56 protein-coding genes (1 of these 56 running past the window's edge) are annotated in these 54869 nt (G+C 63.5%); 29 read left to right on the top strand and 27 right to left on the bottom strand.

Annotated features, from left to right (window positions below; translation table 11 throughout):
• The 5 genes from ffh to NKI69_RS29645 form a co-directional block, all read right to left on the bottom strand.
• On the bottom strand, positions 1 to 382 hold the start of the coding sequence (gene ffh, locus NKI69_RS29665; protein WP_128304290.1) for a signal recognition particle protein. The gene continues 1241 nt to the left of window position 1, outside the view; 382 of the gene's 1623 nt are visible here — the first part of the coding sequence; its start codon is at positions 380 to 382; the stop codon falls past the left edge of the window.
• Positions 383 to 659: 277 nt separating this feature from the next.
• Positions 660 to 1610, bottom strand: a complete 951-nt coding sequence (locus NKI69_RS29660) for a CPBP family intramembrane glutamic endopeptidase (RefSeq protein WP_352723078.1) — start codon at positions 1608 to 1610, stop codon at positions 660 to 662.
• A gap of 171 nt (positions 1611 to 1781) precedes the next feature.
• Positions 1782 to 2381, bottom strand: a complete 600-nt coding sequence (locus NKI69_RS29655; protein ID WP_023811326.1) for a DUF1236 domain-containing protein — start codon at positions 2379 to 2381, stop codon at positions 1782 to 1784.
• Between the two features lie 63 nt (positions 2382 to 2444).
• Positions 2445 to 3542, bottom strand: coding sequence for a zinc-binding metallopeptidase family protein (locus NKI69_RS29650; RefSeq protein ID WP_352723077.1), 1098 nt, complete (start codon positions 3540 to 3542; stop codon positions 2445 to 2447).
• 176 nt (positions 3543 to 3718) lie between these two features.
• Positions 3719 to 4969: a flavin monoamine oxidase family protein gene (locus tag NKI69_RS29645; RefSeq protein ID WP_352723075.1), complete on the bottom strand. Its 1251-nt coding sequence runs from the start codon at positions 4967 to 4969 to the stop codon at positions 3719 to 3721.
• Between the two features lie 141 nt (positions 4970 to 5110).
• Here NKI69_RS29645 and NKI69_RS29640 point away from each other — a divergent pair, with 141 nt between their 5' ends.
• Positions 5111 to 5908 carry a lytic murein transglycosylase gene (locus NKI69_RS29640; protein ID WP_352723074.1) on the top strand — a complete coding sequence of 266 codons (798 nt, stop codon included), beginning with the start codon at positions 5111 to 5113 and terminating at the stop codon, positions 5906 to 5908.
• 71 nt (positions 5909 to 5979) lie between these two features.
• On the opposite strand, the gene NKI69_RS29635 is transcribed toward NKI69_RS29640, so the two are convergent.
• Both NKI69_RS29635 and NKI69_RS29630 read right to left on the bottom strand, forming a co-directional pair.
• The gene (locus NKI69_RS29635; RefSeq protein ID WP_352630977.1) at positions 5980 to 6501 is read right to left on the bottom strand and encodes a hypothetical protein; all 522 of its coding nucleotides are present in this window, start codon (positions 6499 to 6501) and stop codon (positions 5980 to 5982) included.
• 5 nt (positions 6502 to 6506) lie between these two features.
• Positions 6507 to 7730: an argininosuccinate synthase gene (locus NKI69_RS29630; protein ID WP_352723072.1), complete on the bottom strand. Its 1224-nt coding sequence runs from the start codon at positions 7728 to 7730 to the stop codon at positions 6507 to 6509.
• A gap of 287 nt (positions 7731 to 8017) precedes the next feature.
• Between NKI69_RS29630 and NKI69_RS29625 the strand changes: the two genes are divergently transcribed.
• Both NKI69_RS29625 and NKI69_RS29620 read left to right on the top strand, forming a co-directional pair.
• A complete protein-coding gene (locus NKI69_RS29625) occupies positions 8018 to 10093 on the top strand; it encodes a putative bifunctional diguanylate cyclase/phosphodiesterase (protein ID WP_352723071.1) in 2076 nt (691 codons plus the stop codon).
• Between the two features lie 126 nt (positions 10094 to 10219).
• A complete protein-coding gene (locus NKI69_RS29620; RefSeq protein WP_128304284.1) occupies positions 10220 to 10861 on the top strand; it encodes a LysE family translocator in 642 nt (213 codons plus the stop codon).
• A gap of 6 nt (positions 10862 to 10867) precedes the next feature.
• On the opposite strand, the gene NKI69_RS29615 is transcribed toward NKI69_RS29620, so the two are convergent.
• From NKI69_RS29615 to rlmN, 3 genes are read right to left on the bottom strand one after another with little or no spacing between them, the layout of a single operon-like run.
• The gene (locus NKI69_RS29615) at positions 10868 to 11347 is read right to left on the bottom strand and encodes a hypothetical protein (protein ID WP_352723070.1); all 480 of its coding nucleotides are present in this window, start codon (positions 11345 to 11347) and stop codon (positions 10868 to 10870) included.
• Positions 11347 to 11796, bottom strand: a complete 450-nt coding sequence (locus NKI69_RS29610) for a hypothetical protein (RefSeq protein ID WP_128304282.1) — start codon at positions 11794 to 11796, stop codon at positions 11347 to 11349. The genes NKI69_RS29615 and NKI69_RS29610 overlap by 1 nt, the downstream gene beginning before the upstream one ends.
• Positions 11793 to 13028 carry a dual-specificity RNA methyltransferase RlmN gene (gene rlmN / locus NKI69_RS29605; RefSeq protein ID WP_023811317.1) on the bottom strand — a complete coding sequence of 412 codons (1236 nt, stop codon included), beginning with the start codon at positions 13026 to 13028 and terminating at the stop codon, positions 11793 to 11795. The genes NKI69_RS29610 and rlmN overlap by 4 nt, the downstream gene beginning before the upstream one ends.
• 159 nt (positions 13029 to 13187) lie before the next feature.
• Between rlmN and NKI69_RS29600 the strand changes: the two genes are divergently transcribed.
• Complete coding sequence (locus NKI69_RS29600) at positions 13188 to 14543, top strand: chloride channel protein (RefSeq protein ID WP_352723069.1); 1356 nt, start codon at positions 13188 to 13190, stop codon at positions 14541 to 14543.
• Positions 14544 to 14611: 68 nt separating this feature from the next.
• Here NKI69_RS29600 and NKI69_RS29595 read toward each other — a convergent pair whose 3' ends face one another.
• The 3 genes from NKI69_RS29595 to NKI69_RS29585 form a co-directional block, all read right to left on the bottom strand.
• A complete protein-coding gene (locus NKI69_RS29595) occupies positions 14612 to 15115 on the bottom strand; it encodes an invasion associated locus B family protein (protein ID WP_127296348.1) in 504 nt (167 codons plus the stop codon).
• Positions 15116 to 15385: 270 nt separating this feature from the next.
• Positions 15386 to 15748 (bottom strand): YkvA family protein, encoded by a 363-nt coding sequence (locus tag NKI69_RS29590; protein WP_352723068.1) that lies wholly within the window; start codon positions 15746 to 15748, stop codon positions 15386 to 15388.
• A 123-nt stretch (positions 15749 to 15871) separates the two neighbouring features.
• Positions 15872 to 16168 carry a 4a-hydroxytetrahydrobiopterin dehydratase gene (locus NKI69_RS29585; protein WP_023811314.1) on the bottom strand — a complete coding sequence of 99 codons (297 nt, stop codon included), beginning with the start codon at positions 16166 to 16168 and terminating at the stop codon, positions 15872 to 15874.
• A 50-nt stretch (positions 16169 to 16218) separates the two neighbouring features.
• On the opposite strand from NKI69_RS29585, the gene NKI69_RS29580 reads away from it, so the two are divergent.
• Positions 16219 to 16737 (top strand): low molecular weight protein-tyrosine-phosphatase, encoded by a 519-nt coding sequence (locus NKI69_RS29580; protein ID WP_352723067.1) that lies wholly within the window; start codon positions 16219 to 16221, stop codon positions 16735 to 16737.
• Here NKI69_RS29580 and thpR read toward each other — a convergent pair.
• Entirely contained in the window at positions 16641 to 17237 is a 597-nt protein-coding gene (thpR, locus tag NKI69_RS29575) for an RNA 2',3'-cyclic phosphodiesterase (RefSeq protein ID WP_352723065.1), read from the bottom strand. The genes NKI69_RS29580 and thpR overlap by 97 nt on opposite strands.
• A 125-nt stretch (positions 17238 to 17362) precedes the next feature.
• A complete protein-coding gene (locus NKI69_RS29570; RefSeq protein ID WP_023811311.1) occupies positions 17363 to 18007 on the bottom strand; it encodes an arylesterase in 645 nt (214 codons plus the stop codon).
• An 83-nt stretch (positions 18008 to 18090) separates the two neighbouring features.
• Between NKI69_RS29570 and NKI69_RS29565 the strand changes: the two genes are divergently transcribed.
• The 4 genes from NKI69_RS29565 (at position 18091) to NKI69_RS29550 (ending at position 23025) form a co-directional block, all read left to right on the top strand.
• Positions 18091 to 18786, top strand: coding sequence for an ABC transporter ATP-binding protein (locus tag NKI69_RS29565; RefSeq protein WP_023811310.1), 696 nt, complete (start codon positions 18091 to 18093; stop codon positions 18784 to 18786).
• Complete coding sequence (locus tag NKI69_RS29560; protein WP_352723064.1) at positions 18786 to 21335, top strand: ABC transporter permease; 2550 nt, start codon at positions 18786 to 18788, stop codon at positions 21333 to 21335. The genes NKI69_RS29565 and NKI69_RS29560 overlap by 1 nt, the downstream gene beginning before the upstream one ends.
• Positions 21336 to 21562: 227 nt before the next feature.
• Positions 21563 to 22342, top strand: a complete 780-nt coding sequence (locus tag NKI69_RS29555) for a Bax inhibitor-1/YccA family protein (RefSeq protein ID WP_023811308.1) — start codon at positions 21563 to 21565, stop codon at positions 22340 to 22342.
• A gap of 110 nt (positions 22343 to 22452) precedes the next feature.
• Positions 22453 to 23025, top strand: coding sequence for a GNAT family N-acetyltransferase (locus NKI69_RS29550; protein ID WP_023811307.1), 573 nt, complete (start codon positions 22453 to 22455; stop codon positions 23023 to 23025).
• A 131-nt stretch (positions 23026 to 23156) separates the two neighbouring features.
• Here NKI69_RS29550 and NKI69_RS29545 read toward each other — a convergent pair whose 3' ends face one another.
• On the bottom strand, positions 23157 to 23543 hold the full coding sequence (locus NKI69_RS29545) for a DUF2794 domain-containing protein (RefSeq protein WP_023811306.1): 387 nt from the start codon (positions 23541 to 23543) through the stop codon (positions 23157 to 23159).
• 605 nt (positions 23544 to 24148) lie between these two features.
• On the bottom strand, positions 24149 to 24949 hold the full coding sequence (locus NKI69_RS29540) for a DUF1223 domain-containing protein (protein WP_023811305.1): 801 nt from the start codon (positions 24947 to 24949) through the stop codon (positions 24149 to 24151).
• A gap of 172 nt (positions 24950 to 25121) precedes the next feature.
• On the opposite strand from NKI69_RS29540, the gene NKI69_RS29535 reads away from it, so the two are divergent.
• Positions 25122 to 25793, top strand: coding sequence for a ceramidase domain-containing protein (locus NKI69_RS29535; RefSeq protein ID WP_023811304.1), 672 nt, complete (start codon positions 25122 to 25124; stop codon positions 25791 to 25793).
• Positions 25794 to 25890: 97 nt separating this feature from the next.
• On the opposite strand, the gene acnA is transcribed toward NKI69_RS29535, so the two are convergent.
• Positions 25891 to 28581: an aconitate hydratase AcnA gene (acnA, locus tag NKI69_RS29530; protein WP_023811303.1), complete on the bottom strand. Its 2691-nt coding sequence runs from the start codon at positions 28579 to 28581 to the stop codon at positions 25891 to 25893.
• 280 nt (positions 28582 to 28861) lie between these two features.
• Here acnA and ccmA point away from each other — a divergent pair, with 280 nt between their 5' ends.
• The 4 genes from ccmA (at position 28862) to NKI69_RS29510 (ending at position 31034) form a co-directional block, all read left to right on the top strand.
• Entirely contained in the window at positions 28862 to 29485 is a 624-nt protein-coding gene (gene ccmA / locus NKI69_RS29525) for a heme ABC exporter ATP-binding protein CcmA (protein ID WP_023811302.1), read from the top strand.
• A 25-nt stretch (positions 29486 to 29510) separates the two neighbouring features.
• Positions 29511 to 30176, top strand: a complete 666-nt coding sequence (gene ccmB / locus NKI69_RS29520; RefSeq protein WP_023811301.1) for a heme exporter protein CcmB — start codon at positions 29511 to 29513, stop codon at positions 30174 to 30176.
• Positions 30177 to 30288: 112 nt separating this feature from the next.
• The gene (gene ccmD, locus NKI69_RS29515) at positions 30289 to 30456 is read left to right on the top strand and encodes a heme exporter protein CcmD (protein WP_013528831.1); all 168 of its coding nucleotides are present in this window, start codon (positions 30289 to 30291) and stop codon (positions 30454 to 30456) included.
• Positions 30453 to 31034: a DsbE family thiol:disulfide interchange protein gene (locus NKI69_RS29510; protein ID WP_023811300.1), complete on the top strand. Its 582-nt coding sequence runs from the start codon at positions 30453 to 30455 to the stop codon at positions 31032 to 31034. The genes ccmD and NKI69_RS29510 overlap by 4 nt, the downstream gene beginning before the upstream one ends.
• Before the next feature lie 103 nt (positions 31035 to 31137).
• On the opposite strand, the gene NKI69_RS29505 is transcribed toward NKI69_RS29510, so the two are convergent.
• On the bottom strand, positions 31138 to 31305 hold the full coding sequence (locus NKI69_RS29505; RefSeq protein WP_013528833.1) for a hypothetical protein: 168 nt from the start codon (positions 31303 to 31305) through the stop codon (positions 31138 to 31140).
• Between the two features lie 364 nt (positions 31306 to 31669).
• Between NKI69_RS29505 and NKI69_RS29500 the strand changes: the two genes are divergently transcribed.
• On the top strand, positions 31670 to 32590 hold the full coding sequence (locus NKI69_RS29500) for an SMP-30/gluconolactonase/LRE family protein (RefSeq protein ID WP_023811298.1): 921 nt from the start codon (positions 31670 to 31672) through the stop codon (positions 32588 to 32590).
• Between the two features lie 73 nt (positions 32591 to 32663).
• A complete protein-coding gene (locus NKI69_RS29495) occupies positions 32664 to 32870 on the top strand; it encodes a tautomerase family protein (RefSeq protein ID WP_023811297.1) in 207 nt (68 codons plus the stop codon).
• A 276-nt stretch (positions 32871 to 33146) separates the two neighbouring features.
• Here NKI69_RS29495 and NKI69_RS29490 read toward each other — a convergent pair whose 3' ends face one another.
• The 8 genes from NKI69_RS29490 to NKI69_RS29455 form a co-directional block, all read right to left on the bottom strand.
• Positions 33147 to 33677: an NADPH-dependent FMN reductase gene (locus tag NKI69_RS29490; RefSeq protein WP_023811296.1), complete on the bottom strand. Its 531-nt coding sequence runs from the start codon at positions 33675 to 33677 to the stop codon at positions 33147 to 33149.
• Between the two features lie 39 nt (positions 33678 to 33716).
• On the bottom strand, positions 33717 to 34337 hold the full coding sequence (locus NKI69_RS29485) for a pyridoxamine 5'-phosphate oxidase family protein (RefSeq protein WP_023811295.1): 621 nt from the start codon (positions 34335 to 34337) through the stop codon (positions 33717 to 33719).
• Between the two features lie 51 nt (positions 34338 to 34388).
• A complete protein-coding gene (locus tag NKI69_RS29480) occupies positions 34389 to 35063 on the bottom strand; it encodes a septation protein A (protein ID WP_023811294.1) in 675 nt (224 codons plus the stop codon).
• Positions 35064 to 35124: 61 nt separating this feature from the next.
• Complete coding sequence (gene ftsY, locus NKI69_RS29475) at positions 35125 to 36936, bottom strand: signal recognition particle-docking protein FtsY (protein ID WP_352723060.1); 1812 nt, start codon at positions 36934 to 36936, stop codon at positions 35125 to 35127.
• 12 nt (positions 36937 to 36948) lie between these two features.
• The gene (gene mtaB, locus NKI69_RS29470) at positions 36949 to 38262 is read right to left on the bottom strand and encodes a tRNA (N(6)-L-threonylcarbamoyladenosine(37)-C(2))-methylthiotransferase MtaB (protein ID WP_031213274.1); all 1314 of its coding nucleotides are present in this window, start codon (positions 38260 to 38262) and stop codon (positions 36949 to 36951) included.
• Positions 38262 to 39146, bottom strand: coding sequence for a diaminopimelate epimerase (gene dapF, locus NKI69_RS29465; protein WP_023811291.1), 885 nt, complete (start codon positions 39144 to 39146; stop codon positions 38262 to 38264). Before dapF ends, mtaB begins: the two co-directional genes overlap by 1 nt.
• Positions 39147 to 39242: 96 nt before the next feature.
• The gene (locus NKI69_RS29460) at positions 39243 to 39404 is read right to left on the bottom strand and encodes a DUF1328 family protein (protein WP_023811290.1); all 162 of its coding nucleotides are present in this window, start codon (positions 39402 to 39404) and stop codon (positions 39243 to 39245) included.
• Positions 39405 to 39481: 77 nt separating this feature from the next.
• A complete protein-coding gene (locus NKI69_RS29455; protein WP_023811289.1) occupies positions 39482 to 40501 on the bottom strand; it encodes an MBL fold metallo-hydrolase in 1020 nt (339 codons plus the stop codon).
• 261 nt (positions 40502 to 40762) lie between these two features.
• On the opposite strand from NKI69_RS29455, the gene NKI69_RS29450 reads away from it, so the two are divergent.
• The 13 genes from NKI69_RS29450 (at position 40763) to lpdA (ending at position 54735) form a co-directional block, all read left to right on the top strand.
• Entirely contained in the window at positions 40763 to 41302 is a 540-nt protein-coding gene (locus NKI69_RS29450) for a protease inhibitor Inh/omp19 family protein (RefSeq protein WP_023811288.1), read from the top strand.
• 53 nt (positions 41303 to 41355) lie between these two features.
• Positions 41356 to 42558, top strand: a complete 1203-nt coding sequence (gene zapE / locus NKI69_RS29445) for a cell division protein ZapE (protein ID WP_023811287.1) — start codon at positions 41356 to 41358, stop codon at positions 42556 to 42558.
• 749 nt (positions 42559 to 43307) lie between these two features.
• Positions 43308 to 44276: a malate dehydrogenase gene (mdh, locus tag NKI69_RS29440; RefSeq protein ID WP_013528846.1), complete on the top strand. Its 969-nt coding sequence runs from the start codon at positions 43308 to 43310 to the stop codon at positions 44274 to 44276.
• A gap of 43 nt (positions 44277 to 44319) precedes the next feature.
• Positions 44320 to 45513, top strand: a complete 1194-nt coding sequence (gene sucC / locus NKI69_RS29435; RefSeq protein ID WP_023811286.1) for an ADP-forming succinate--CoA ligase subunit beta — start codon at positions 44320 to 44322, stop codon at positions 45511 to 45513.
• 4 nt (positions 45514 to 45517) lie between these two features.
• Positions 45518 to 45889, top strand: coding sequence for a cupin domain-containing protein (locus tag NKI69_RS29430; protein WP_023811285.1), 372 nt, complete (start codon positions 45518 to 45520; stop codon positions 45887 to 45889).
• 64 nt (positions 45890 to 45953) lie between these two features.
• Entirely contained in the window at positions 45954 to 46184 is a 231-nt protein-coding gene (locus NKI69_RS29425) for a hypothetical protein (protein ID WP_023811284.1), read from the top strand.
• Positions 46174 to 46593 (top strand): PIN domain-containing protein, encoded by a 420-nt coding sequence (locus tag NKI69_RS29420; RefSeq protein ID WP_023811283.1) that lies wholly within the window; start codon positions 46174 to 46176, stop codon positions 46591 to 46593. Before NKI69_RS29425 ends, NKI69_RS29420 begins: the two co-directional genes overlap by 11 nt.
• Before the next feature lie 14 nt (positions 46594 to 46607).
• Positions 46608 to 47510: a succinate--CoA ligase subunit alpha gene (gene sucD / locus NKI69_RS29415; protein WP_023811282.1), complete on the top strand. Its 903-nt coding sequence runs from the start codon at positions 46608 to 46610 to the stop codon at positions 47508 to 47510.
• A gap of 149 nt (positions 47511 to 47659) precedes the next feature.
• A complete protein-coding gene (locus NKI69_RS29410; RefSeq protein ID WP_023811281.1) occupies positions 47660 to 50647 on the top strand; it encodes a 2-oxoglutarate dehydrogenase E1 component in 2988 nt (995 codons plus the stop codon).
• A 47-nt stretch (positions 50648 to 50694) separates the two neighbouring features.
• Positions 50695 to 51975, top strand: a complete 1281-nt coding sequence (gene odhB, locus NKI69_RS29405) for a 2-oxoglutarate dehydrogenase complex dihydrolipoyllysine-residue succinyltransferase (protein ID WP_023811280.1) — start codon at positions 50695 to 50697, stop codon at positions 51973 to 51975.
• A gap of 59 nt (positions 51976 to 52034) precedes the next feature.
• Positions 52035 to 52553 carry a hypothetical protein gene (locus NKI69_RS29400; RefSeq protein WP_023811279.1) on the top strand — a complete coding sequence of 173 codons (519 nt, stop codon included), beginning with the start codon at positions 52035 to 52037 and terminating at the stop codon, positions 52551 to 52553.
• Entirely contained in the window at positions 52550 to 53305 is a 756-nt protein-coding gene (locus NKI69_RS29395; protein ID WP_023811278.1) for an SDR family oxidoreductase, read from the top strand. The genes NKI69_RS29400 and NKI69_RS29395 overlap by 4 nt, the downstream gene beginning before the upstream one ends.
• 23 nt (positions 53306 to 53328) lie before the next feature.
• Positions 53329 to 54735, top strand: a complete 1407-nt coding sequence (gene lpdA / locus NKI69_RS29390) for a dihydrolipoyl dehydrogenase (protein WP_352723059.1) — start codon at positions 53329 to 53331, stop codon at positions 54733 to 54735.
• The last annotated feature ends 134 nt before the right edge of the window (positions 54736 to 54869 follow it).

Below are 54869 nucleotides of genomic sequence, written 5' to 3'. Positions count from 1 at the left end.
GACGCTCGGAAAGACGCTTGGCGATCTTGGCCGAAGTGGTCGTCTTGCCGGAACCCTGCAGGCCGACCATCATGATGACGACCGGCGCCGGGGCATTGAGATCGATGGCGACGCCTTCGGCGCCGAGCATGTCGACCAGTTCGTCATGGACGATCTTGACGACCATCTGGCCGGGCTTGATAGACTTGACCACGGCAGCGCCGACGGCCTTCTCGCGCACCTTGTCGGTGAAGGAGCGCACCACTTCCAGCGCCACGTCTGCTTCGAGCAGCGCCCGGCGCACCTCGCGCAGCGCCGCCGAGACATCAGCCTCCGACAGGGCTCCGCGGCCGGTCAGGCCGTTCAGGATCGAACCAAGACGTTCCTGTAGCGATTCAAACATTCGTTTTCCTTTTCCCTGGCATCCGGATGATGCCCGAGAGGTAATGCGTTCGCGCCCAGTGTCCAACCAAAAGCCAAAACCAAAAAGCACCCGGGGGCGCTCAGCGCTGCCGGGTGTTGGCCTCCAGGATCGATTTACAGCACTTCACCTCAAAGAGGCTTCGGCGTCCTGGTCGGCTTGCTCGGAGGGATACTCGTCGCGGAATTCGGGGCGTGTAGACAGGAAATCGGCCGCGGAGTCAAGACAAAGACCGGATTGCGTCGTTCCCGGCCTGCAATCAGGCCGTGCTCGCCCGGTCCGGAAGCTCGGCGGCGACCTTGAGCGGCGAACGCGGATGTAGAAGCAGCACGATGGTCAGCAGGCTGCAGGCGATGCCGATGAAGGCGATGAGAACCGCATCCGAGGTCGCCCAGCCCGGTCCTTCGAGCGGCCTGGCATTGAACAGGGCGAAGGAATTGTAGCTTTCCTGATGCGAGATCAAGAGAAACCCGGTCAGGTTGTTGCCGAGATGAGCACCCAGGGCGGCGCCGAGATTGCCGGTTGCGTAGACGACAAGTGTCAGCAGCAGCGCGAAAGCGGCGATCGACGCCAGCACGCAAGCATTGATGGCTGGTGACGAACTCGCACTCCAATGCAGCGAGGTGAACAGCAGGGCCGGCAGCAGGGCCCAGACGAACGGGCTCGTGAACCGGCTGGCGAGACCGCGCAGCAGGTAGCCGCGAAACAGCAGCTCTTCCGAAGAGGTCTGCACCAAGGTAAGCGCGGCGATCGGGATCGCAAACAGCAGCCAGGACGACAGGCTGATCGGGCCACGCGTGATCTGCGGCTGCAGCAGATAGAGCAGGATTTCGGATATGAACGACGTGATCAGCACCGCGATCAGCCCTTTGAGGAAGCCGGGCCATGAAACTCGTCGGCTGTTGCCGAGCAGCGCCGACAGCTTCTCGCCATGCACCCAGCGCATCGCGACCCACAGGCCGATCCAGATGCCGGCAAACGAGACGAGCGCGGTGAGGATGCCGAGGGGCGAAGCGAGGAAGCCCTGAATGCCGGATGATGGGGTCGCCTGCCAGGCGATGAAGGCATAGGTGCCGCCGACCAGCACGGCCACGGTGGTTGCTGCCCAAAAAAGGACCACGATCCCCGTTCCGAGCAACAGGCGCGGCAAGGTCGTCCTGGCGTTCGGCGAATGCCTGTAACGCTCGAAGGCGGCCGGATCGATGGTCACGCGGGCTCCCTTCCCAAAGTCATCGCCTGTTGACTAACCGATGGCCGGGAAAATCGGAATGGTTTTCCGCAAAGACTAAGCCAGAGCAAAGTCGGCGCAGGAGAGCGCCGCGCGGCAGCGCCGCCTGCTGGCGGCCGCTGCTGTCGCTGCGGCCGCTTGTGCCGCTTGTCGTCAGCGAACGACGTACATGATGCGCCGGGTCTGCGGATCGATCAGCGCCCGCTGGCCGTTCACATAGACATAGCGGTAATTGTAGTCCGGAATCTCGCGCAGCTCGACGGTGTCGGGCAGGGTCGCGCCGGTCACCACTTCGCCTTCGAGATAGATGGGATCGAGGCGATGCGTGTCGACATAGGTGCGGACTTCAGCCGGGGGCGAAGGGAAGTCATCCACGACCGGATCGCTGGCGATGATCGCGCCGGTATAATCGGTCGAGTAGTTGCCGATGTCCTCCGGCGGCGAGACGACAGCAACGCTGGAGCGCCGTTCCGTCAGCACCACCCGGCTGCCGCCTATATCGGCCGTCACATAGTCGGAATAGACCCAGCCCTGGCCGCCGGCCTCGGCTATGGTGCACCATTTGCTGTTTTCGATGCAGCCATTGAGCGTTGCCGACTGACCGGCGGCGAGCACGCCGATCACAGGGTATTGCGGGCCGGGCCCGGCGCGCACGTTAAGATCGGTGACGGCTGAGACGGCGGTATCGGCAAACGCGGCGCCGGACATCACGGTCAGCATTCCGGCTACCGCAGGAAACAATAGGGATTTCATGGTTTCTCTCCGTTTTCATGGTCCCTCGCCAGCGAAAACGGGGCAGCAGCTCATGCGTTCCCGCTAAAGCGCCTGCGCCAACTCACGATTTGTTCCGTGTTCTTTCGGCAAATCGGTCAGAAGTTCGTGAACGAATTCCAATTTCCGCGCCGTGACGTCCGAAATGACGAAGGGGTAGAGGTCGGGCAGGCCCATGCAGCGGTTGATCGAATTGGAGGCCTCCGACAGCACCAGCCAGCGGGCAAGGATCTTTTCGAAAGGCTCCGGCGCGGTCGCCGGCTCCGAGGGTGCTGCCTGCAATTCGCCGCCGGTGTCGCCGCGCGGCAAGTCGTTGGCCTCCACCGTCTCCAGCCGGCCGAGCGGAAAGTTCAGTGCGTGCACCATTTCCAGCGTGTCGGTGATGTGCAGGTGATGAGCCCAGGTCTCGGCCCAGTCCTCCCAAGGATGCGAGGTCGCATAGGCCGAGATGTGGCCCTGCTGCCAGTCGGGCGGCGCACCATCGGCATAATAGGCCTTCAGCGCCTGTTCGTAATCGGCGCGGTCGTCGCCGAACAGTGCGCGGAAAGCTTCGAGCCTGCGCGGATCGTCGCGGATGAGGCGGTCCCAGTAATAGTGCCCGAGCTCATGGCGGAAATGGCCGAGCAAGGTGCGGTAGTTCTCGCCCATCTCGACGCGCCGCTTCTCGCGCTCGGCCGAATCCGCCTCGGCGACATTGAGCGTGATCAAACCATTGTCGTGGCCGGTGAGGATCCGCTCGCCACCAGGGCCGCCACCGATCGGATCGGCGAGGAAGTCGAAGGCCAGGCCGACCTCGTCGGCAGGGGTCTGCTTGGGGACTACCGGCAGCCCGAAGGCCAGCAGCGAGTAGATGGCGCGCTTCTTCGCCGCTTCGACACGGATCCAGCGGCGGCGGTTGCCGTCGACGGAGAGATCCGGGATCAGCTGGTTCAGCACGCAGGCGCGGCAAAAAGCGTGACCCGGTTCCGCCATCCAGTTGCAGGCGCATTCGTCGGCGTTGGTGCACTGGAAGACGCCGTCGACGCCCGCCAGCGCAAAGCGCGCGTGCTCGGGATCGTAGAGCACCGGGTTCCCGCAGTTCAGGCACTTGGCGTTCTCGAAATAGATGCGATGGCCGCAATGGGGGCAGTCGAAGAGTTTCATGTCGGTCTCAATTCACCGGAGGTGACATAGATGTCACGGCGGCCCGTGCCCAACGCGAACAGCCGCGCGGCGTTCCGCATTTTGTCGAACTTGTTGGAACATAATCTCTGCAGAACGAGGTTTCGCAAAGCGAAGACCAGGTTCCACCTGTCGTTGGTTCCGTCCTTCGGTTCGGATCATGTCCTCGCCGCAAGCTGGGTGACAACCTGTCTTGCCACCGCTTCGCCTGACAGCCGTGCGCCGCCACAGGTCTGCATCAGCGGACCGGCCAGATGCTCGCCGGCGAAGAAGATCTTGTCGGCCACCGGCTGCATGAGTGCGGCGCGCGCCAGTGAACGGCCGGGGCGAGCGGCGGCATAGGCACCGCGCACGAAGCGCTCGCCGCCCCAATTGGTCATCATGGCGCGTCCGACATGCTTGCGCGTATCGCCGCCGAAGATGCCGCACAGCCGGTCAACGACGAAGTCGATGCCGGCCGCTTCACCGGCCGCCGACAGCTCCCAGGCGAAATCGCCGCCAACGAAACCGACCATCAGGTCGAGGTCGAACGGAAAACACAGGAAATAGATGTCGTGCCTTGCCATCCGTTCGATCAGCAGGTCGTCGAAGGGCTGCAGTCCGAGCCTTGTGCCCGATATCTCGACAGGCAATTTGGTCAGCATGCCCATCGGCAGGTCGAAGAAGGCGCCGAAATGCGTGTCGGGCAAGGCCGGCGAGAACGCGATCTCCTCGAAGGCGAGCACCGCCGGCGAAGCGGTGACGATCACCGCTTTGGCGCGGACGGCGCCGCGATCGGTGACGCAGGCGACGCCGGGCACGTCCCACAGGATCTTGCGCACCGGCGTCGACAGTTCGACCGGCACGCCGGCGCCGAAACGTGCTACCAGCGCGCCAAGGCCCTCCTTGCTGAAGTAGTTCGGGTCGAGATCGGCAGCGGCCTGGAAGTCCAGGATCGAGATTTCGTCCTCGTCGGCACCGAAATCCATCGGCCCGGCGAAGGTGGCGGCGGCGCGCGGTGCATGGCCTTTTGCCAACAGCGCCGAAAGACGATCGTCATCTCCGTCCTTCACTTCATGCTTGGCCAGCAGTTCGAACAGCTTTGCGTCGGCGGCCTTCATGTCGGCTTCTTCCGCTTCGCTCGCCTTGCGCTCGCGGTAGTAGAGATGATCGACGTTCATGTCGTGATGATGCAACGTCCAGCCTGCCGCCTGGGCTTCGGGAAAATAGGGATTGCGGTCGGCCGCATGCAGCCAGGCGCAGCCGATGTCGAAAGGCACGCCGAAATGCTGGTCGCTGGTCCAGGCTCGCCCGCCGATTCGGTCTATCGCTTCGAGCAGCGTGAAGGAAAGCCCCGCCGCCTGCAAGCTCCTGGCGGCGGCAAGACCCGCCGAGCCGGCACCGATGATGACGACATCAACGTCTTGCATGCAGCCCCCCTGCCACAATAATCACTTGATCCTAGGCAAATTCCACGGCATTCGCCAGCATTGCAGCGGTGACAGTGACAAGTGCGCGTTTCGCTGGCAAGTTCGCAATTGGGACGTGATTCAGGCAACCAGGAGATCAACATGGCAATTCTTGCCAAGGGAAAGATGTTTGCAGCGGCCGTGGTGGCGGTGCTTGCGCTGGCGACGGGCGCACAGGCGGCAGCCAGCTGCGGCAAGACCGGCGCCGGCTTCGACGCCTGGAAGCAGGACTTTGCCGCGCAGGCCAGGTCGAAAGGTGTAGGCGCCAAGGGGCTGGCCGCTCTGGCCGGGGCAAACTACGCGACAAAGACGATCTCAGTCGACCGCGGCATTCACAAGGCCTTCAGCGGCTCGGTGGACGATTTCATGCGGCGTCGCGGTGGCGCAGCGATTATTTCCAAGGGCCGGTCGCTGAAAAAGTCGAATGCGGCGCTGTTCTCCAAGATCGAAGCGAATTACGGCGTGTCGCCGGGCGTGTTGCTCGCCATCTGGGGTATGGAAACCGGCTTCGGTTCGGCCATGGGCAACCAGAACACCGTCTCTGCCATTTTGACGCTTGCCTATGATTGCCGCCGGCCGGGGTTCTTCTACCCGCATGCCATCGCAGCCCTGAAGCTGGTTGATCGCGGGGCGTTGACAGCCTCGTCGGTCGGGGCCGCGCATGGCGAGATCGGACACACGCAGTTCCTGCCCGGAAACGTCCTGAAATATGGCGTCGGTGGCGGAAACCTGCGCGACAAGAGCACGGCGCTGGCTTCCACCGCCAACTTCCTCAAGGGGCATGGCTGGCGGGCGGGCGCGAGCGCGAGTGCGAATATGGGCGCGATTGCCGGCTGGAATTCCGCGAGCGTCTATCAGCAGGCCATCGCCCGCATTGCCACGGCGATCGACGGCGATTGACGGATCATGCTCCGGGCAGAAGGCCCCGGCTATTTTTGACTTGATCGGAAACCCGGCGCGAATGTCGGGTTTCATTTGATTTCGAGCGTGTAGGAGCAGCCCGCCAGCGTCTTGCCGGGGTGCGACTCGACGGTCGAGACGTTGAGCTTGATGCCCGTGGAGAAGGTCAATCCTTCCGACTCTTCGGTGCTTTGGACAACGACCTTCTCGCCAAGGAATTTTTCCGGCGTCGAAAAAACGGCAATGACATTGAGCTCCCTGGCAAGCTCTGGCGCCGCAATGCCATCGAGCACGGCCATCGGCCCGGCTGCGGTAAACACGATCGATCCCGTCTCGCGGTTGAACACGCGGATTTTGGCCGGCAGTTCGTATTGGCTGAGAAACGGATTGCCCGAGGCAACCTCCTTCCAGCCAAGCGTTTCAACGGCACCTGGTGCGCTGGACAGCCACAGGGCAAAGTCGTTGTAGGTCGGAACGTCCGCCCTGCACTCGATCAGGGCCGGAAGGTCGAGAGAGGCGGGGTCGAACTCCTGGCCGGCGGCCGGCGTCGCCAGAACAACCAGCGGCGCCAAGCAGCGACCGAAACCGCGCATCCGCGCTACTTGGTGCGGCTGCGCGCGGCCAGCGTCCTTAGCCTCAGCGCGTTGAGGCGGATGAAGCCGGCGGCGTCCTTCTGGTCGTAGGCGCCGCGATCGTCCTCGAAGGTGACCAGCGCATCCGAATAAAGCGTCTTCTTCGACTTGCGGCCGGTGACCATGACATTGCCCTTGTAGAGCTTGAGGCGCACCGTGCCTTCGACGTCTTCCTGGCTCTTGTCGATCATCGCCTGCAGCATCAGCCGTTCGGGCGCGAACCAGAAGCCGTTGTAGATCAGCTCGGCATAGCGCGGCATGAACTCGTCCTTGAGGTGGGCGGCACCTCGGTCGAGCGTGATCGATTCGATGGCGCGATGGGCTGATATCAGGATGGTGCCGCCTGGTGTTTCGTAGACGCCGCGCGATTTCATGCCGACGAAGCGGTTCTCGACCAGGTCGAGCCGGCCGATGCCATTGTCGCGGCCAAGATCGTTGAGTGCCGCCAGCATGGTCGCCGGCGACAGTTTCTTGCCGTTCAGCGCGATCGGATCGCCCTTCAGGAACTCGATCTCGATCTCGGTGACGGTATCAGGCGCGTCCATCGGCGAAACGGTGCGCTGGTGGACGAATTCGGGCGGCTCCACCCACGGGTCTTCCAGCACCTTGCCCTCGGAGGACGAATGCAAAAGGTTGGCGTCGACCGAAAACGGTGCGTCGCCCTTCTTGTCCTTCGGCACCGGGATCTGGTGCTGCTCGGCGAAATTCATCAGGTCGGTACGCGATTTGAACGACCAGTCGCGCCACGGCGCGATGACCTTGATGTCGGGGTTCAGTGCGTAAGCTGAAAGCTCGAAGCGAACCTGATCGTTGCCCTTGCCGGTGGCGCCATGCGCGATCGCGTCGGCGCCGGTTTCCCGGGCTATATCGACCAGATGCTTGGAGATCAGCGGCCGCGCGATCGAGGTGCCGAGCAGATAGGTGCCTTCATAGACGGTGTTGGCGCGAAACATCGGGAAGACGAAGTCGGACACGAATTCCTCGCGCACGTCGACGACGCGGATGTCCTTGATGCCCATCATCTCGGCCTTGCGACGGGCCGGCTCGAGTTCGCCGCCCTGGCCAAGATCGGCGGTGAAAGTCACGACTTCGGCGCCGAGTTCAGTCTGCAGCCATTTCAGGATGATGGATGTGTCGAGACCGCCGGAATAGGCGAGCACGACCTTCTTGACGTCTTTGGCCTTGGACATTTCTACTCCGTCGATGGCGGACGCCCCAGCCTGGGCGTCACGGATTGTCGCAGCGCCTTTTAGCAGGAACGGCAGAGCGAGCAAGCACACGTGCATGCATGGCTTCTGGTCCAGTCCATGGCGAGGGGTGGGCAGGGAAAACAACCTGCTGCAATCAAGGGCTGCATTTGCTGGAGGGATTTAATCAAGTTTTCACGCTCCGTCGCTAATATGACGACAAGCTGTGTAGGCGAAGTGCCGAGACGGCCTTGCCTCGTCGCGGGCACCCTCGGGCTGGGCCATTCCTGATGCGCGTTATATCATGCATCGCCATGGAGCATAATCTGTGGCTTGTCCTGCTGGCGGCGCTGATGTGCGTCACCGGCTGCTGGGTGACGATCGGCCTCTTCGACCGTTCGAGAAAAACCACCGGCGTGCAGATGAAGGGCTGGCTGTTCCTGACCGCGGTCGCCGCCGGCTCGTCGATCTGGTGCACCCATTTCATCGCCATGCTGGCCTACCAGCCCGGCGCGCCGATCACCTTCGATCCGGTCCTGACCATGGCATCCCTGGTCATCGCCATCGCCGGCACCGGGCTGGGTTTCACCCTCGCATCCGGCAAGAGCCGGCGCCTGGCCCCGGAATGGGGCGGCGTCGTCGTCGGCCTGGCGATCTCGGCCATGCACTACACCGGCATGATGGCCTATCACGTTGCCGGCATCGTCGAATGGGACGGCTCCTATGTCGTGGCCTCACTGGTCATCTCGGCGGTGTTCTCCGCCCTGGCCGTCGGCCATGCCGTGCGCCGGCCATACCGCTGGTCGAACTATCTCGCCATCGGGCTGCTGGTGCTGGCGATCGTCGGCCTGCATTTCACGGCTATGGCCGCGGTGGCGGTGACGCCGCTGTCCTTCATCAGCACAGGCACCAATCCCGATATTCTGGTGGCAATGGCGGTCGCCGTCGCCGTGGTGGGCCTGATCGTCGCGGCTACCGGCTTCGCCAGCTATCTGATCGATGAGCGTGGTCGTTTGGAGAGCTTCGAGCGGCTTCAGCATCTCGCCCTCAACGACGCCCTTACCGGCCTTCCCAACCGGGTCTCCTTCAACGACCGCCTTGACCATGAAATCGACCGGGCATGCGAGGGCGAGGACACAATGACGGCGGTCATCGTCATCGATCTCGACCGCTTCAAGGAGATCAACGACCTCAGGGGGCATGCGGCCGGCGACCAGGCGCTCAAGATCGTCGCCCGCAGGCTCTCGAAACTCATCGGCGAGGGCGAATTCGTCGCCCGGCTCGGCGGTGACGAGTTCGCCGCGATCAAGCGCTTCAAGGATCAGAAGGACCTTCTCGGGCTGGTCTCGCGGCTGGAGAAATCCCTGTTCGAGCCGTTGCGGCTCGACGATTTCGAAATCGCCGCCGGCGCCAGCATCGGCGTAGCGATCTATCCGCGCGACGGGGCCGACCGCGAGCGGCTGGTCAGCAATGCCGATCTTGCCATGTACCGGGCAAAGAACGACGTCACGCGAGCCGTCTGCTTCTACGAATCCGCCATGGACGAGACGGCGCGGGCGCGCCGCGCGCTGGCCACCGACCTTCGCCAGGCGATCGAGCGCGGCGAGCTTTCGCTCCACTATCAGGTACAGACCTCGGTCCCGACCGGCGCCACCTGCGGCTACGAGGCGCTGCTGCGCTGGACCCATCCGGTGCACGGCATGATCCCGCCCGCCGAATTCATCCCGATTGCCGAGGAGAACGGCTCGATCATGGCGATCGGCGAATGGGTGCTGCGGACCGCGTGCCGCCAGGCGGCCTCGTGGGGCAACGGCCACAAGATCGCGGTCAATCTGTCGCCGGTACAGTTCGCCCATGCCGATCTCGCCAAGCTCGTCCATCAGATCCTGATCGAGACCGGGCTGTCGCCGAAACGGCTGGAGCTGGAGCTCACCGAATCGACGATCGTCGCCGACAAGGTGCGCACGCTGCATGTTCTGCGCCAGATCAAGGCGCTGGGGGTGACGATCGCGATCGACGATTTCGGCACAGGCTATTCATCGCTCGATACGCTGCGCTCGTTTCCGTTCGACAAGATCAAACTCGACCGTTCATTCATGGCTGACGTCGAGCGAAGCCCGCAGGCCAAGGCCATCATCCGGGCGGTGCTGACGCTGGGCCGCAGCCTCGACATTCCGGTGCTTGCCGAAGGCGTCGAGACGCATGTCCAGCTCACCATCCTGCAAGTCGAAGGCTGCAACGAGGCGCAAGGCTATCTCCTCGGCCGGCCCAAGCCGATCGACCAGATCACCGGGGACGCCGATGTCCGCAACGATCAACTCGTCGCGGAGGAGCCGGCGAGGATGCGGCTGAGCAGGCAGGCATAGGACGCCGCGGCCGGCCGTCCAGCGAATGCCGTGCGGACGCCTGCTGGATCGAGATCGGGTCGCTGCTGTGTCTGGCATCGTCATGGCGCATCCTGTATAGGCCTCGCAATCCCTTGGGGGCCGCTCATGTCGTTCATTCCAGACACCGCCACGCTGATCCAGTTCGCCATCGCCACGGTCATCCTGGCGATCACGCCGGGGCCGGACATGACCCTGTTCGTCTCGCGCACGCTGAGCCAGGGCCGTGCCACCGGCTTTGCCTCGATGGCCGGCGCGCTGTGCGGCACGCTGATCCACACCACACTGGTGGTTGTCGGTGTCTCGGCGCTGATCGTCGCCTCGCCGATGGCTTTCTTCGTGCTGAAGATCTTCGGTGCCGGCTATCTCGTCTTCCTGGCCTGGCAGGCAATCACCAGGGGCTCGGCCTTTTCGCCGGAGAAGAAGACAGGCCCCGAGATTTCCCTGTTGCGCAGCTGGGCCGCGGGTCTTGGCGTCAATCTGCTCAACCCGAAGATCATCCTGTTCTTCATGACCTTCCTGCCGCAGTTCGTCTCCGCGCATGATCCGAACGCACCGGGAAAGCTGTTTTTCCTTGGGCTGATGTTCATTGTGCTGTCGGTCCCGGTGACGGTGCCGATGGTGCTGGCGGCGGAAAAGTTTTCGGCGGCGATGAAGGCCAGCCCGCGCGTCACACGGGCGGTCGACTATCTCTTTGCCGGCGTGTTCTCCGCCTTCGCCCTCAAGATCCTGACGGCGCAGGCGAAGTAGGCGCCGTCATCCTGTCTGGCCATCCTCTTTTGATCCTGGTTCGCCTTGCCACCAGCTTGCGGCCCAGCGCCCGGCGCTGAGCCAGTAAAAGATACCACCGACCATGCCGCTGCCGATCACGGCCATGATGGCGCTGGTGTCCCTGACGATGAAGGCGGTGTCATCGCTGCGGTCGGCAAGCCCGAGGAAAACACCGGCAACCACCGCGCCTGCCAGCGCATAGAACAGCCAGTCGCGCCGGCCCAGGATTTCGGCAAGCAGGATGACGACAGAGGCCGGCATCAGGGCGAAATAGGCGACGAACAGGGCGGCGAAGGGAATTGAGAAATACAGGGAAGCCGTCGCCGTCGGGTGCGCATGTTCCGGCGTGTAGCCGAGCGATGCCAGGAACAGGATGTTGAGGAAGGCACTCGCCGCCAGCGAGGCGACGGCATAGCCGAACAGGATGACAGTGAAACGGACGAGGTAGCCGACGAGACGCGCCATCAATCTCTGCCCAGAGTCTGTCGCGTGCCGGACCTGCGTCCAGCCAGAAGCCAGTAGACCGAACCGGCGGCGATGCCGGCGGTGGCGAGAAAACCCAGAAAGCCCGGATTGAAGACAAAGCTGCTGGCCGAGCGCGGCATGGATACGCCAAAGGCGATGGACGTGATCGCACCGGTGGCGGCGAAGTAGTACCATCCCCGAAGTGAAAACCGTTCGGCGACAAAGAGCGCCGGGCCGACGATCAACAGCGCGCCGATCGTTACGGTCAAGACGGCGAGCGGGAACGAGCCCAGCCAGTCGAAAGCGAAAATGATGGACCAGTTGCCGTCTTCGATGCCTTCCAGGAGAGCGATCAGCAGCACCGGCACCAGGATCGAGGTCAGCACCGCGGCGACATAGCCGACCGCCATGATGGCGAAGCGTTTTAGCCAGGCGAAGGGGCGGCTCACGCCTCGCCGTGCCCCGCTATCATCATCGCTTCCAGCGCCAGCCGGTCGACCTTGCGCATGCGCTCGGAGTCGGATTTGAGCTGGCCGCAGGCGGCGAGAATGTCGCGGCCGCGCGGCGTGCGGATCGGCGAGGCATAGCCGGCATTGTTGATGTAATCGGCGAATTTCTCGATCGTCTCCCAGTCCGAGCACTGGTAATTGGTGCCCGGCCACGGGTTGAACGGGATCAGGTTGATCTTGGCCGGAATGCCCTTGAGCAGCTTGATCAGGCCCTTGGCGTCCTCGATGGAATCGTTGACGTCCTTCAGCATCACATATTCGAAGGTGATGCGCTTGGCGTTCGACAAGCCGGGATAGGCGCGGCAGGCGGCGATCAGCTCGTTGAGCGGATACTTCTTGTTGATCGGCACAAGCAAGTCGCGCAGATCGTCATTGGTGGCGTGCAGCGAGATCGCCAGCATGACGCCGATCTCCTCGCCGGTGCGGAAGATTTCCGGCACGACGCCGGAGGTCGACAGCGTGATGCGCCGCTTCGACAGGGACAGGCCGTCACCGTCGGAAGCGATCAGCAGCGCCTTCTTCACCGCTTCGAAATTGTAAAGCGGTTCGCCCATGCCCATCATGACGACGTTGGACACTTTGCGGCCCTCGGCCGGCACGATGGCGCCGTCGGGCGTGTCGCGGTCGGGAAAATCGCCGAGCCGGTCGCGGGCGGTGAGCAGCTGGGCGAGGATCTCCTCAGCCGTTAGATTGCGCACCAGCTTCTGCGTGCCGGTGTGGCAAAACGAGCAGGTCAGCGTGCAGCCCACCTGTGACGAGATGCACAGCGTGCCGCGACCCTCTTCGGGAATGTAGACAGTCTCGATCTCGACCGGCCGGCCGGCGCCGCGCGGCGGAAAGCGGAACAGCCACTTTCGCGTGCCGTCGGCGGAAATCTGCTCCTCGACGATCTCGGGCCTGGCGACGGTGAAATGCTTGTCGAGCTCGGCGCGCAGATCCTTGGAGATGTTGAACATGCCGGCGAAATCGGAGACGCCGCGCACATACATCCAGTGCCACAACTGCTGGGCGCGCATTTTCGCCTGGCGCTCGGGCACGGTGCCTGATGCAACCAGAGCCTCGGCGAGCTCGACCCGCGTCAGGCCGATCAGCGACGGCTTTTCGGGCTGTGCCGCGCGGGCACGCAACGCGTCGCGGGCGCCGTCAGTGGTGAGATCGAATGAAAGGGTCATGGTTGCACTGATATAAGCGGTTTGCGGCCGATTTCACGCATCGTGCCGGGAAAGGAAGCGCGGCGCATAGCACAGGTTGAGGGCAGAGTCATGGGTTGTGCCGGTTTAACCTCTGGCCTGCACGTGTTAGGGCTCGATACTCCCCGCTCGAGGACAGACATGGCCGGCACATCGCGAAAATATCCCATGCTGCGGCGTTCGCGCGCGATGTGGGGCTCACGGCGGGTGTGGCAGCCGCGCCTGGTGTTCTGGGCCGGGGCGCTTGGCATCGGTGTGATCAGCGTGCTGTTCGCGGTGCTGGCGGACAGGGCGCAGGAACTTTTTCACCTGATGACAGGAAACGCAGGCGGCTGGCGTTTCTATCTGCCGCTTGCCGTTTCGCCGTTAGGTTTCGTGTTGTGCGCCTGGCTCGCCCATACCTTCTTTCCCGGTTCGCAAGGCAGCGGCATTCCGCAGGCGATCGCCGCTCGCCACCTGCGCGACGACGAAGACCGCAGCCACATCCTGTCCCTCAAACTGGTGGTCGGCAAAATCATGCTCACCATCGTCGGCCTGTTCTGCGGCGCCTCGATCGGCCGCGAGGGTCCCACCGTGCAGGTCGGCGCGTCGCTGATGCTGCAGGCGGCACGCTGGGGCGGCATGGTCCAGGCCCGGGGTCTGATCCTTGCCGGGTCGGCCGCCGGGATCGCCGCCGCCTTCAACACGCCGCTGGCCGGCATCGTCTTCGCCATCGAGGAGATGGGCCGCACCTACGAGGCGCGCACCAACGGCTTGGTGCTGACGGCGGTGATCCTGGCCGGCCTCGCCTCGCTCGGCCTGCTCGGCAACTACACCTATTTCGGCGTCGCCAGGGAGACGATCTCGTTCGCCGCAGAGTGGCCGCTGGTGCTTGCCTGCGGCATCATCGGTGGCGGGTCCGGCGCGCTGTTTTCGCTGCTGGCGTTGAAGGCGACACGCCGGATCCGGCGCTGGAGCACAGGCCAGCCTTTGCGGCGCGCCTTGCTAGTCGCGGCCGTCTGCGGGCTGCTGGTTGCAGTGATCGGCATCGCGTCGGGCGGGCTGACCTTCGGCACCGGCTATATGCAGGCGCGCGGCGCCGTCGAAGGCACGCCGCTGCCCCCAATCTTCTTTGCCGAAAAGTTCCTGGCGGGACTGCTGTCGATGATCTCGGGCATTCCGGGCGGCATCTTCGCGCCCTCGCTGGCGGTGGGTGCCGGCATCGGCAGTTCGCTTGGCCTTCTCTTGGGCGCTAGCACGGGGGCGGCGGCGCTGCTCGGCATGGCTGGCTATTTCGCCGGTGTCGTGCAGGCGCCGATGACGGCCTTCGTCATCATTCTGGAGATGACCGGCAATCACGACAATGTCATCGCGCTGATGCTGGCCTCGATGCTGGGCTATGGCACGGCGCGCATGATCTCGCACGAACCGCTCTACCACACGCTGTCGCGTGTCTTCATCGCCGAGGCGATCCGGCGCCGCCGAGCGGAGGCCGGGCCGGGATCGGGGCAAGGCTGAAAGCAAAAAGACCGGGCTTTGCGGCCCGGCCATTCATTCAAAACGAAGTGCTTGCTTGCACTCTTTGCCTATTTGCACTTGGCAATCGACGTCAGCGCCGCCGAAATGCCCTTCAGCGAGAAGACGTAGCTGGTCGGGTTGCCGCGGCCGGACTTCGCCGTCACCTTCATGTCGGTGCCGGTCTTCATGGCGGCGATCAGCACCGGCTCCTCGGCGGCATTCTCGACCCAGGCCGATTTGCCGCGGGTGAACATCGAAAACGTCTTCTTATCGATGGTCACGGTGGCCTTGGAGCCGTCCTGGAAGTTGTAGCCGGCAATGAATTGCGGCTCGTACGACACTTGCTGGCCGGGCCGCTGGCTGACGAAGAAGAACATGTCGCCATGGTCGAGCGTCGGCGGCTGCTTGTCGGTCGGCACGGTCAGGACATAGCAGACCTTGCCGCCCGATGCCTGGTAGCTGTAGGTGCCCCAGGCATTGTGCTGGCCGATCTTGGTCGCAGACTGCGCCAGTGCCGGCGCTGCCACGGCCACCAGGGCCAGACTCGAAACTATAGCAATCAATCCGCGCATCGCTTTTCCCGTATTCCAAATGGTGCGGAGGCAGGCCGGCTTGGCGTCCTGCCCGTCGCTTCATTTTGATTTAATCTGGGTTACCAAACGGTGAATTTCCGAAGAGAAAAGGAGCCTCACCCCGAGGAAACCGCCGCCATTCCCGCGCCGCCGCCTTGCGAGCGGCTGGCGCGACATCCCTTTGGCGACTTGGAGGCCACGAAAGCGGCAAGAGTTTGACTTTTTACGCTGCCGCAGAAAGCCGGCTTCAACGGCGTTCCGTGCGCGAGTTCAGCCCTTGTCGGCCATGGCGTCCCTGGCGGCCTGCCGGTGCGCAGTGGTGATGTGGGCACTGACGGCGGTGATCGCGGCGGTGAGCACGGCGATGTCGTCGGTAAAGCCAAGCCCGAAGACGAAGTCGGGGATGACATCCACCGGCAGCACGAAATAACCGAGCGCGGCGAGCAGAATGCCTTTGGCGCGCAGCGGCGTGTTCTTGTCCATGGCGCAGTAATAGGCGGCCACAACCTCTTCCATGAAGGGGATCTGCCGCGCCGCCTTCTTGGCTGTGCGCCAGAATTTCTCGCGCACTTCGCTCTCGTTTGCCGGCTTGCCGCCAAAGCCGAAGAAATCAAAACCGGATTGTTGCGCCATCAGTCTCTCCTTGCAGGGCCCGTGCGCATCCCGGCGCATGCCCGCGGGGGAAAATGTGGTGAAACCCGACCCCCGCTACAAGATGCCGGTGCCGATTTGGGCCCGCCGAGGCGATACCAGGCCTCAGGCGCCGGCAAAACGGTTCATTTTCTTGGCCAGATCGATATCGAGCGCGGTGACGCCGCCGGCGTCGTGAGTGTTCAGAGTCACGTCGACTGTCTTGTAGACATTCGACCAGTCGGGATGATGGTCCATCGTCTCGGCGGCAAGCGCGACGCGGGTCATGAAGGCGAAAGCCTCGGAGAAATTCGCGAAGGTGAATGTGCGCTTGATGGAGGCGCCGTCTTCCGCCAGCGCCCAGCCGTCGAGACCGGTCAATGCGGCTTCAGCGGCTTGCCTGCCCAGTTTCTCTCTCGCCATGTCCATATCCTGTGCTATTCGAAAACGACCCTCACCATAGCGACGGATCGATGAGCGCGAAGCCCATAAATTCCATTCTCTTCGTCTGCCTCGGCAACATCTGCCGGTCGCCGCTGGCGGAAGGTGTCTTCCGCGCCGTTTGGGCCGAGCGCGGGTCTGGCCGGGATATGCTGCTCGATTCAGCGGGAACCAGTGACTGGGAGGCCGGCTCTGCCCCCGATCGACGCGCGATTGCGATTGCGGTGCGGCACGGCGTCGACATTTCCGGGCAGAGGGCGCGCAAGGTCACGCCGCAGGACCTCCACCGTTTCGACCTGATCCTCGGCATGGACCGGTCGAATGTCGCCGACCTGAAGGCGCTGGCGCCCGCGGCCGTGCAGGACCGCATCCATCTGTTCCTGGAGTTCGCGCAGGGAAAATCACGCGACGTGCCGGATCCTTATCATGACGAGGCAGAAGCCTTCGCTTCCGCCTATCGCATGATCCGCGAGGCGTCGGAGGCGCTGGCGACAAGGCTGGAGGCGCGGGCGTCCGTGCCTGACAGCGGCCAGGCTTCCTCGACGATATAGGGTCCGCCGCCGACCGAATCGCGCGACGACATCAGCACGAAACGGCCGATGCGGAACGGCAGCGTCGAGAAATTCCCGCGTGCCGACAGATACTGGGCGACGTCCAGCGGGGTCGAATTGCGTAAGCGCGCCAGCGTCACATGCGGCATGAATTTGCGCGGGTCGGCCGGGATGCCTAGCCGCTGGCAGATGCGGTTGATCTCACCTTGAAGCGCGGCCAGATCGGGCGAGGCGGAAGCGCCCGCCCACACCGCATGCGGCTTCTTCTGGCCGAAAGCGCCGACGCCGGACAGCGCCAGCGAGAAGGAAGGACGGTGGACGCGGTCGAGCGCGTTGGCGATCTCGTCGGCGACATGGCCGGGGACATCGCCGATGAAGCGCAGCGTCAGATGGTAGTTTTCGACATCGATCCAGCGGGCTCCCGGCAAGCCGCCCCGCAGCAGGGACAGCGAAAGGGCAGCGTCACGCGGAATTTCGAGGGCGGTGAAAAGACGCGGCATGAAGAGCCTCCCTTCCTCGAATCGAACTGTCATCCCCAGCGAATCATCGATAGTCAAACGGAGCAAGAGGTTTGTTGGTCACAGTCCCTGTTAAAAGCTCGCCGGGCGGAAACAGTTCCAGCCCGCTAGGAATCGCCCGGCACCGCCGCGATCACCTTCTCGACCGTCGGCAGGATGCGTTCGACCATCTGGTCGACGCCTCGTGCGCTTGGATGCAGGCCGTCCTCGAGCTGCATGCCGGGCTGGCCGGCGACGCCGTCGAGAAAGAACGGGTAGAGCACGACGTCGTATTTCTTCGCCAGGTCCGGAAAAATGGCGTCGAACGCATTCTGGTAGTCGGGACCGAGATTGGGTGCGGCACGCATGCCGGCCAGAAGCACGGCAATCTTGCGCTGCTTCAGCTTGCTTAGCATCTCGTCGAGGTTCTTCCTGGCGATGTCGGGCGAAACGCCGCGCAGCATGTCGTTGGCTCCGAGTTCGAGGATGACCAGCTGCGTGCCGTCCAGCACCGACCAGTCGAGCCGCGCCAGGCCGCCGCTCGTCGTGTCGCCGGAGACGCCGGCATTGGCGACGGTCACTTCGTGGCCCTTGGCGCCAAGTGCCGCCTGCAGCCTGTTGGTAAAGCCCTGGTCCGGCCCAAGGCCGAAGCCCGCCATCAGGCTGTCACCGAAGCCGACGATCTTGAACGGCTCGGCGCTCGCCGAGGACATGGCGCCGCAAATGGCGAGGAAAGCCACGAAGCCTGCGGCAATACTGCGTTTGAAAGACATGCGGCAGGCCCCATATGAGCTAGGATTCTTCGACGGCTTCCGGCAAGCAGAGCCTTCATCTCCAGATATAGGACGATTTCATTTTGACAGAAGCGGTCATCGCGCTGAAAGATGTATCCCTGACCCTTGGCGAGGGCGCTTCATCGGTCCATGTGCTGAAGGGGGTGAGCCTCGATGTGGCGACCGGCGAGGCGACCGGCATCGTCGGGCCTTCGGGTTCCGGCAAGTCGACATTGCTGATGGTCCTTGCAGGACTGGAAAGGGTCGATTCGGGTACGGTCCGAATCGCCGGCGAGCTGCTCAACGGCAAAAGCGAGGACCAGATTGCTTCGTTTCGTGGCCGAAACATTGGCATCGTGTTCCAGTCCTTTCATCTCATTCCCAACATGACGGCGCTGGAAAATGTCGCGGTGCCGCTGGAACTGGCCGGCCATGCCGATCCGTTTTCGGTGGCGGCGCGCGAGCTGGCGGCGGTTGGCCTCAGCGACCGCGTCACCCACTATCCCGGCGAATTGTCGGGCGGCGAGCAACAGCGCGTGGCGATCGCCCGCGCATTGGCGCCGTCGCCGCGCATCCTGATCGCCGACGAGCCGACCGGCAATCTCGACCAGGCGACCGGGCGGCAGGTCGCCGACCTCTTGTTTGCCAAGGCGGCCGAGCGCGGCATGACGCTGGTGCTGGTGACCCATGATCCGGCGCTCGCGGCGCGCTGTTCGCGCCAGGTTTCGATGCGCTCGGGCCGGATCGAGGCACCGGCCCCCGTCAAGGTGACGGCCTGATGCCGCTGTCCCGGACGTTGAGGCTCGCGGTCCGCTTCTCACTGCGCGAGATGCGCGGCGGCCTGTCCGGCTTCCTGATCTTCCTCGCCTGCATCGCGCTCGGCGTCGCGGCCATCGGCGGCGTCAACTCGGTGGCGCGTTCGATCACCGCCGGTGTCGCCAATCAGGGCCAGACGCTGCTCGGCGGCGATCTTCGCTTCCAGATCAATCAGCGTGACGCCAGCCGGGCGGAGCGCAGCTTCCTTGACGGGCTCGGCACGGTTTCCCGGACCGCCAGCATGCGTTCGATGGCGCGTCTGGCCGACGGATCCGACCAGGCGCTGGTCGAGGCCAAGGCGGTCGACCATGCCTATCCGCTCTATGGCACGCTGGAGACCGAGCCGGCACTGTCGAAACAGGAACTGTTCGGCGAAGAGTTCGGCGTCTTCGGTGCGGCGGCACCCGATCTTCTGTTCGAGCGGTTGCACGTCAAGATCGGCGACCGGCTGAAGCTCGGCACCGCCACTTTCGAACTGCGCGCCAGGCTGGTCGCCGAACCGGACGCCGTGTCCGACGGTTTCGGCTTCGCCCCAAGGCTGATGATCTCGACCGACGGACTGGCGGCCACTGGACTGATCCAGCCGGGCAGCCTGGTCGAGAATGCCTACAAGATCCGGCTGCCGGCAGACGCCGACGAGGTGCGGCTGAAAGCCGTCCAGGACAAGGCCGCCACGGATTTCCCCGAAGCAGGCTGGTCGATCCGCACACGCAGCAACGCGGCGCCCGCGCTGTCGTCCAACATTGAACGTTTCTCGCAGTTCCTGACCCTGGTCGGGCTGACGGCGCTGGTGGTCGGCGGCGTGGGCGTCGCCAATGCGGTACGCGCCTATCTCGACGGCAAGCGCGGCGTCATCGCCACCTTCAAGAGCCTTGGCGCTTCGGGCGGCTTCGTCTTTGCCGTCTATCTCGTGCAGATCCTGATCATAGCCGGATTGGGTATCGTGCTGGGCCTTGTGCTCGGCGCACTGATGCCGTTCGCGGCGAGTGCGGCCTTGCAATCCGTCATTCCGGTGCCTGCCGAAGGCGGCTTCTATCCCGGCGCGCTCGGTATGGCGGCGCTGTTCGGCCTGCTGGTGACGTTGGCTTTCGCGCTGCTGCCGCTCGGCCGCGCCCGCGACGTGCCGGCAACCGCGCTGTTTCGCGAAATGGGGCTGGAAGGCCGCGGCTTGCCGCGCCCCGCTTATGTCGCGGCCGCCATAGGCATCGCGCTGTTGCTTGCGGCGCTGGCCATTCTGTTCTCGGGCGACCAGCGCATAGCCTCGATTTTTGTCGGCGCTACCGTCTTCGCCTTCCTGGTGCTGCGCGTGGTCGGCGCACTGGTGCAATGGGCGGCCAGGAAAAGCCCGCGCGTGCGCTTCGTGGCGCTCAGGCTCGCCATCGGCAACATTCATCGGCCAGGCGCCCTGACGCCATCGGTGGTGCTGTCCCTGGGGCTTGGCCTGACGCTGCTGGTGACGCTGGCGCTGATCGATGGCAATCTCAGGCGGCAGATCTCCGGCAGCCTGCCGGAACGGGCGCCGAACTTCTTCTTCGTCGACATCCAGAGCGCCGATGTCGCGTCTTTCTCGGCGCTGATCGGCAAGGAGGCCCCGCAGGGCGTGCTGGCCAAGGTGCCGATGCTGCGCGGCCGGGTGATGGCGCTGAACGGTGTCGATGTCGACAAGGTGAAAGTGCCGGCGGAAGGCGCCTGGGTGCTGAGGGGGGACCGCGGCCTGACCTATGACACCAGGCAACCGGAGAACGCGACGTTGACCGAGGGCAGTTGGTGGCCCGAAAATTACAGCGGCGAACCGCTGGTTTCGTTTTCGGCGCAAGAAGGCAAGGAGATCGGGCTGAAGCTCGGCGACACCATCACCGTCAATGTGCTGGGCCGCAATGTCACCGCCAGGATCGCCAATTTCCGCCAGGTCGAATGGGAGACGATGGGCATCAATTTCGTCATGGTCTTCTCGCCCAACACATTCTCAGGCGCCCCGCATGGCTGGATGGCGACGCTGACCGAAAAGAGTGCCTCGACGGCCGACGACGCCCGCATCCTCAACGCCGTCACCCGCGCCTTCCCCGCGGTGACGACGGTGCGGGTCAAGGACGCGCTCGATGTCGTCAACCGGTTGGTCGGGCAACTCGGCACGGCGATCCGGGCCGCCGCTGGCGTGGCGCTGATCGCCTCGGTGCTGGTGCTGGCCGGCGCGCTTGCAGCCGGCAACCGGGCGCGCATCCATGATGCGGTGGTGTTGAAGACGCTGGGTGCGACACGCACGACGCTGATATCGGCCTTCTCGCTCGAATATATGCTGATCGGGCTGGCCACCGCCATCTTCGCGCTGGCAGCGGGCAGTGCTGCCGCCTGGTTCGTCGTCGCGCGCATCATGACATTGCCGTCGCATTTCATGCCGGAGGTGGCGGTGGCAACCATTCTGTTTTCGCTGGTGGTCACGGTCGGCATTGGTCTCGCCGGCACCTGGCGGGTGCTCGGCCACAAGGCAGCACCGGTGCTGCGCAACCTGTGACGACAGGCCCGGAAAAGGCATCCTGGATTAAATCTTGGTAAGAAAGCCGTCCGGAAAGCCGAGGAATCGGCACTTGGTTGCCTCACGAACCGTTACATCCGGTTACGGTCTTGTTCTTGACGCGAATAACCATCATATTTCGCCACAGGCATGCTGGAGCCCTGCCAGCGGCGCCTGGGTCCGGAAGGACCTGACACCGGACGGGGCAGAAGCAATAGAGGACTACAATGGCTGATCCCATTCGCAACTACCAGACGCGCGCCGTGCCCGGCGTCAGCGTCGGTGCCGACATCGATCAGGGCCTGCGCGCCTACATGATCAAGGTTTACAATCTGATGGGGCTTGGCCTCCTCATCACTGGTCTTGCCGCTGTCGGCACGATCATGCTGGCCACCACCACCGATCCGGCTTCGGCTGTCGCGACGCTGCCAAGCGGCGAGATGCTGACCTCGTTCGGCTACGCGATCTTCGGTTCGCCGCTGCGCTGGGTGGTGATGCTGGCGCCGCTGGCCGCCGTGTTCTTCCTGTCGTTCAGGATTCAGTCGATGAGCGTCGCTGCCGCGCAGACCACGTTCTGGGTCTATGCCGGTCTCGTCGGCCTGTCGCTGTCGTCGATCTTCCTGGTCTACACCACGGCAAGCATCTCGCAGACCTTCTTCGCCACCGCCGCCGCTTTCGGCGCGCTGTCGCTGTTCGGCTACACCACCAAGCGCGACTTGACGGCAATGGGCTCGTTCCTGATCATGGGCGTGTTCGGCATCATCATCGCGTCGGTGATCAACATCTTCCTGCAGTCGTCGGCGCTGTCTTTCGCCGTGTCGGCGATCGGCGTGCTGGTCTTCGCCGGCCTCACCGCCTATGACACGCAGAAGATCAAGGAGATGTATTTCGAGGGCGATGCTACCGATGTCGCCGGCCGCAAGGCGATCATGGGCGCGCTGAGGCTCTATCTCGACTTCATCAACCTGTTCATGTTCCTGCTGCAGTTCATGGGCGACCGCCGCTAGTACAGCAGCGCTTGGACCATCGAGTTCCAGAAGGGCGGCCCAACGGCCGCCCTTTTCTTTTGTCTTGGCCTTTGCTGTTATTGCGAGCAGAGAAACGACATGCATAAACAATGAGCAATATTACGATCCGGCCTGTCACGGTGGCCGACCTCGACAGCGTCACGGCCATCTATGCCGACGCGGTGACCCAAGGCACGGCGAGCTATGAGCTGGAGCCGCCGAGCCGCGCGGAGATGGGTGTTCGATTCGACAGCCTGATGGCCGGCGGCTTTCCTTACCTGGTGGCGGAGAAGGACGGCACTGTTCTCGGCTACGCCTATGCCGGCGCCTTCCGGCCGCGCCCGGCCTATCGCTTCATCGTCGAGGATTCGGTCTATGTCGCGCCCGAGGCCAAGGGCCAGGGCGTCGGGCTCAAGCTGATGCAAAGCCTGATCGAGGCAGTGACGACGGCGGGCTTTCGCCAGATCATCGCGGTGATCGGCGATGGCCGTCCCGACAGTGCCTCGGTGCGGCTGCACGAAAAGCTCGGCTTTCGCTATTCGGGACGCCTCGAAGGTTCCGGCTACAAGCATGGGCGCTGGCTGGACACGGTGTTCATGCAGCTGTCGCTGAATGGCGGTGCCTCGGCGCCGCCCGATCCGAGCTCGCTGCCGGAGCGGAAGTTTCGTCTTAAAGGGGACTGAAGCGAGGAATTGGGGAACTGAAGAACTGAACAACTGAAGAACTGAAGAACTGAAGAAGAAGGCGGTTACATCAGGCGTCGAGTGCCCAATTCTTCAATTCTTCAATTCTCCAGTTTCTTCAATTCCGTAGCTCAAGCCTCTACAACCTTGAGCTTGCTGTCGAACACACCAAGCACGCGGCCAAGTTCCTGACCGCGTTTCAGGATGCGGCCGCCGGCGGCGATGACGGCAAAAGCGCCCTGCTTGCGGGCCAGTTTCGGATCCTTGACGATCTGGAACAGCGGCACTTCACTGGTGCGGCGGAATACGGAAAACACGGCGCGGTCCGCAAGATGATCGATGGCGTAGTCGCGCCATTCATTGGCAGCGACCATGCGTCCGTAGAGCCTGAGGATCTGGTCCAACTCGCGGCGGTCAAACCGTACCGGCTGATCGAGACGTTCGCGTCGTGCCTCGTGCAGCGGGATCAATATCGCGGATGCGTCCCCATCCCCCGTCCCGCCGCTGTCATCCGTCATGCCTCGATCCTTCAAAATGAATCTTTGCCAACCAAAGTTGGCGTGTTCGCGACTGAATTGCAAGGCCTAGCGAACCGAGCCCCGCGCCGCGCCGTTTTCGTCACGTCCAGTCACTTTTATGAAACGCCGTGTTGGAATTGGTGATGTTCCGCCACATTTCTGCCTTTTTTTATCCGCGCTCATGCCCCAATGTCCGACGAATTTACCGGTGTTGCCTGAGACGGTTCGGTCCGGCACCGGCTCGTAAACCCCAAGCCCCCCGCCCACGGGTCTGCGTCGGATCGAACCAACCTCGGCTCTTCCTCGGAAGAACCGGGTGCGACGATCCCAAAACCTAAATGACCGACGTCAGAAGCAAGCTGACGTCGGTTTTTTATTGGGTGGTGAGTCGAGTGCGGTTTCACCGAGCGTCGCGTCCCCCTCACCCGGATTGCCAACCGAATTGCGAAGGGGCAATTCGGGACAATCCGACCTCTCCCCGAGGGGAGAGGAGATCGCGGCGGCGCTTTACCTCTTCTCCCCTCGGGGAGAAGGTGGCCGCGAAGCGGCCGGATGAGGGGCCTCCCATCCACAGTCCTAGCGAAGATGGGGGGCGCCGGCGTCCGTTACGGCTTGTGGATGAACGCGGCGCCGAGAATAGGACCGGGCATGCCGTCCTTGCCGACCGACTGCAGCAGCACGGCGCAGCCGCCCTTTTTGGCAATCTCGCTCATCGGCAGCTCGTAGCGCTGTGCCTTGCCATGCCACATGCCAGCGGTCTGAATCCCGGTGACGGCGTTCCAATAGGTCATCTTGCGGCCGGTATTCTCGCCCTCGCCGACCTTGACCGTCTGCGGCGGGTCGAAATAGACGATGACGACATGGGCGTCGCTGGGGCCGTTGCCGGCATCACCGGCGTCGATCGTCACACGGTCGCTGGTGCGGCTGACCTTGACGGCGACGCGCATGCCTTCGCCGTTCTTGGCCATGCGGGCGAGCGCGCCATCGACCTCGCCGCGGCTGGCGCCGTTGACGTGGACACGGCCGTTGATGACGGCCTGCGGCGTATAGACGGAGCGGCTGCCGAAGGCGCGCATGTAGTCGTATTGCCGCTCGGTGTTCTCCTTGCGGCCCAGCGTGTCCTGCCAGCCGAGATAGTCCCAATAGTCGACGTGATAGGCGAGCGCGACGATATCTTCCTTAGCGGCAAGTTCGGAGAACAGCGTATCGGCCGGCGGGCAGGAACTGCAGCCCTGGCTGGTGAACAGTTCGACCACGCCCAATGGCCTGTCGATCTGGAGCCTGTCGATCTGGACCCGGTCGGCATGGGCGCGATCGGATTCGCCGGCATGCCCGGCGCCGGCAGACGCCGAGAAGGCCAGCGCAAGAGCTGCCAGCCACAATGATTTTCGCGAGGCCATGGCCATTCCGATTCCCGCCGGTGGTGCCGGCTTTATCTTGATTGCTAAAATATGTGGCAGAACCGGAAGTCAACGGGAAGTCACGTTGCGGTGAAATTTTGCCATTGCAGCTGACCGCAACCCCGCAATAGGAAGGATCTGCGCTTCAGGATAGAAACCGATTCGGGCGGCAATCACGATGTGGCAAACGTTTTTGGCGCCGGTCGACCTCTATTGCGAGCGGACCGGCCCGGAATTCTGGTCCGAACCCGTCAACGCCCTGACCAATCTCGCCTTCATCGCCGCCGGCCTGTGGGGCGTGCGCGAGGTGCGAAGGCTGGGCACCGGCGCCTTCGCCGAGGTGCTGGCTTGGTGGGTGGTGGCGATCGGCATCGGTTCGACGATCTTCCACACCTTTGCCACCAAGGGCACGGTCTGGGCCGACGTGCTGCCGATCGCCGGCTTCACGCTGGCCTACACGCTGTTCAATTTACGCCGCTTCCTCGGCATGCGATGGGGCAAGGCCATTGCCATCTTCATTGCCTTCTATGTGCTTGCCGGGGCGATAACCCTTGCCGTGCCGGACTGGCTGCGCCAGGCGTCGAACGGTACGACGGGCTATCTGCCGCCGTTCCTGGCGCTCGCCTTCTTCGGTGTCTGGGTGACGGTGAGCGGCAATCGCGCCGGCTGGTATAATCTGGCGGGCTCGGCGATCTTCGTCGTGTCCGTCATCTGCCGGATGATCGACCCGGTGGTCTGCGGCAGCTTTCCGCTCGGAACGCACTTCCTCTGGCACATCCTCAACGGGCTGATGCTCAGCGTGCTTTTGGCGGCGGCGGCGCGGTTTGGGAAGCCGAAGGTAGGGGAATAGGGGAATAGGGGAATAGGGGAATAGGGGAATAGGGGAATAGGGGAATAGGGGAATAGGGGAATAGGTCTTCACCTTCCCTACTCCCTTACTCCCGTACTTAAGCCGCCAGATCGCGCAGCACGTATTGCAGGATGCCGCCGTTCTTGAAGTAATCGAGCTCATCCAGCGTATCGATGCGGCAGATGATCGGCACATTCTTCACCGTGCCGTCGCCATAGGTGACCTTGGCGATCATCGTCTGGCGCGGCTTGATGGTGCTCAAGCCGTCGATCTCGACCAGCTCGTCTCCCTTGAGGTTGAGCGATGCCCATGAGGTGCCTTCCTCGAAGACGAAGGGGATAACGCCCATGCCGACCAGGTTCGAGCGATGGATGCGCTCGAAGGACTGGGCGATGACCGCGCGGACACCAAGGAGATTGGTACCCTTGGCAGCCCAGTCGCGCGACGAGCCGTTGCCGTATTCGACGCCGGCGAAGACAACCAGCGGCACGCCTTCCCTTTTGTACTCCATCGCCGCGTCGTAGATCGATTCCTCTTCCTTCGACGGGTAGTGGATGGTGTAGCCGCCCTCGCGCCCGTTCTCGCCCAGCATGTGGTTGCGGATGCGGATGTTGGCGAAGGTGCCGCGCATCATCACCTCGTGATTGCCGCGCCGCGTGCCGTACTGGTTGAAGTCGGCGACGCCGACGCCGTGGTCGGTGAGGTATTTGCCGGCCGGCGAGGCCGCCTTGATCGATCCGGCCGGCGAAATGTGGTCGGTGGTGATCTTGTCGCCGAACAGGCCGAGCACGCGGGCGCCCTTGATGTCGCCGATCTTGCCGAAACCTGATGTCATGCCAGCGAAATAGGGCGGGTTCTGCACATAGGTCGAGTTGTCGTCCCAGGCATAGGTCTGGCCTTCCGGCGCCTTGACGTTCTGCCAGTACTCGTCGCCCTTGAAGACGTCGGCATATTTGCGGGCGAACAGCTCGCGGGTGACGTTCTTCTCGATGAACTCCTGGATCTCGGCCGAGCTCGGCCAGATATCCTTGAGGTAGACCGGCTCGCCGTTCTTGTCCTCGCCGAGCGGCTCGGTGGTCAGGTCCTTTGTGACGGTGCCGGCCAGCGCGTGCGCGACGACCAGCGGCGGCGAGGCCAGATAGTTCGCCTGCACGTCGGGCGAGACGCGGCCTTCGAAGTTGCGGTTGCCGGACAAGACCGCGGCAGCGATCAGGCCCTTGTCGTTGATGGTCTTCGAGATCGGCGCCGGCAGCGGGCCGGAATTGCCGATGCAGGTGGTGCAGCCGAAGCCGACCAGGTTGAAGCCGATCTGATCGAGTTCCTTCTGCAGGCCGGATTTCTCCAGATACTCGGCGACCACCTGGCTGCCCGGCGCCAGCGAGGTCTTCACCCATGGCTTCTGCTTCAAACCGAGGCGGTTGGCGTTGCGGGCCAGGAGGCCGGCGCCGATCAGCACACTCGGGTTCGAGGTGTTGGTGCACGAAGTGATGGCGGCGATGACGACGTCGCCATGACCGAGATCATGGTCGGTGCCTTCGACTGCGTAGCGTTTGGAGATTTCGGCGGCCTTCTTGTATTCGGTCTCCATCGCCTTGGCGAAACCTTCCGGAATGCCTTCCAGGGCGACGCGGCCCTCGGGCCGCTTGGGTCCGGCCATCGACGGCACGACGGAGCCAAGTTCCAGCTCGAGCAGATCGGTGAACACCGGATCGGTCGAGCCGGTCTCACGCCACATTCCTTGAGCCTTGGCATAGGCCTCGACCAGCGCGATGCGGTCCTCGCTGCGGCCGGACATTGTGAGGTAGCGGATGGTTTCCGAGTCGACCGGGAAGAAGCCGCAGGTGGCGCCATATTCGGGCGCCATGTTGCCGATGGTGGCGCGGTCGGCCAGCGTCATGTTGGAGAGGCCCGGCCCGAAGAACTCGACGAACTTGCCGACGACGCCCTTCTTACGCAGCATCTGGGTGACGGTGAGCACGAGGTCGGTGGCGGTGACGCCTTCTTTGAGCTTGCCGGTGAGGCGGAAGCCGATCACCTCAGGCAAAAGCATGGAGACGGGCTGGCCGAGCATGGCCGCCTCGGCCTCGATGCCGCCGACGCCCCAGCCGAGCACGCCAAGGCCGTTGATCATGGTGGTGTGCGAATCGGTGCCGACGCAGGTGTCGGGATAGGCTGTCGTTTCGCCGTCCTCGGTGTTGGTCCACACCACCTGGCCGAGATATTCGAGGTTGACCTGATGGCAGATACCGGTGCCGGGCGGCACGACGCGGAAGTTGCGGAACGCCTGTTGGCCCCATTTGAGGAATTTGTAGCGCTCCTCGTTGCGCTCATATTCCAGCTCGACATTGCGGGCGAAGGCCATCGGCGTGCCGAATTCGTCGACGATGACGGAATGGTCGATGACGAGGTCGACCGGCACCAGCGGGTTGATCTTCTGCGGATCGCCGCCGAGCGAAGCCATGGCGTCGCGCATCGCGGCAAGGTCGACCACGGCCGGAACGCCGGTGAAATCCTGCATCAGCACGCGGGCCGGGCGATAGGCGATCTCGACACCGGCGGTGCCCTTGTCGGTCAGCCAGCCGGCCACCGCCTGGATCGATTCCTTGGTGACGGAGCGGCCGTCCTCGTTGCGCAGCAGGTTTTCCAGCAGCACCTTCATCGAATAGGGCAGCTGCGAGATGCCGGTGAGGCCGTTCTTCTCGGCCTCAATGAGATTGAAATAGGCATACTCCGCGCCGCCTGCGGTCAGCGTGCGGCGGCAATTGAAACTGTCGAGGGATTTTGACACGTGCGATCCTTGTCTGTTCAGCCTGAAAGGGAACGGACGCCGATGGCATGCAGTCACGCGCAAAGGTGCGGGTACGGCCATTTCCGCTGTCCGTTCCCAAGCAACCCGAGCCGTTCAAGGCGGCGCGTGCGCTGGTTCGGCGCTAATTCTGTTCCCGTGCCGACCGCTGGCACGGATGCACCGCATATAGAGAATTTTCTGGAATAGTTCTAGACAGTTGGAAAGCAATTTTGTGCGATGCGGCAGCGGCCGCGACACATGGTTTCAGGGCAGGCGAGGAATGCGGCTGATCGCCGAAAATCTGTGCGGCGAGCGAGGCGGCGACGCGGTGTTTTCCGGCATCGGCTTTGCCCTGGAGGAGGGTCAGGCGCTCATCGTTACCGGGCCGAACGGATCGGGCAAGTCGACCTTGCTGCGGGTCATCGCCGCGCTGCTGCCGGTGCCGCAAGGCAGCGTGAGGATCGAGGGTGCCATGAAGATTGAAGACGGGGGCGAAGCGTTCCCGTCTGTTGCCTCGGCCTGTCACTACCTTGGCCACCAGAACGCAATGAAGCCGGCGCTCAGCGTGGCGGAGAATTTGCGCTTCTGGCGCGACTTCAACGGCGACGGACAGCTCGGCGTCGAAGAGGCGCTGGAAACGGTCGGGCTCGGTGGCATCGGCCACCTGCCGTTCGGCTATCTATCGACCGGGCAACGGCGCCGGGCGGCGATCGCGAAACTGCTGGTCAGCCACCGGCCATTGTGGCTGCTGGACGAGCCGACGGCGGGGCTGGACAAGGCTTCGGAGGCGCGGTTCGCGGGGTTGATGGCGAAGCATTGCACGGATGGCGGGATGATTGTCGCGGCGACGCACCTGCCGCTGGGGATCGAGGGGATGGAGTTGAGGATGGGGGAAACGGGTTGATGATGGCGCCCGAGCATCTCATACCATGCTAGCCCTCTTCCTGCGCGACATCCGCCTCAACATCCGTGCGGGCGGCGGGGCGCTGACCGGGGTCATCTTCTTCCTCGCCGTCATCGCCACCATCCCGTTCGGAGTCGGGCCGGACCTGAAGCTGCTGGCCCGCATCGGGCCGGCGATCCTGTGGATTGGCGCGCTGCTGTCCTGCCTGCTCGGTCTCGATCGGCTGTTCCAGGCCGACCGCGAGGACGGCTCGCTCGATCTGCTGGTGCTCGGCAATGATCGCCACATGCTGGCCTTGACGGTGCTGGTGAAATGCCTGGCGCATTGGGCGGGCAGCGTGCTGCCGCTGGTGGTCGCCGCGCCCGTGCTCGGGCTGTTCATGAACATGGAGCCGCTCGGCATCGGCGCCACGGCGCTGACGCTGCTGGTCGGCACGCCTGCTATCACCTTCATCGGCGCCGCCGGTGCGGCGGTGGCGGTGGCGCTGCCGCGTGGCGGGCTGCTGATCTCGGTGCTGGTGCTGCCGCTGACCATTCCGGTGCTGATCTTCGGCGTTTCGGCAAGCTATGGAGCGACCGCCAATCCCGATCCGTTTCTGCAGCCCTTCCTCATTCTTGCCGCGCTGACCCTGTTTCTTGGCGTGCTGGGTCCGGTCTCGGCGGCGCTGGCGCTGCGCCATGGCACGGATTGACGCGGCGTATGACTGCGGATTGCGAAGCCGACGGAGCGAGGCTAAGGGAAAGCATGTCTAGACTGGGCGACATGATTGGCTTGGAAGGCCGCACTTCAGCGGGGCCTGCCGCATGAGCGCGCATGCACTCTATGTGACCGCTGCCTATGGCATCACTGCCGTGGTGCTGGCCGGATTGATCGGCTGGATCCTGCTCGACCAGCGGGCGCGCAAGCGTGAGCTTGCCGAACTGGAGGCGTCCGGCGTGAGGCGTCGCTCCGACAAGGTCGCAAAGCCATGAGCATCGAAACAGAAACGCCGCCCCCGCGCACTCGTCGCCTGTTCGTGCTGTTGCCGCTGCTGATCTTCCTCGGCCTGGCCGGACTGTTCCTGTCGCAGCTGCTGTCGGGGCGCGATGTTTCGGAAGTGCCGTCGGCCCTGATCGGCCTGCCTGCGCCGCAAACCAGCCTGCCGGCGCTGGAGGGCTCAAACCTGCCGGGGCTCGATTCGAAAACCTTCGCCGGCAAGGTCACATTGGTCAACGTCTTCGCGTCGTGGTGCGCGCCATGCCGCGAAGAGCACCCGGTGCTTCTGGCGCTGTCGCAGGACAAGCGTTTCAGCATGGCGGCGCTGAACTACAAGGACCGGCCGGAAAACGCACGCCGGTTCCTCGGCGATCTCGGCAATCCGTTCCAGGCGATAGGGGTCGACGAAGCGGGCCGCGCGGCGATCGACTGGGGCGTCTATGGCGTGCCGGAAACCTTCGTCATCGGCAAGGACGGCAAGATCGCCTACAAGCATGTCGGCCCGCTGACGCCCGAGACGGCGAGGGATCTCTTGCTGCCACAGATCGACAAGGCGCTGGCGGCGTCGAACTGACGTCGCGACGCACCTATACGCGTAGCTGCATCATCCTTGGGTCTTCGCAACGCCACGCGTCGCTACGCCCAAGGATGGCGAACGTGATGAGGCGATCGAATACTCAGCCGTAGATCTGCTTGTGGATCTGGTAGAGCATTTCCGAGCGGTCGGCGCGCATGTCGGCCAGATCGCGGCTGGAAAAGCTGTCGATTTCGGCGACAAGGCGGTTGTAGTGCTTGCGCTTGGCAATGCTGTTGCGAGCGCGGGTCATGAGACTGTCGAGGATCATAGCAAGGTTCCTTTTTGGCGCCGCGTTTCGGCGGCGGTTTCTTCCTCCCTTGATCGATACGAAGCATGACATAGTAATGGTGCATTGCAAAAAGAAGATGTTGCAATGCACCATTGCGCTGAACGCATAGCCGGTTAATGCGGCGCTAAAGCGCGTCGCGTTTGAACGGATTCAGGCGACGCGCTTCAGGTCTTTGTTTTTATGCATGTCGTTCTCCCAAAACCGGGGCCACTTTTGGGCGACATGCATTAACGTCATGCGCAGAGCCGGCAAGCGATCTTTTGCATCACACTGTGCGTACCCACATTGCCTTCTGTCCCTCCGGCTGTCTTGATCCGGTGTCATTGATGCCGGGAGGAAAAGCATGGCGGCTGCGGACTATTATGAAATTCTCGATCCGCGCTTCGCGCGCCTGTTCAACGGCAACGCGCAGGTCGAGAAGCTGTTCACCGGATGCCAGTGGGCGGAGGGGCCGGCCTGGTTCGCCGCCGGCCGCTATGTCGTCTGGTCCGACATCCCCAACAACCGCATGCTGCGCTATGACGAGACCGACGGCAATGTCAGCGTCTTCCGGCAGCCGTCCGGCAATTCGAACGGCAACAGCGTCGACCGGCAGGGCCGGCTGATCACCTGCGAGCATTCGGGCCGCCGCGTCAGCCGCACCGAGTTCGACGGCTCGGTCACCACGATCGCGGCCAAATGGAAGGGCAAGCGGCTGAATTCGCCCAACGACGCGGTGGTGAAATCCGACGGTTCTATCTGGTTCACCGATCCGAGCTACGGCATCGATACGGATTATGAGGGCGACAGGGCCGAGAGCGAAATCGGCGCCTGCCATGTCTACCGGGTCGATCCCGGCACCGGCGAGGTCGAAGCCGTCATCACCGACATGGTCCGGCCCAACGGCCTGGCCTTCTCGCTAGACGAGAGCCAGCTTTATGTCGTCGACACCGGCCGCACGCATGGCGCGCAGAATCCGGCGCATATGCGGGTGTTCAATGTCGGCAAGGGCGGCAAGAAGGTTTCGGGCGAGAAAGTCTTCGCCGACTGCACGGCCGGCCTGTTCGACGGCTTCAGGCTCGACGAGGACGGCCGCATCTGGACCAGTGCCGCCGACGGCATCCATTGCTACGATCCGGACGGCACGCTGATCGGCAAGGTCAAGGTACCGGAAGTCACCGCCAACTGCGTGTTCGGCGGCAACAAGCTGAATTGCCTCTACATCGCCGGCACCACGTCGCTCTACATGGTGCGGCTCATGGTCAACGGCGCCAAGACATACTGAGACTGGAGCACTGGCGGCCGTTCGACGGTTTCATCGAAGCGGGTCGCGAGCACGAACATCCCGGGAGGAAAAAATGCCATTCGTCAACATCCGCATCGTCAAGGAAGTGATATCAGCCGATCCGGCGGGCAAGAAGGCGGACATCGCCAAAAAGGTCACGGCGGCCATCATGGACGCCACCGGGCTGAGCAACGACGATGTCTGGGTGGTTTTCGAGGAGGTCAATGCGCGTGATTGGTATGTTGGGAAGACGGATGTGGAGACGCTGCGAAAGGGTTGATTTCGAAGGCATGGCGAAGCCCCTTTCCTTCGTCATCCTAGGGCGAAGCAGTCGCGAAGCGACGTCGCGGAGACCCTAGGATCCATGCCGCGACTTTCGAGCAGGGCACAACGGTGCAATACTGTCTTTGGCGGTCCGTGTAGTATCCAACGTTAGGCTGCCCTTCTTGGACCGATGCATTCTCGGCAAAGGTCGCGGCATGGATCCTAGGGTCTGCGCCGCGTCGCTTCGCTCCTTGCTTCGCCCTAGGATGACGAATGCGTGGTGGGTCGGCACTCAACGGGCGCGGATAAAGTCCGCGAAAGCATTCAGCGCATCGCGCATCGCCAGCCGGTTCGCCGGCTCCGCCAGGATGCTCTCGACCTCCGGCTGCTTCTTCCCCAACAGCACAATCTCCAGCATATCCTCGCACAACGCGAATGACATAGTGCGCATGATCTCGGCCAGTGCGGCGCGAGCGAACAGCGAGCGCGGCGAGGCGTGCACCAGCATGGCGGGCTTGGCGACGGCGGCGTCGCGCGAGACCAGCCAGTCGAGGGCGTTCTTCAGCCCGCCCGGCACGCCATGGGCATATTCCGGACAGGAGACGATCACGCCGTCGGCTCGGGTGACGGCATCGATCAGCTTGGAGGCTTCGAGCGGCGTCCGCTCGCCCTCATCATCGGGATTGAAGATGGGCAGACGGCCAAGCCCGTCATGGACGGTGACGCGGCAGCCGGACGGCGCTTCGCGGGCCAGTGCGGCGATCAGCGCCGAATTGGTGGAAGCCGCGCGCAGGCTGCCGGAAATGGCAAGGATGTTCAGCAAGGTATGGAATCGGTCCAGACGCGAATCGCGTCCGGAAACCTACCACATCGTCTTCTTGTATTCCTCGTCGAGCCAGCGGTCGGTCGCCTCGGCGGAATCGGCAACCGCCAGCTGATCGCGCATGATCTGGCCGAGCGTCGGCAGCGTCGCACGGTCGTACCAGGTTTCCGGCTTCCACAGGTCCGAGCGCATGAAGGCTTTTGCGCAGTGCATGTAGGCGGCCTTGACGCTGACCACGACGACGCTTTGCGGCTCCCTGCCGTCGACGGCGAGGCGTTCGCGCAAATTTGCGTCGACGGTGATGCGGGCATCGCCGTTGACGCGCAGCGTCTCGTTCATGCCGGGAATGAGGAAGAGCAGCCCGACAGAGGGATTGAGGAGAATGTTTTCCAACGTGTCGAGCCGGTTGTTGCCGGGCCGATCGGGAATGGCGATGGTGGTGTCGTCGAGAACGGTGGCAAAGCCCGGCTTGTCGCCCTTCGGCGTCACGTCGGCATTGCCGGCACCGTCGGACGAGCCGATCAGCACGAACGGGCTCTTGCCGATGAAGGAGCGGCAATGGCCGTCAAGTTTTTTCAGCTCCTTGCGGATAGAACCGTCGGTCGGCCGTGGCGTCTTGTAGATCGTCCTCAACTGGTCGCGCGTGGTGATGAATTCCATGTCCCTCTCCCCAGAACGGTTCATTGTTTCACGAACGCAGAACCGCTTTTTCTACTTTCCGGTTCTCTCTTCTTTGCCGGCCTTGTCCTCGAGTGAATGACGCAGGATCAGCGGCATCTGGCTGAAGGTGAACAGAAGCGTGATCGGCATGATGCCCCAGACCTTGAAAGTAACCCAGGCGTCGGTGGAAAAATTGCGCCACACCACCTCATTGACGATGGCCAGGAACAGGAAGAACAGGCCCCAGCGGAAGGTCAGTTTCCGCCAGCCTTCGGCGTCGAGGCTGAAGGCCGAATCGAAGACATAGCCAAGCAGCGACTTGCCGAAGTAGAGCCCGCCGAGCAGCACGCCGCCGAACAGCGTGTTGACGATGGTCGGCTTCATCTTGATGAAGATGTCGTCCTGCAGATAGAGCGTCAGCGCGCCGAAGATGAAGACGACGACGCCCGACACCATCGGCATGATCGGCAAGGTGCGGGTGAGCAGCCACGAGGCGATCAGGGCGATTGCCGTGGCGGCCATGAACAGCCCGGTGGCGACGAAAATCGGCCCGCCGAACTCGGCCAGAACAGGGAATTTCTGCACCAGCCATCCGCCGCGCGCATTGGCGAAGAAGAACACCATCAACGGACCCAGCTCCAGCACTAGCTTGAGCAGCGGATTGACGCCTTCCTTCTTCTGCTTCTGCGGGTCCGACGGATCGCGTTCGAGAATGGGTGGGTTCATGGAATCTCTTTCTTGCGCATGATCTGATCCAAAAAGTCTGCAACTTTTTGGGACATGCTTGTTAAGCTACTCCAGCGATCGCCCTGGCGAATTCGCTTGCCGAGAAAGGTTCGAGGTCGTCGACCTGTTCGCCGACGCCGATGAAATAGACCGGCAATTTGTGCTTTGCCGCGATCGCCACCAGAATACCGCCGCGCGCCGTGCCGTCCAGCTTGGTCATCACCAGGCCGTTGACGCCGGCGATATTGCGGAAGATCTCGACTTGGTTGAGCGCGTTCTGGCCGGTGGTGGCGTCGACCGTCTGCAGCACGGTGTGCGGTGCTTCCGGGTCGAGTTTGCTAAGCACGCGGACGATCTTTTCGAGCTCCGCCATCAGTTCAGTCTTGTTCTGCAGGCGGCCGGCGGTGTCGATGATCAGCACGTCGGAACCGGCCTCCTTGGCCTTCTCGAAGGCGTCATAGGCCAGTCCCGCGGCATCGGCGCCGATCTTTGAGGCGATCACAGGCGATTTCGTCCGCTCGCCCCAGATCTTCAGTTGCTCGATCGCGGCGGCGCGAAAGGTGTCGCCGGCGGCGAGCATCACCGACAGGCCACCATCGGTGAGCTTGGCGGCCAGCTTGCCGATAGTTGTGGTCTTGCCGGTGCCGTTGACACCGACCACCAGGATGACATGCGGCTTGTGTGAAAGGTCGAGCTCCAGCGGCATGGCGACATGGGCCAGCACTTTTTCCACCTCGGCCGCCATGATGGCGCGGACCTCGGTGTCGGAGACGTCCTTGCCGTAGCGGCTGGCGGCCAGCGCGTCGGTAACGCGCAAGGCCGTCTCCATGCCGAGATCGGCACGGATCAGCACATCCTCAAGGTCCTGCAAAGTCTCTTCGTCCAGCTTGCGCTTGGTGAAGACGCCGGCAATGTTGCCGGTGAGCTCCTTGGAGGAGCGGGCAAGCCCGTCCTTCATGCGCTGGAACCATGAGCGCCTCGGTGCCGGCTCCGGCGCCTTCTGTGGCTCGGCCTTCTGCTCGACCTTCTTGGTGACGGTCACCTTGCCGGGTGCGGCTTTTGGCTCCGGCGCGGGTTGTGGAAGAGACTGCGGCTCGGGCGCAATTTCCGCAATGACCGGCTGCGATTCGATCGGCGCCGGCTGGCGAATGGGAGGTGCGATTTCGGCAGGCGGGGCTTCGGGCGTCGGTGCTGAAACTTCTTCCTTCTCCCCGTCTTCAGACGGAGAGAAGGTGCCAGCAGGCGGATGAGGGGCGGCGCTGACCTCTGATAATGGCTGAGCAGGGGCCGGCCCCGGTGTCGGCACCTCGATCGGGGCTGGTGTCTCGGCCGGAACCTCGGCAGGCGTCGGCACTTCGACCGGTTCCGGTTCCGGCTGCTGTTCCGGGCGTGACGGGACGATCTCCGGCTCGGCCGGCGCGGGTGGCGGGACCTCCTGCGGCTGCGGTTCGGGAGCAGGCTCCGGAACGGCGGGAGGTGTTGGTATCTCCTCGGGCGCCGGCGGCTCGGCAGGCGTCTCGGGCGCGGGTTCTTCTTCCGGCTCGGGCTCCGGCAGGGGTTCCGGCTCGGAGGGAATAGTCGGCTCCGGTGCTGGCGGAATGGCCGGTGCCGGCTCGGGCACCGGCTTCTCGACAGGCGCCGATTCCGGCGCGGGGATCACTTCCGGCTCGACCGTCGTCGGCGTCGGCGCAGTTTCCGCCTCGCGCTCCAGCTCGTCACGCTTCAAGAACTCCGGAACGACCTGCTCGGCCGCCGGCTTCAGCGCCTCGAGCGCTTCCCATTTGATCGGCGGCAGCGGGGCGGTCTCGTCGACCCGCTCCTCGACCACCTCTTTCTTGCCGAACGAAAATATCTTCTTGAAAAAACCAGCCATGCTTTGCGTTTCTCAGGCCGCGCGGGCGGCGAGGGGCGCCGCGATCAGCCTGCTACCATCGTGGCCTGATATATCGGCCTCGACGATCTCACCCGGTGCGCCCGTGCCGAGTGCGGCAAGCGTAAAACCCTCGGTGCGGCCAAGGCCGTCGCGCTCGATCAGGATCGACTGACGCGTACCGGTGAGCGACGACAGATGCCTGATATACGCAACTTCACCGGCGGCGCGCAGCCGGGCGGCGCGCTGCTTGACCAATTCACGGCGGAGCTGGGGCATGCGCGCGGCAGGCGTGCCTTCGCGTGGGCTGAACGGGAAGACGTGGAGATGGGTCAGGCCACACTCCTCGACGATTTTTTCCGAGTTCTCGAACATTTCGTCGGTCTCGGTCGGGAAGCCGGCGATGATGTCGGCGCCGAAGACGATACCGGGGCGCAGCTTGCGCACATCCTCGCAGAAGCGGATCGACTGGTCGCGCAGATGCCGGCGCTTCATCCGCTTCAGGATCATGTCGTCGCCCGACTGCAGCGACAGATGCAGATGCGGCATCAGCCGCGGCTCGGTGGCGATGGCGTTGAGCAGATCGTCGTCGGCCTCGATCGAATCGATGGAGGACAGCCGCAGGCGCTTCACGTCCGGCACCTGTTTCAGGATTGTTTTCACCAGCCTGCCGAGCTTCGGCGCGCCCGGCAGATCGGCGCCGAATGATGTCATGTCGACGCCGGTCAGAACGATCTCGGCATAGCCGTTGCCGGCGAGCCGCTTGACCTGCTCGACCACGGCGCCCATCGGCACCGAGCGCGAATTGCCGCGGCCGTAGGGAATGATGCAGAAGGTGCAGCGGTGGTCGCAGCCATTCTGCACCTGGACGAAGGCGCGTGCCCGGCCCTCGATGGCGTCGACCATGTGGCCTGCGGTCTCACGCACCGAAAAGATATCGTTGACGCGTGCCTTTTCGGTGTCGTTGACGCCGAAATCCGGCAGTGCGCGATAGGAGTTGGCCTTCAGCTTCTCTTCATTGCCGAGCACGAGATCGACCTCGTCCATGGCGGCGAATTTTTCAGGCTCGGTCTGCGCGGCGCAGCCGGTGACGATGATGCGCGCCTGCGGGTTGTCGCGGCGCGCCTTGCGGATCGCCTGCTTGGCCTGGCGCACTGCTTCGCCTGTCACGGCGCAGGTGTTGAAGATCATGGCGCCACCTTCCAGCGCGCCCAGACCGGCACTTTCAGCCTCGCGCCGCATCACCTGCGATTCATAGGTGTTGAGCCGACAGCCGAAGGTGACGACATCGATGCCCTGGGACATCGGGCTCTTGGGCAGAGCGGACATCAGGCCGCGCTTTCGGTGTCGCGGGCCCATGTCCCGTTCGACGGGTCGAAGCTGCCGGAAAATTCCCATTCGGCGGCGCCCGTCAGGACCACGTGGTCATCGTCGCGCCATTCGACATGCAGCATGCCGCCGCCGGGGGTCAACAGACTGACGCTGCGGCCGGTCCGGTTGGTGCGGGCAGCGGCCACGACGGCGGCGCAGGCGGCCGAGCCGCAGGCCTTGGTCAGTCCGGCGCCGCGCTCCCAGGTGCGGATGATCATCGTTTCGGGCGAAGTAACCTGAGCGATGGTGATGTTGGCGCGCTCGGGGAACATCGGGTGGTTCTCGAGCAGCGGGCCGAAGCGGTCGAGCTCATAGGACCAGACGTCATTGTCGACCCAGAAGATGGCGTGCGGATTGCCCATCGAGACGACCGAGGGTGAATGCAGCACCGGCGCGTCGATCGGGCCGATCTGCAGCTCGATCATCCGGGTGTCGCGGAACTCCTCGGCCAGCGGGATATCCTGCCAGCCGAAGCGCGGCGTGCCCATGTCGACCGAGATCGAACCGTCGGCATGTTCGCGCGCATTGAGGATGCCTGCCACGGTTTCGAAGGTGAAGATCTTCTGGCCGGTCTCGGCGGCGAGCGCCTGGACGACGCAGCGCATGCCATTGCCGCAGGCCTGGGCGCTGGTTCCATCGGAATTCAAGATGTCGATGAAAAAGGCGGTGCCCGGCGTCCTGGCGTCATGGATCGCCATGATCTGGTCGAAGCTGGTCGCGGCATCGGCATTCAGCGCAATCGCCGCCGCCGCCGTCACCCGATCGGCACGGCCACGCATATCGGCAACGATGATCTCGTTGCCGATACCGTTCATCTTGGCGAAAGGGGCGGTGCTGGCCATTGCTCCGAAAAATTCCGTATCCGTTTGGCGCTATATGGCGGAAACGGGCAGGAATTACCAGTGCGCAGCCGCTTGGTCACGGCGAAAGCGCCGGACTTACGTGACGGCGAAAATGCCCAGCACCATCAGCAGGAAAATGATCAGAACGATGCCGATAAGGATGCGCGCACCGGTGGCGGCGGCACCTGCCAGCGCCGGCATGCCGAGCAGACTCGCCGCCGCGGCGACGATCAGGAGAACGACGATCCATTTGAGCATGGCAATGCCTCGCAAACCGGCAGATTTTTCAACCACATGAAAACGCGGTTGCCGCGCTGGGGTTCCGTCGAAACCGATCAGGGCGCTATGTGCTCCGGCACATCCCATACCTCACCCGGCCGCAAGGCGCGAAAGCGCTCGCGGGGGATGCCTTGATCGTCAAGCGCCTCGGTCAATTTGCGCGCCGGCTCGTCGATCGGCTCGTCGGTGAGCTGGAAAGTGCCCCAGTGGCAGCCGGCGGCATGGGCGGCATTGCACAGCGCCATGCCTTGCACCGCCTCCCAGGGGTTCTGGTGCTGCGGCGCCATGAACCAGCGCGGCTCATAGGCGCCGATCGGCAGGATGGCGAAGCGGAAACCGCCATGTTTCTCAGCCATCAGCCGGTAGTTGATGCCATCGTGGAAGCCGGTGTCGCCGGCGAAATAGAGCTTGCTGTCAGGCGTTTCGACGACGAAGCCGGCCCACAGCGCCATGCGCCGGTCGCGGGCGCCACGCGCCGACCAGTGATGCACCGGCTCGACATGGACGGCGGCGCCATTGCCGATCTCGACCCTGTCGCCCCAGTCATGCGCCGACAGTCGCATGCCGGGCACGGCGGCTTCGATGATGGCGTCGTTGCCGAGCGGAGTGAGCACCAGCGGGTCGTGGCCGGCCTTCAGCCGCTTCAACGTGGCGAGGTCGAGATGGTCATAGTGGTTGTGGCTGACCAGAACGAGGTCGATCGACGGCAGGTCGGCAAAGGCGATGCCTGGCGCATTGATGCGTTTTGGTCCGGCGAAGGAAAGCGGCGACGCGCGCAGCGACCACACCGGATCGGTAAGAATGTTCAGACCGGCCGTCTGGACCAGCAAGGTGGAATGACCAACCATGGTCACTTCCAGCGCAGCGCCCTCGACCCGAGCCGTCGGTTTCGCCTGCGGAAAGGGGCTTGCATCGCTCGCCGGCCATTTCGAGCGCTGGCCATTCAACTGCCATTTCAGCAGGTCGGCGAAACGGCCGGGTGGCTGGCCGTCGGGATTGAAGAACAATGCGCCGTCGAAATGGTCGCTGGGCGGGCCGCTGTAATAGCGATTGGCGGCAGTCTTTCTCGCGGCCAATTTGCGGCTCCAGCAGGGTTTCGTTTCCAGACATAGGCGCTAAGGCGGTTCGCGCAAGCGTCCACCGACGAAGTGTTGACCGGAATTCCCAAGCGACGGGCGACAAGCGGTCAGCCGTCCCCATTGCGATAAAATTGCAACACTTCTGGCTGCAAACTGTATTTTAACCATATCGGGTTGAAATTTCGCCACCTTCTCCATCTTGGTGGGGGTGAGATTGTGCGGACGGCTTCCCCCCAGCCGGATCCGACGGAGGTTGGAATGACTTTTTCGAAAACCGGTCTGGTGGCCGTATCGCTGGCGGCGCTCGTTGCGAGCGGCTGTTCGACCTCACGTTTTTCCTCGATGGATGACCAGCAGCCGGCACCGCTGGAGGCCGCGCCCGCCGGCAAGGTGACGGCGAACCAACTGCCGCCGCCGGCATCGCCCGGCACCACCGACCCTTCGCAATTCCCGACCGCTCCGGCGAACACGCAGGTCGCCGCGCTGCCTTCGGATGGTTCGGCGCCGGCCGGCGCTTCGGACGTGACCGCCGCCAGCGTCGCCGGTGTCTGGAACGCCAGCGTTGCGGGCCAGAGCTGCAAGGTGGCGACACCGCAGACCAAATTCGGCGCCGGCTTCCGCGCCGGTCCGCTGCATTGCCCGGCGCCGATGGACGGCATCAAGTCGTGGAACGTCGCCGGCAAGCAGCTGACGCTCTATGACGAGAGCGGCGGTGCGCTGGCGCGGCTCTATTCCTCGGGCGGCTCGAAATTCGACGGCCAGACTTCCAACGGCCAGCCGATTTCGCTTACGAGATAGTTTTTGTTTTACGCAATTCCGGTTCCCGGAATCGCTCCAGAACGACGTGACCGATGCATCTGCGTGACGGCCTCCAGACCCATGCGACCGTTAGGCAGCGCTACGACCATCTGGTGGAAACCGGTACGATCGACCGCGATCCGGCGCAGGAACGGATCGTTGCGGCGCTCGACCGGCTGACCGATGAGATCTCGGCCAAGCGGCTGGCGCATAAGTCGAGCGCGCTGGGCTGGCTGTTCGCCCGCAAGCGCGAGACGCATGAGGCCGTCAAAGGCCTCTACATCCATGGCGGCGTCGGCCGCGGCAAGACCATGCTGATGGACATGTTCTTCGACTTGCTGCCGGTGCGGCGCAAGCGCCGCGTCCACTTCAACGACTTCATGGCCGACGTGCAGGACCGTATCCAGAAGCACCGGCAGGCGCGCAAGAATGGCGACGTCAGGGAAGACGATCCGATCCCGCCGGTGGCCAAGGCCCTTGCCGAGCAAGCCTGGGTGCTGTGCTTCGACGAGTTCTCGGTCACCGACATTGCCGACGCGATGATCCTGTCCAGGTTGTTTTCGGCGCTGTTTGCCAGCGGCGTGGTGCTGGTCGCCACCTCGAATGTGGCGCCGGAAAACCTCTACAGCGACGGGCTGAACCGCCAGCTTTTCCTGCCCTTCATCGGCATATTGGAGCGGCACACACAGGTGCTGGCGCTCGATGCCGACAAGGACTACCGGCTGGAAAAGCTCGCCCGGACACCGGTCTATGTGACGCCGGCCGACGCGGCGGCGGACCAGCTACTCGACGAGGCCTGGCAAGCCATGACGCGGGGCGCGCCGACCGCCGAGACGTCGCTGGCCCTCAAAGGGCGGCAGGTGATCGTGCCGCGTGCGGCGGGCGATGCGGCGCGGTTCTCCTTCGCCGATCTCTGCGAGAAGCCGCTTGGCGCGCGTGATTTCCTGGCGATCGCCGGGCGCTTCTCAACCATTTTCATCGACCACGTCCCGGTGCTCGGCGAAGGTAAGCGCAACGAGGCCAAGCGCTTCATCCTGCTGATCGACACGCTCTACGACCATCGTATGCGGCTGGTGGCGAGCGCCGAAGCGCCGCCGCAAGCACTTTATGCAGCCAAGCGCGGCGTCGAAGCCTTCGAGTTCGAGCGCACGGCATCGCGGCTGATCGAGATGCAAAGCCGCGACTGGCTGGAGGATTGGGCGGAGCGGCAGAAAGGAAAGCCGGCGGTGTCGGAAGCGTCGCAGGCGCAGGCCTAAAGAAAGCAATTGGCAGCTTAGGCGCCCCGCTCATTCCTGCTTCGTTGAAGATTGGCGAAATCGCGTGGCAATCGATCTCCCCCCTTGAGGGGGGAGATGGCCGGCAGGCCAGAGGGGGTTGGTTCGACCGGGCGCGGCACAGATGGCGCCAGCGCTTCACGCGCGGCGACCCCCTCTGTCGCCTTCGGTGACATCTCCCCCCTTGCGGGCAGGGCTATCGCACATGGATTCTTGCGAAGAAGAACCCCCACCCTAACCCTCCCCACAAGGGGGAGGGAACGCTGCCGCGTGCCTTTAATTCTTCTTGGCGCCGAAAAGACAGGCGATGCTCCTGGGCCAGCGCCAACGGAAGTCTCCCTCTCCCTTGTGGGGAGGGGTTAGGCGTGGGGGTCCGTGCCGGGCAGACATCTCAGGAATTCCATATGCGATAGCCCTGCCCTCAAGGGGGAGATTTGGCGACCGCCATCACAAGGGCGTCATCGCCTGCATCCAGCCTTACGATTTCCATCTTCGTCGGCTATTTCTTCCCAAGTCGGCTTACAAACTTTGACGTTTACGTAAATCCCAAATGATCTAACCGATTGAAAATACTGACACCAAAATAATCGTTTGAATTTTTTGCGTGCCGGGGCTATTGGGTGCGGCGAAAATTCGCGGTTCCCCGCAGCATTCCGGCCTCTTCTTCGACGCCGCCATCAAATCACCAGAGATTTGAGACGTCGTCACCGACAAAGGGAAAACATCCTCACATGGCACGCAACAAGATAGCGCTTATCGGCTCTGGCATGATCGGCGGCACGCTCGCTCACATGATCGGCCTCAAGGACCTCGGCGACGTGGTGCTGTTCGATATTGCCGAAGGTATCCCGCAGGGCAAGGGGCTCGATATCGCGCAGTCGTCGCCTGTCGATGGCTTCGACTCCAGGCTCACCGGCATCAACGACTATGCCGGCATCGAAGGGGCCGACGTCTGCATCGTCACCGCCGGCGTGCCGCGCAAGCCCGGCATGAGCCGCGACGACCTTTTGGGCATCAACCTCAAGGTCATGGAACAGGTCGGCGCCGGGCTGAAGAAGTACGCGCCGAAGGCCTTCGTCATCTGCATCACAAACCCGCTCGACGCCATGGTCTGGGCGCTGCAGAAGTTCTCAGGCCTGCCCAACAGCCATGTCGTCGGCATGGCCGGCGTGCTTGACAGCGCGCGCTTCCGCTATTTCCTGGCAGAGGAATTCAAGGTCTCGGTCGAGGACGTCACCGCCTTCGTGCTCGGCGGCCACGGCGATTCCATGGTGCCGATGATCCGCTATTCGACGGTATCGGGCATTCCGCTGCCCGACCTCATCAAGATGGGCTGGACCTCGAAGGAGAAGCTCGACCAGATCGTGCAGCGCACCCGCGACGGCGGCGCCGAGATCGTCGGCCTGCTCAAGACCGGTTCGGCCTATTACGCGCCGGCCGCTTCGGCGATCTCGATGGCCGAAGCCTATCTCAAGGACAAGAAGCGCGTGCTGCCCTGCGCGGCGTATCTCTCCGGCCAGTATGGCGTCAAGAACACCTATGTCGGCGTTCCCGTGGTGATCGGCGCCGGCGGCGTCGAGCGCATCATCGAGATCGAACTCAACAAGAGCGAGCAGAAGATGTTCGACTCCTCTGTGGCGACGGTGCAGGGCCTGACCGAGGCCTGCGTCAAGATCGCGCCGCAACTCGCCTCCAAATGAATCTCCAGTAAGTGAACCCCCAGTCGATCCGGAGACCACCCAGATGAACATCCATGAGTATCAGGGCAAGGCGCTGCTGAAGAGCTTTGGCGCGCCGGTGGCCGAAGGTGTGCCGGTGTTCAAGGCGAGCGAAGCGGAAGCCGCCGCCAAGGCGCTGCCGGGCCCGCTCTATGTGGTGAAGAGCCAGATCCATGCCGGCGGCCGCGGCAAGGGCAAATTCACCGAGCTCGGCCCGGACGCCAAGGGCGGCGTGCGGCTGGCGAAATCGGTGGCCGACGTCGTCGCCAACGCCAACGAGATGCTGGGCAACACGCTGGTGACCAAGCAGACCGGTCCGGCCGGCAAGCAGGTCAACCGCCTCTACATCGAGGACGGTGCCGACATCGAACGCGAGCTCTATCTGTCGATCCTGGTCGACCGTTCGGTCGGCCGCATCGCCTTCGTCGTCTCGACCGAAGGCGGCATGGACATCGAAGCGGTCGCCCATGACACGCCCGAAAAGATCATCACCGTCGCCATCGATCCGGAAAAAGGCGTCACAGCAGCCGACCTGAAGGCGCTCAACGGCGCGCTCAAGCTCGACGGCGATGCGGCCAAGGACGGCGATACGCTGTTCCCGATCCTCTACAAGGCCTTCGTCGAGAAGGACATGAGCCTGCTCGAGGTCAACCCGCTGATCGTCATGAAGAACGGCCGGCTGCGCGTGCTCGACGCGAAAGTGTCGTTCGACAACAACGCGCTGTTCCGCCACCCCGACGTGCTCGAACTGCGCGACACCACGGAAGAGGACGAGAAGGAAATCGAGGCGTCGAAATACGACCTCGCCTATGTCGCGCTCGACGGCAATATCGGCTGCATGGTCAATGGCGCCGGCCTTGCCATGGCGACGATGGACATCATCAAGCTCTATGGCGCCGAGCCGGCCAACTTCCTCGATGTCGGTGGCGGCGCATCCAAGGAAAAAGTCACGGCGGCGTTCAAGATCATCACCAGGGATCCGGCAGTCAAGGGTATCCTGATCAACATCTTCGGCGGCATCATGAAGTGCGACATCATTGCCGAGGGCGTCATTGCCGCGGTCAAGGAAGTCGGGCTGGAAGTGCCGCTGGTGGTGCGCCTGGAAGGCACCAATGCCGAGCTTGGCAAGAAGATCATCAACGACAGCGGCCTCAACGTGGTGTCGGCCGATGATCTCGACGACGCAGCCAAGAAGATCGTGGCGGCGGTGAAGGGCTGAGCGGATGCCTCCGCGCAAGATAAACCTCGTCGAGGCGGCGGATCGGACCATCACCAAGGTTTTCGATCCGCATATCGCCGGCGATGTCAACGACAGCCAGGCGAAGGTCGCCAAGTTCGGCGAGATGTTCGACTGGCATGCGCATGACAATGAGGACGAAGCCTTCCTCGTGCTGCGCGGGCGTATCGCCATCGATTTCCGTGACGGTCCCGTCGAGCTCGGCGAGGGCGATTTCATCGTCGTGCCGCGCGGCGTCGAACACCGGCCGCGCTCGCTGACTGCGGAACCCGTCGTGCTGATGTTCGAGCCGGCAACGACGCTCAACACCGGCAATGCCAAAAGCGACCTCACCGTCGCCGACCTGAAGCGGCTGTAACGAACTTGCGACTGCCACACAGTTACACATATACTGTGTGAAGTAGGCGCAGGAGAAAAGAGAAATGAAGAACATCACTCTGGCAGTCGAAGACGAGGTCTTGGAGCAGGTCAAGCTGACGGCCGCCGAACAGCGAACGACCGTCAACGCCATGGTGCGGGAGTTTTTCTCGGCAGTGGCCGCCAAGCGGTACGCCAAGGACGAGGCACGGCAGGCCCTTCTGCGGCTCGCCCGCGAGGCGGCAGGCGACATGGGTGGCAAGAAATGGAACCGGGAAGCTCTCTATGATCGCTGACTGCTTCCTCGACACGAACATCCTCGTCTATGCCGCCATCGGACACAAGGCCGAGCGCGCGAAGTATGAGCGCGCCGTGGAGTTGATCGCCAAGGAAGACTATTCGACCTCCGCACAGGTGCTGCAGGAGTTCTATGTCAACGTGACCAAGCGGGCTGAGGTCACACTGGCGCCGGCGAAGGCGGCCGAATGGGTCGCCGCGATCTCCATGAAGCCCTGCCAGGATCTGGATAGCGCCGTTGTAATGCAGGGCATCGCGAACGCGCAACGCTACCAGATTTCATATTGGGATGGCGCCATCATCGCCGCCGCCGAGCGCCTTGGCGTCAAGATACTCTACACCGAAGACCTCAACCACGGGCAGTCTTATGGCTCCGTGGTCGCCATGAACCCCTTCCGCAATCACTGATCAGGTCGCAAAAAATGTCCATTCTCGTCGACAAGAACACCAAGGTGCTGGTGCAGGGCCTGACCGGCAAGACCGGCACGTTCCACACCGAACAGGCGCTGGCTTATCACGGCACGAAAATGGTCGGCGGCATCCACCCGAAGAAGGGTGGCGAGACGTGGACCGGCGCGAAGGGCGAGAGCCTGCCGATCTTCGCCACCGTCGCCGAGGGCAAGGAAAAGACCGGCGCCAACGCCTCGGTCGTCTATGTGCCGCCGGCGGGTGCCGCCGAGGCCATCCTGGAAGCGATTGAGGCCGAGATCCCGCTGATCATCTGCATCACCGAAGGTATCCCGGTGATGGACATGATCAAGGTCAAGGCGCGGCTCGACCGCTCGACGTCGCGGCTGATCGGGCCGAACTGCCCGGGCGTGCTGACGCCCAACGAATGCAAGATCGGCATCATGCCCGGAAACATCTTCCGCAAGGGCTCGGTCGGCGTTGTTTCGCGGTCGGGAACGCTTACCTATGAGGCAGTGTTCCAGACCACCAATGTCGGCCTCGGCCAGACCACCGCCGTTGGCATTGGCGGCGACCCCGTCAAGGGCACCGAATTCATCGACGTGCTCGAAATGTTCCTCGCCGATGACGAGACCAAGTCGATCATCATGATCGGCGAGATCGGCGGTTCCGCCGAGGAAGACGCCGCGCAGTTCCTCAAGGACGAAGCCAAGCGTGGCCGAAGCAAGCCGATGGCCGGTTTCATCGCCGGGCGCACGGCGCCGGCCGGCCGCACCATGGGCCATGCGGGCGCGGTCATCTCCGGCGGCAAGGGCGGCGCGGAAGACAAGATCGCGGCGATGGAATCGGCTGGGATAAAAGTATCGCCCTCGCCGGCGCGGCTAGGCACGACGCTGGTCGAGGCGATCAAGGGTTAAGGCAGTAAGGGAGTAGGGCAGTATGGCAGTAGGGGAATAGGAAGAACGGGACGAGCGGCGGCAACCGCCTGCTTTCCCTACTGCCTTACTCCCCTACTGCCCTACTCCCCTCCAAAAACAGGAGACGGAGCCAGGCTCCGCGGACAAAAATGGCAAGACAAGATCAGGCCAACGACCAATTTTCGCTCACCTCATTCCTCTATGGCGGCAACGCCGATTACATCGACGCGCTCTACGCCGCCTATGAGGACGATCCCGCCTCGGTCAATCCCGAATGGCAGGAGTTCTTCGCCGGGCTGAAAGACGATGCCGGCGATGTGCGCAGGAATGCCAAGGGCGCCTCCTGGGCCAAGCCCTCCTGGCCGCTGCAGGCGAATGGCGAACTGGTCTCGGCGCTCGACGGCAACTGGGGCATCGTCGAGAAGACGATCGAAAAGAAGGTCAAGGACAAGGCGGTCACCAACGGCGTCGTCCTGTCCGATGCCGACGTGCACCAGGCGACGCGCGATTCGGTGCGCGCCATCATGATGATCCGCGCCTACCGCATGCGCGGCCATCTGCACGCCAATCTCGATCCGCTCGGCATCGCCAAGCCGCTCGAGGATTACAACGAGCTGTCGCCGGAGAACTATGGCTTCACCGAAGCCGACTATGACCGGCCGATCTTCCTCGACAATGTGCTCGGCCTTGAATTCGGCACCATCCGGCAGATGCTGGAAATCCTGACCCGAACCTATTGCTCGACGCTCGGCGTCGAGTTCATGCATATTTCGGACCCCGAGGAAAAGGCCTGGATCCAGGCCCGCATCGAGGGCGCCGACAAGGAGATCACCTTCACCGCCACCGGCAAGAAGGCGATCCTGCAGAAGCTGGTCGAGGCCGAAGGCTTCGAGCAGTTCATCGACGTCAAGTACAAGGGCACCAAGCGCTTCGGCCTCGATGGCAGTGAAGCGCTGATCCCGGCGCTGGAGCAGATCGTCAAGCGCGGCGGCCAGCTCGGCATGAAGGAGATCGTGCTCGGCATGGCGCATCGCGGCCGGCTGAACGTGCTCTCCCAGGTGATGGCCAAGCCGCACCGCGCCATCTTCCACGAGTTCAAGGGCGGCTCGGCCGCACCCGACGAGGTCGAGGGCTCGGGCGACGTCAAGTACCATCTCGGCGCCTCGTCGGACCGCGAGTTCGACGGCAACAAGGTGCATCTGTCCCTGACTGCCAACCCCTCGCATCTGGAAATCGTCGATCCGGTGGTGATGGGCAAGGCGCGCGCCAAGCAGGATTACCTGTTCGGCCGCAGCCGCGAGGAGATCGTACCGCTGGAAGAGCGCGCCAAGGTGCTGCCGCTCTTGCTGCATGGCGATGCCGCCTTCGCCGGTCAGGGCGTGATCGCCGAGATCCTCGGCCTGTCCGGCCTGCGCGGCCACCGCGTCGCCGGCACGCTGCACTTCATCATCAACAACCAGATCGGTTTCACCACCAACCCGCGCTTCTCGCGCTCGTCGCCCTATCCATCAGACGTGGCCAAGATGATCGAGGCGCCGATCTTCCACGTCAATGGCGACGACCCGGAAGCCGTGGTGCACGCCACCAAGGTGGCGATCGAATTCCGCATGAAGTTCTTCAAGCCTGTTGTGGTCGATATGTTCTGCTATCGCCGCTTCGGCCACAATGAGGGCGACGAGCCGGCCTTCACCCAGCCGATCATGTATCGCAACATCCGCACCCACAAGACGACGGTCCAGATCTATGGCGACCGGCTGATCGCCGAGGGTCACATCAGCCAGGCTGAACTCGACCAGCTCAAGGCCGACTGGCGGGCGCATCTGGAATCGGAATGGGAAGTCGGCCAGCACTACAAGCCCAACAAGGCCGATTGGCTGGACGGCGCCTGGTCGGGCCTGCGCACCGCCGACAACCAGGATGAACAGCGGCGCGGCAAGACCGCCGTGCCGGTCAAGACGCTGAAGGAAATCGGCAAGAAGCTGACCGAGGTGCCGAAGGATTTCGAAGCGCACAAGACGATCATCCGCTTCCTCGAGAACCGCCGCCAGGCGATCGAGTCGGGCGAAGGCATCGACTGGTCAACGGCCGAGGCGCTGGCCTTCGGCGCCATCCTGCTCGACGGCAATCCGATCCGCCTGTCGGGCCAGGATTCCGAACGCGGCACCTTCTCGCAGCGCCATTCGGTCCTTTACGACCAGCGCGACGAGACCCGTTACATCCCGCTCAACAATCTGTCGGCGGCTCAAGCTGGCTACGAAGTCATCAACTCGATGCTGTCGGAAGAGGCGGTGCTGGGCTTCGAATATGGCTACAGCCTGGCCGAGCCGAAGGCGCTGACCTTGTGGGAAGCGCAGTTCGGCGACTTCGCCAACGGTGCCCAGGTGGTGTTCGACCAGTTCATCTCCAGCGGAGAGCGCAAGTGGCTCAGAATGTCGGGCCTCGTCTGCCTGTTGCCGCATGGCTATGAAGGCCAGGGTCCGGAACACTCTTCGGCCCGGCTCGAACGCTTCCTGCAGCTTTGCGCCGAAGACAACATGCAAGTGGCCAACTGCACGACGCCGGCCAACTACTTCCACATATTGCGCCGGCAGCTGAAGCGCGACTTCCGCAAGCCGCTGATCCTGATGACGCCGAAATCGCTGCTGCGCCACAAGCGGGCGGTGTCGACGCTGCCGGAAATTTCGGGCGAAAGCTCGTTCCACCGGCTGCTTTGGGACGACGCGCAACTGCTTTCCGGGCAGGCGATCAAGCTCACCAAGGATTCGAAGATCCGCCGCGTCGTGCTGTGCTCGGGCAAGGTCTATTACGACCTCTATGAGGAGCGCGAGAAGCGCGGCATCAACGACATCTATCTGCTGCGCGTCGAACAGCTCTATCCGTTCCCGGCCAAGGCGCTGATTACGGAACTGTCGCGTTTCCGCAATGCCGAGATGGTCTGGTGCCAGGAGGAGCCCAAGAACATGGGCGCCTGGTCGTTCATCGACCCGTATCTGGAATGGGTGCTGGCGCATATCGACGCCAAGCATCAGCGGGTGCGCTACACCGGCCGTCCTGCCGCCGCCTCGCCGGCGACCGGACTGATGTCAAAGCATCTCGCCCAGCTCGCCGCCTTGCTCGAAGACGCGCTTGGTGAATAGAGAATATCTGGGCGAACAACAGAACCGAAAGAAAACGGACAGGCACAATGGCTACCGAAATCCGCGTTCCCACTCTCGGCGAATCCGTCACTGAAGCGACCGTCGGCAAATGGTTCAAGAAGGTTGGCGATACAATCGCCGCCGATGAACCGCTGGTCGAGCTCGAGACCGACAAGGTGACGGTGGAGGTGCCTGCCGCCGCCGCCGGCACTCTGGGTGAGATCACCGTCAAGGAAGGTGAGACGGTCGGTGTCGGCGCGCTGCTGGGTTCGATTTCGGCAGGCGGCGCGGCCGCCGCGCCGGCAACCAAGCCGCAGGCGGTGTCGCAGGCCTCGTCGCCGGATGCGGCATCGACCGGCAAGCAGGCCGCGGCCGAGACCGCCAAGATCGCCGGCGACGCCGGCCCGGTCGAGCCGCGCACCATGCCACCGGCACCGGCCGCGGCGAAACTGATCGCCGAAAGCAATCTCTCGGTCGACCAGATCTCCGGTTCGGGAAAGCGTGGCCAGGTGCTGAAAGGCGACGTGCTCGACGCCATCTCCAAAGGCGCGCCGTCACAGCCGGCAGAGACGCCGAAGGCGGCACCTGCACCGGTTGCCGTGCGCGCGCCATCCTCCGGCGACGACGCCTCGCGCGAGGAGCGCGTGCGCATGACCAAGCTGCGCCAGACCATCGCGCGCCGCCTCAAGGAAGCGCAGTCGACCGCCGCCATGCTGACCACCTTCAACGAGGTCGACATGTCAGCGGTGATGGCGCTGCGCACCAAATACAAGGACGTGTTCGAGAAGAAGCATGGCGTGAAGCTCGGCTTCATGGGCTTCTTCACCAAGGCCGTCACCCACGCGCTGAAGGAAATCCCTTCGGTCAATGCCGAGATCGACGGCACCGACATCATCTTCAAGAACTATGCCCATATCGGCGTCGCCGTCGGCACCGAAAAGGGCCTCGTCGTCCCGGTCGTGCGCAATGCCGACCAGATGTCGATCGCCGAGATCGAGAAGGACATCGGCCGGCTGGGCATCGCCGCCCGCGACGGCAAGCTGTCGGTCGCCGACATGCAAGGCGGCACGTTTACGATTTCCAACGGTGGCGTTTACGGGTCGCTGATGTCGACGCCTATCCTCAACGCGCCGCAGTCGGGCATTCTTGGCATGCACAAGATCCAGGAGCGGCCTGTCGTGGTCGGCGGCCAGATCGTGATCCGGCCGATGATGTATCTGGCGCTCAGCTACGATCACCGCATCGTCGACGGTAAGGAAGCAGTGACCTTCCTGGTCCGCGTCAAGGAAAGCCTGGAGGATCCGGAACGGCTGGTGCTTGATCTCTGAGGTCTGGTGCTGATCCGGCTGTTGGAATGCGTGCCGGAGGAAGGGATCTGCGCGGCAGAATGACGACCCGTTCCCTTAGCCTTTCCAAGGTGCTTTCGATCGCATCGATCGCGGCCGGCATGGTGCTGGCCACCGCCGGCGCCCATGCAGCCTGTCCGATCGAGCTCGCCGTCTATGGCGACGCCCAGAGCGGCAGCGAAATCGATTTCACGCCGACCGGCACCTCGGCGACCGTCACCAACAGCTTCCGCATGATCCTCGACAACAATGTGGTGCTCAACGGTATCGTTATGTGGAACGAAGGCGTGTCGCGGCCGAACGGCGCGCTGATGTACAAATGCCCCGAAGGCGACGTCACCGGCGAGGAGCTTGCTGCCTGCACGCCCTGGCATGGCGTCATCTACACGTCGGATGACAAGGGCAACATCGGACTGCTGCCGGCCGAAGGGGTCGAAGCGCCGAAGACGCTGATCCTGCCGGACCTCGGGCCGGCGTTGCGCCAATCCTCGGCCTATGGCGGCAGCGGGTTTTCGAAAGTGCCGTGGGATGTGTTTGTCTTGAAGGGATGCCAGGAATGAGCGAGGCGAAAAAGGTGCTGCTGGTCACCGGCGGTAGCCGCGGCATTGGCGCCGCGGTCTGCCGGCTAGGATCGAAGGCCGGCTACCGCGTGGCGGTCAACTATGCCTCGAACCAGGCTGCCGCTGACGCAGTGGTCGCCGAGATCAAGGCCGGCGGCGGCGAGGCCTTAGCCGTCAAGGGCGATGTCGGCAGCGAGGCCGATATCGTGGCCATGTTCGAGGCCGTCGACCGCGCTTATGGCCGGCTCGACGCCTTCGTCAACAATGCCGGCATCGTCGACGTCAAGGCGCGTGTCGACGAGATGGACGTCGCGCGGCTGGAGCGCATGATGCGCATCAATGTCGTCGGCTCGTTCCTGTGTGCCCGCGAAGCGGTGAAGCGCATGTCGACCCGTCATGGCGGGGCGGGCGGATCGATCGTCAACATCTCGTCGGCGGCAGCGACGTTGGGCTCGCCGGGCGAATTTGTCGACTATGCCGCCTCCAAGGGTGCCATCGACACGTTCACCGTCGGGCTCGCCCGTGAGGTCGCACTGGAAGGCATTCGCGTCAATGCGGTGCGGCCCGGCCTCATCGATACCGAGATCCATGCCTCCGCCGGGCAGCCGGACAGGATAGAGCGGTTCCGCGACCTGCTGCCGATGAAAAGAGCCGGCACGGCTGATGAAGTCGCGGGCGCGGTTCTCTATCTTCTATCCGACGCCGCGTCCTATACGACGGGCGCGATCCTGAATGTAAGCGGCGGCCGCTGAGCGCCAAGCAAAGGGAAACAAACATGGCTTATGACGTCGTTATCATCGGATCGGGACCGGGCGGCTATGTCTGCGCCATCAAGGCGGCGCAGCTCGGGCTCAAGGTTGCGGTGGTCGAGAAGAATGCCACCTTCGGCGGCACCTGCCTGAACATCGGCTGCATCCCGTCCAAGGCCCTGCTCCATGCCTCCGAGATGTTCGCCGAGGCCGGCCACTCCTTCGACACGCTCGGCGTCGAGATATCAGCGCCGAAATTGAACCTGAAGAAGATGATGGCGCACAAGGATGCGACGGTGACGTCGAACGTCAACGGCGTCGCCTTCCTGTTCAAGAAGAACAAGATCGACAGCTTTCGCGGCACCGGCAAGGTGGTCGCGGCCGGCAAGGTCTCGGTGACCGGCGAGGACGGCAAGGTCGAGGAGATCGAGACCAAGAACATCGTCATCGCCACCGGATCGGATGTCGCCGGCATTCCCGGCGTCAAGGTCGACATCGACGAGAAGGTGATCGTGTCGTCGACCGGCGCGCTGTCGCTGGAGAAGGTGCCCGGCCATCTGGTGGTGGTCGGCGGCGGTGTCATCGGGCTCGAGCTCGGCTCGGTGTGGGCGCGGCTCGGCGCCAAGGTCACCGTGGTCGAATTCCTCGACACCATCCTGGGCGGCATGGACGGCGAGGTCTCCAAGCAGTTCCAGCGGCTGCTATCCAAACAGGGTTTCGAGTTCAAGCTCGGCGCCAAGGTCACCGGCGTCGCCAAGGCCAAGAAGGGTGCCACGGTCACCTTCGAGCCGGTCAAGGGCGGCGCCGCCGAGACGATCGAGGCCGATGCCGTGCTGATCGCCACCGGGCGCCGGGCCTATGCCGACAGTCTCGGGCTGAAGGAAGTCGGCGTCGAGGTCGACGAGCGCGGCCGCGTCAAGACCGATGGCCATCTCAAGACCAATGTCCCGGGCATCTATGCCATCGGCGATGTCATCGCCGGGCCGATGCTGGCGCACAAGGCCGAGGACGAGGGCGTGGCGGTAGCGGAAGCCATTGCCGGCCAGGCCGGCCACGTGAACTATGACGTCATTCCGAGCGTCGTCTACACCAGCCCGGAAATCGCCTCGGTCGGCAAGACCGAGGAAGAGTTGAAGAAGGCCGGCATCGACTACAAGGTCGGAAAGTTCCCGTTCAGCGCCAATGGCCGGGCGCGCGCCATGCTGCACACCGACGGTTTTGTGAAGATCCTCGCCGACAAGCAAAGCGACCGCGTGCTCGGCGTGCATATCGTCGGCTTCGGCGCCGGCGAGATGATCCACGAGGCGGCGGTGCTGATGGAGTTCGGCGGCTCCTCGGAGGATCTCGCCCGCACCTGCCATGCGCATCCGACGATGTCGGAGGCGATCAAGGAGGCGGCGCTGGCCACGTTCTTCAAGCCCATCCACACCTAAAAGGCCAATGCTTCGTCATCCTCGGGTTAAGCCCGCGGTGGGCGTAGGCACCGGGTCCACACATACCAAAACCGCCCGCGGTGAGGGGGCCGGTGGGTTTTTTTTTAGGGACCAGGAGTTGGGCGGGGGGGGCG

Source organism: Mesorhizobium sp. M0491 (assembly GCF_040321265.1).
Lineage (GTDB): Bacteria > Pseudomonadota > Alphaproteobacteria > Rhizobiales > Rhizobiaceae > Mesorhizobium.
The sequence above is the reverse complement of the archived record's forward strand: the minus strand, read 5'-3'. Positions and strand labels throughout refer to the sequence as shown.

Excerpts from the sequence above, each read along its gene's own strand:
- NKI69_RS29655 (WP_023811326.1), bottom strand. The coding sequence starts at position 2,381 with ATGAAATCCCTATTGTTTCCTGCGGTAGCCGGAATGCTGACCGTGATG.
- NKI69_RS29650 (WP_352723077.1), bottom strand. The coding sequence starts at position 3,542 with ATGAAACTCTTCGACTGCCCCCATTGCGGCCATCGCATCTATTTCGAG.
- NKI69_RS29645 (WP_352723075.1), bottom strand. The coding sequence starts at position 4,969 with ATGCAAGACGTTGATGTCGTCATCATCGGTGCCGGCTCGGCGGGTCTT.
- NKI69_RS29640 (WP_352723074.1), top strand. The coding sequence starts at position 5,111 with ATGGCAATTCTTGCCAAGGGAAAGATGTTTGCAGCGGCCGTGGTGGCG.
- NKI69_RS29635 (WP_352630977.1), bottom strand. The coding sequence starts at position 6,501 with ATGCGCGGTTTCGGTCGCTGCTTGGCGCCGCTGGTTGTTCTGGCGACG.
- NKI69_RS29630 (WP_352723072.1), bottom strand. The coding sequence starts at position 7,730 with ATGTCCAAGGCCAAAGACGTCAAGAAGGTCGTGCTCGCCTATTCCGGC.
- NKI69_RS29625 (WP_352723071.1), top strand. The coding sequence starts at position 8,018 with ATGCGCGTTATATCATGCATCGCCATGGAGCATAATCTGTGGCTTGTC.
- NKI69_RS29620 (WP_128304284.1), top strand. The coding sequence starts at position 10,220 with ATGTCGTTCATTCCAGACACCGCCACGCTGATCCAGTTCGCCATCGCC.
- NKI69_RS29615 (WP_352723070.1), bottom strand. The coding sequence starts at position 11,347 with ATGGCGCGTCTCGTCGGCTACCTCGTCCGTTTCACTGTCATCCTGTTC.
- rlmN (WP_023811317.1), bottom strand. The coding sequence starts at position 13,028 with ATGACCCTTTCATTCGATCTCACCACTGACGGCGCCCGCGACGCGTTG.
- NKI69_RS29600 (WP_352723069.1), top strand. The coding sequence starts at position 13,188 with ATGGCCGGCACATCGCGAAAATATCCCATGCTGCGGCGTTCGCGCGCG.
- NKI69_RS29595 (WP_127296348.1), bottom strand. The coding sequence starts at position 15,115 with ATGCGCGGATTGATTGCTATAGTTTCGAGTCTGGCCCTGGTGGCCGTG.
- NKI69_RS29590 (WP_352723068.1), bottom strand. The coding sequence starts at position 15,748 with ATGGCGCAACAATCCGGTTTTGATTTCTTCGGCTTTGGCGGCAAGCCG.
- NKI69_RS29585 (WP_023811314.1), bottom strand. The coding sequence starts at position 16,168 with ATGGCGAGAGAGAAACTGGGCAGGCAAGCCGCTGAAGCCGCATTGACC.
- NKI69_RS29580 (WP_352723067.1), top strand. The coding sequence starts at position 16,219 with ATGAGCGCGAAGCCCATAAATTCCATTCTCTTCGTCTGCCTCGGCAAC.
- thpR (WP_352723065.1), bottom strand. The coding sequence starts at position 17,237 with ATGCCGCGTCTTTTCACCGCCCTCGAAATTCCGCGTGACGCTGCCCTT.
- NKI69_RS29570 (WP_023811311.1), bottom strand. The coding sequence starts at position 18,007 with ATGTCTTTCAAACGCAGTATTGCCGCAGGCTTCGTGGCTTTCCTCGCC.
- NKI69_RS29560 (WP_352723064.1), top strand. The coding sequence starts at position 18,786 with ATGCCGCTGTCCCGGACGTTGAGGCTCGCGGTCCGCTTCTCACTGCGC.
- NKI69_RS29555 (WP_023811308.1), top strand. The coding sequence starts at position 21,563 with ATGGCTGATCCCATTCGCAACTACCAGACGCGCGCCGTGCCCGGCGTC.
- NKI69_RS29550 (WP_023811307.1), top strand. The coding sequence starts at position 22,453 with ATGAGCAATATTACGATCCGGCCTGTCACGGTGGCCGACCTCGACAGC.
- NKI69_RS29545 (WP_023811306.1), bottom strand. The coding sequence starts at position 23,543 with ATGACGGATGACAGCGGCGGGACGGGGGATGGGGACGCATCCGCGATA.
- NKI69_RS29540 (WP_023811305.1), bottom strand. The coding sequence starts at position 24,949 with ATGGCCATGGCCTCGCGAAAATCATTGTGGCTGGCAGCTCTTGCGCTG.
- NKI69_RS29535 (WP_023811304.1), top strand. The coding sequence starts at position 25,122 with ATGTGGCAAACGTTTTTGGCGCCGGTCGACCTCTATTGCGAGCGGACC.
- ccmA (WP_023811302.1), top strand. The coding sequence starts at position 28,862 with ATGCGGCTGATCGCCGAAAATCTGTGCGGCGAGCGAGGCGGCGACGCG.
- ccmB (WP_023811301.1), top strand. The coding sequence starts at position 29,511 with ATGCTAGCCCTCTTCCTGCGCGACATCCGCCTCAACATCCGTGCGGGC.
- ccmD (WP_013528831.1), top strand. The coding sequence starts at position 30,289 with ATGAGCGCGCATGCACTCTATGTGACCGCTGCCTATGGCATCACTGCC.
- NKI69_RS29510 (WP_023811300.1), top strand. The coding sequence starts at position 30,453 with ATGAGCATCGAAACAGAAACGCCGCCCCCGCGCACTCGTCGCCTGTTC.
- NKI69_RS29505 (WP_013528833.1), bottom strand. The coding sequence starts at position 31,305 with ATGATCCTCGACAGTCTCATGACCCGCGCTCGCAACAGCATTGCCAAG.
- NKI69_RS29500 (WP_023811298.1), top strand. The coding sequence starts at position 31,670 with ATGGCGGCTGCGGACTATTATGAAATTCTCGATCCGCGCTTCGCGCGC.
- NKI69_RS29495 (WP_023811297.1), top strand. The coding sequence starts at position 32,664 with ATGCCATTCGTCAACATCCGCATCGTCAAGGAAGTGATATCAGCCGAT.
- NKI69_RS29485 (WP_023811295.1), bottom strand. The coding sequence starts at position 34,337 with ATGGAATTCATCACCACGCGCGACCAGTTGAGGACGATCTACAAGACG.
- NKI69_RS29480 (WP_023811294.1), bottom strand. The coding sequence starts at position 35,063 with ATGAACCCACCCATTCTCGAACGCGATCCGTCGGACCCGCAGAAGCAG.
- ftsY (WP_352723060.1), bottom strand. The coding sequence starts at position 36,936 with ATGGCTGGTTTTTTCAAGAAGATATTTTCGTTCGGCAAGAAAGAGGTG.
- mtaB (WP_031213274.1), bottom strand. The coding sequence starts at position 38,262 with ATGTCCGCTCTGCCCAAGAGCCCGATGTCCCAGGGCATCGATGTCGTC.
- dapF (WP_023811291.1), bottom strand. The coding sequence starts at position 39,146 with ATGGCCAGCACCGCCCCTTTCGCCAAGATGAACGGTATCGGCAACGAG.
- NKI69_RS29460 (WP_023811290.1), bottom strand. The coding sequence starts at position 39,404 with ATGCTCAAATGGATCGTCGTTCTCCTGATCGTCGCCGCGGCGGCGAGT.
- NKI69_RS29450 (WP_023811288.1), top strand. The coding sequence starts at position 40,763 with ATGACTTTTTCGAAAACCGGTCTGGTGGCCGTATCGCTGGCGGCGCTC.
- zapE (WP_023811287.1), top strand. The coding sequence starts at position 41,356 with ATGCATCTGCGTGACGGCCTCCAGACCCATGCGACCGTTAGGCAGCGC.
- mdh (WP_013528846.1), top strand. The coding sequence starts at position 43,308 with ATGGCACGCAACAAGATAGCGCTTATCGGCTCTGGCATGATCGGCGGC.
- sucC (WP_023811286.1), top strand. The coding sequence starts at position 44,320 with ATGAACATCCATGAGTATCAGGGCAAGGCGCTGCTGAAGAGCTTTGGC.
- NKI69_RS29430 (WP_023811285.1), top strand. The coding sequence starts at position 45,518 with ATGCCTCCGCGCAAGATAAACCTCGTCGAGGCGGCGGATCGGACCATC.
- NKI69_RS29425 (WP_023811284.1), top strand. The coding sequence starts at position 45,954 with ATGAAGAACATCACTCTGGCAGTCGAAGACGAGGTCTTGGAGCAGGTC.
- NKI69_RS29420 (WP_023811283.1), top strand. The coding sequence starts at position 46,174 with ATGATCGCTGACTGCTTCCTCGACACGAACATCCTCGTCTATGCCGCC.
- sucD (WP_023811282.1), top strand. The coding sequence starts at position 46,608 with ATGTCCATTCTCGTCGACAAGAACACCAAGGTGCTGGTGCAGGGCCTG.
- NKI69_RS29410 (WP_023811281.1), top strand. The coding sequence starts at position 47,660 with ATGGCAAGACAAGATCAGGCCAACGACCAATTTTCGCTCACCTCATTC.
- odhB (WP_023811280.1), top strand. The coding sequence starts at position 50,695 with ATGGCTACCGAAATCCGCGTTCCCACTCTCGGCGAATCCGTCACTGAA.
- NKI69_RS29400 (WP_023811279.1), top strand. The coding sequence starts at position 52,035 with ATGACGACCCGTTCCCTTAGCCTTTCCAAGGTGCTTTCGATCGCATCG.
- NKI69_RS29395 (WP_023811278.1), top strand. The coding sequence starts at position 52,550 with ATGAGCGAGGCGAAAAAGGTGCTGCTGGTCACCGGCGGTAGCCGCGGC.
- lpdA (WP_352723059.1), top strand. The coding sequence starts at position 53,329 with ATGGCTTATGACGTCGTTATCATCGGATCGGGACCGGGCGGCTATGTC.